The 54,780-nt window shown below is 66.2% G+C and carries 55 protein-coding genes and 5 tRNA genes (2 of these 60 only partly in view); 45 read left to right on the plus strand and 15 right to left on the minus strand.

Translation table 11 applies throughout. From position 1 onward, the window contains the following. Positions 1-712: the 3' portion of an ABC transporter permease gene (locus tag AC3ITW_RS07325; RefSeq protein WP_489390186.1), read on the plus strand. The gene continues 401 nt to the left of window position 1, outside the view; 712 of the gene's 1,113 nt are visible here — the last part of the coding sequence; its start codon lies beyond the left edge, outside the window; it ends in the stop codon at positions 710-712. A 99-nt stretch (positions 713-811) separates the two neighbouring features. On the opposite strand, the gene miaB is transcribed toward AC3ITW_RS07325, so the two are convergent. Both miaB and AC3ITW_RS07335 read right to left on the minus strand, forming a co-directional pair. Continuing rightward, entirely contained in the window at positions 812-2,230 is a 1,419-nt protein-coding gene (miaB, locus tag AC3ITW_RS07330) for a tRNA (N6-isopentenyl adenosine(37)-C2)-methylthiotransferase MiaB (protein ID WP_012510588.1), read from the minus strand. Positions 2,231-2,399: 169 nt separating this feature from the next. Next, positions 2,400-3,020, minus strand: coding sequence for a glutathione S-transferase family protein (locus tag AC3ITW_RS07335; RefSeq protein WP_012510589.1), 621 nt, complete (start codon positions 3,018-3,020; stop codon positions 2,400-2,402). A gap of 80 nt (positions 3,021-3,100) precedes the next feature. Here AC3ITW_RS07335 and AC3ITW_RS07340 point away from each other — a divergent pair, with 80 nt between their 5' ends. The 7 genes from AC3ITW_RS07340 (at position 3,101) to AC3ITW_RS07370 (ending at position 9,170) form a co-directional block, all read left to right on the plus strand. Next, positions 3,101-4,069 carry a helix-turn-helix transcriptional regulator gene (locus tag AC3ITW_RS07340; RefSeq protein ID WP_012510590.1) on the plus strand — a complete coding sequence of 323 codons (969 nt, stop codon included), beginning with the start codon at positions 3,101-3,103 and terminating at the stop codon, positions 4,067-4,069. Positions 4,070-4,115: 46 nt separating this feature from the next. Next, complete coding sequence (locus tag AC3ITW_RS07345; protein ID WP_012510591.1) at positions 4,116-5,030, plus strand: lytic transglycosylase domain-containing protein; 915 nt, start codon at positions 4,116-4,118, stop codon at positions 5,028-5,030. Between the two features lie 211 nt (positions 5,031-5,241). Next, the gene (petA, locus tag AC3ITW_RS07350) at positions 5,242-5,862 is read left to right on the plus strand and encodes a ubiquinol-cytochrome c reductase iron-sulfur subunit (RefSeq protein WP_004151998.1); all 621 of its coding nucleotides are present in this window, start codon (positions 5,242-5,244) and stop codon (positions 5,860-5,862) included. Next, positions 5,862-7,121, plus strand: a complete 1,260-nt coding sequence (locus AC3ITW_RS07355; protein WP_012510592.1) for a cytochrome b — start codon at positions 5,862-5,864, stop codon at positions 7,119-7,121. The genes petA and AC3ITW_RS07355 overlap by 1 nt, the downstream gene beginning before the upstream one ends. Next, entirely contained in the window at positions 7,114-7,863 is a 750-nt protein-coding gene (locus tag AC3ITW_RS07360; RefSeq protein WP_100468116.1) for a cytochrome c1, read from the plus strand. Before AC3ITW_RS07355 ends, AC3ITW_RS07360 begins: the two co-directional genes overlap by 8 nt. A 134-nt stretch (positions 7,864-7,997) precedes the next feature. Continuing rightward, positions 7,998-8,633: a glutathione S-transferase N-terminal domain-containing protein gene (locus tag AC3ITW_RS07365; protein ID WP_004152019.1), complete on the plus strand. Its 636-nt coding sequence runs from the start codon at positions 7,998-8,000 to the stop codon at positions 8,631-8,633. A gap of 84 nt (positions 8,634-8,717) precedes the next feature. Continuing rightward, a complete protein-coding gene (locus AC3ITW_RS07370; protein WP_004152036.1) occupies positions 8,718-9,170 on the plus strand; it encodes a ClpXP protease specificity-enhancing factor in 453 nt (150 codons plus the stop codon). A gap of 153 nt (positions 9,171-9,323) precedes the next feature. Here the strand turns inward: AC3ITW_RS07370 and AC3ITW_RS07375 are convergent, their stop codons facing one another. The 4 genes from AC3ITW_RS07375 to AC3ITW_RS07390 all read right to left on the minus strand — a co-directional run bounded on the left by AC3ITW_RS07375 (position 9,324) and on the right by AC3ITW_RS07390 (position 11,976). After that, entirely contained in the window at positions 9,324-9,674 is a 351-nt protein-coding gene (locus AC3ITW_RS07375; RefSeq protein ID WP_012510594.1) for a DUF3301 domain-containing protein, read from the minus strand. A 67-nt stretch (positions 9,675-9,741) separates the two neighbouring features. Beyond that, entirely contained in the window at positions 9,742-10,743 is a 1,002-nt protein-coding gene (locus AC3ITW_RS07380) for a DUF2272 domain-containing protein (RefSeq protein WP_489390187.1), read from the minus strand. Between the two features lie 115 nt (positions 10,744-10,858). Beyond that, a complete protein-coding gene (gene nadC, locus AC3ITW_RS07385; protein ID WP_489390188.1) occupies positions 10,859-11,710 on the minus strand; it encodes a carboxylating nicotinate-nucleotide diphosphorylase in 852 nt (283 codons plus the stop codon). Next, positions 11,707-11,976 (minus strand): Trm112 family protein, encoded by a 270-nt coding sequence (locus tag AC3ITW_RS07390; protein ID WP_032128883.1) that lies wholly within the window; start codon positions 11,974-11,976, stop codon positions 11,707-11,709. The genes nadC and AC3ITW_RS07390 overlap by 4 nt, the downstream gene beginning before the upstream one ends. Positions 11,977-12,034: 58 nt before the next feature. Here AC3ITW_RS07390 and purE point away from each other — a divergent pair, with 58 nt between their 5' ends. The 3 genes from purE (at position 12,035) to AC3ITW_RS07405 (ending at position 14,137) form a co-directional block, all read left to right on the plus strand. After that, complete coding sequence (purE, locus tag AC3ITW_RS07395; protein WP_004152080.1) at positions 12,035-12,538, plus strand: 5-(carboxyamino)imidazole ribonucleotide mutase; 504 nt, start codon at positions 12,035-12,037, stop codon at positions 12,536-12,538. After that, positions 12,535-13,683, plus strand: coding sequence for a 5-(carboxyamino)imidazole ribonucleotide synthase (locus AC3ITW_RS07400; protein ID WP_100468119.1), 1,149 nt, complete (start codon positions 12,535-12,537; stop codon positions 13,681-13,683). Before purE ends, AC3ITW_RS07400 begins: the two co-directional genes overlap by 4 nt. A 112-nt stretch (positions 13,684-13,795) precedes the next feature. Next, entirely contained in the window at positions 13,796-14,137 is a 342-nt protein-coding gene (locus AC3ITW_RS07405; RefSeq protein ID WP_489390189.1) for a carboxymuconolactone decarboxylase family protein, read from the plus strand. A 114-nt stretch (positions 14,138-14,251) separates the two neighbouring features. On the opposite strand, the gene AC3ITW_RS07410 is transcribed toward AC3ITW_RS07405, so the two are convergent. Further along, positions 14,252-14,830, minus strand: a complete 579-nt coding sequence (locus AC3ITW_RS07410) for a superoxide dismutase (RefSeq protein ID WP_012510600.1) — start codon at positions 14,828-14,830, stop codon at positions 14,252-14,254. 120 nt (positions 14,831-14,950) lie between these two features. Between AC3ITW_RS07410 and grxD the strand changes: the two genes are divergently transcribed. The 11 genes from grxD to AC3ITW_RS07465 all read left to right on the plus strand — a co-directional run bounded on the left by grxD (position 14,951) and on the right by AC3ITW_RS07465 (position 28,371). Then, a complete protein-coding gene (gene grxD / locus AC3ITW_RS07415) occupies positions 14,951-15,271 on the plus strand; it encodes a Grx4 family monothiol glutaredoxin (RefSeq protein WP_004152129.1) in 321 nt (106 codons plus the stop codon). Next, complete coding sequence (locus AC3ITW_RS07420) at positions 15,268-16,044, plus strand: SDR family NAD(P)-dependent oxidoreductase (protein WP_004152130.1); 777 nt, start codon at positions 15,268-15,270, stop codon at positions 16,042-16,044. Before grxD ends, AC3ITW_RS07420 begins: the two co-directional genes overlap by 4 nt. Positions 16,045-16,274: 230 nt before the next feature. Beyond that, positions 16,275-19,520, plus strand: a complete 3,246-nt coding sequence (locus tag AC3ITW_RS07425; protein ID WP_012510601.1) for a TonB-dependent receptor — start codon at positions 16,275-16,277, stop codon at positions 19,518-19,520. 253 nt (positions 19,521-19,773) lie between these two features. Beyond that, positions 19,774-21,162 (plus strand): nucleotide 5'-monophosphate nucleosidase PpnN, encoded by a 1,389-nt coding sequence (ppnN, locus tag AC3ITW_RS07430; protein WP_100468123.1) that lies wholly within the window; start codon positions 19,774-19,776, stop codon positions 21,160-21,162. A 173-nt stretch (positions 21,163-21,335) separates the two neighbouring features. After that, on the plus strand, positions 21,336-21,851 hold the full coding sequence (locus AC3ITW_RS07435) for a GspH/FimT family pseudopilin (protein WP_004152181.1): 516 nt from the start codon (positions 21,336-21,338) through the stop codon (positions 21,849-21,851). Beyond that, positions 21,848-22,345, plus strand: coding sequence for a type IV pilus modification protein PilV (pilV, locus tag AC3ITW_RS07440; protein WP_004152182.1), 498 nt, complete (start codon positions 21,848-21,850; stop codon positions 22,343-22,345). The genes AC3ITW_RS07435 and pilV overlap by 4 nt, the downstream gene beginning before the upstream one ends. A gap of 8 nt (positions 22,346-22,353) precedes the next feature. After that, positions 22,354-23,511 carry a PilW family protein gene (locus AC3ITW_RS07445; protein ID WP_004152183.1) on the plus strand — a complete coding sequence of 386 codons (1,158 nt, stop codon included), beginning with the start codon at positions 22,354-22,356 and terminating at the stop codon, positions 23,509-23,511. Between the two features lie 5 nt (positions 23,512-23,516). Then, positions 23,517-24,038 carry a pilus assembly PilX family protein gene (locus AC3ITW_RS07450; RefSeq protein WP_004152184.1) on the plus strand — a complete coding sequence of 174 codons (522 nt, stop codon included), beginning with the start codon at positions 23,517-23,519 and terminating at the stop codon, positions 24,036-24,038. 13 nt (positions 24,039-24,051) lie between these two features. Beyond that, the gene (locus AC3ITW_RS07455; RefSeq protein WP_004152185.1) at positions 24,052-27,816 is read left to right on the plus strand and encodes a pilus assembly protein; all 3,765 of its coding nucleotides are present in this window, start codon (positions 24,052-24,054) and stop codon (positions 27,814-27,816) included. Between the two features lie 23 nt (positions 27,817-27,839). Further along, positions 27,840-28,247 carry a type IV pilin protein gene (locus tag AC3ITW_RS07460; protein WP_004152186.1) on the plus strand — a complete coding sequence of 136 codons (408 nt, stop codon included), beginning with the start codon at positions 27,840-27,842 and terminating at the stop codon, positions 28,245-28,247. Between the two features lie 47 nt (positions 28,248-28,294). Continuing rightward, positions 28,295-28,371 (plus strand) — tRNA-Asn (locus tag AC3ITW_RS07465). 51 nt (positions 28,372-28,422) lie between these two features. Here the strand turns inward: AC3ITW_RS07465 and AC3ITW_RS07470 are convergent. Continuing rightward, positions 28,423-28,917: a GspH/FimT family protein gene (locus tag AC3ITW_RS07470; RefSeq protein ID WP_100434384.1), complete on the minus strand. Its 495-nt coding sequence runs from the start codon at positions 28,915-28,917 to the stop codon at positions 28,423-28,425. Between the two features lie 170 nt (positions 28,918-29,087). On the opposite strand from AC3ITW_RS07470, the gene uvrB reads away from it, so the two are divergent. The 3 genes from uvrB to AC3ITW_RS07485 all read left to right on the plus strand — a co-directional run bounded on the left by uvrB (position 29,088) and on the right by AC3ITW_RS07485 (position 31,466). Continuing rightward, positions 29,088-31,112, plus strand: a complete 2,025-nt coding sequence (gene uvrB / locus AC3ITW_RS07475; protein WP_489390190.1) for an excinuclease ABC subunit UvrB — start codon at positions 29,088-29,090, stop codon at positions 31,110-31,112. A gap of 106 nt (positions 31,113-31,218) precedes the next feature. Next, a tRNA-Val gene (locus AC3ITW_RS07480) sits at positions 31,219-31,293 on the plus strand. Between the two features lie 98 nt (positions 31,294-31,391). Next, positions 31,392-31,466, plus strand: a tRNA-Val gene (locus AC3ITW_RS07485). Positions 31,467-31,557: 91 nt separating this feature from the next. On the opposite strand, the gene AC3ITW_RS07490 is transcribed toward AC3ITW_RS07485, so the two are convergent. The 4 genes from AC3ITW_RS07490 to AC3ITW_RS07505 form a co-directional block, all read right to left on the minus strand. Next, a complete protein-coding gene (locus AC3ITW_RS07490; protein ID WP_489390191.1) occupies positions 31,558-31,899 on the minus strand; it encodes a hypothetical protein in 342 nt (113 codons plus the stop codon). 229 nt (positions 31,900-32,128) lie between these two features. Beyond that, positions 32,129-32,320 carry a hypothetical protein gene (locus AC3ITW_RS07495; protein ID WP_012510605.1) on the minus strand — a complete coding sequence of 64 codons (192 nt, stop codon included), beginning with the start codon at positions 32,318-32,320 and terminating at the stop codon, positions 32,129-32,131. A gap of 31 nt (positions 32,321-32,351) precedes the next feature. Then, positions 32,352-32,540 carry a hypothetical protein gene (locus AC3ITW_RS07500; RefSeq protein ID WP_012510606.1) on the minus strand — a complete coding sequence of 63 codons (189 nt, stop codon included), beginning with the start codon at positions 32,538-32,540 and terminating at the stop codon, positions 32,352-32,354. Between the two features lie 111 nt (positions 32,541-32,651). Beyond that, positions 32,652-33,221 carry a TlpA family protein disulfide reductase gene (locus AC3ITW_RS07505; protein WP_004152238.1) on the minus strand — a complete coding sequence of 190 codons (570 nt, stop codon included), beginning with the start codon at positions 33,219-33,221 and terminating at the stop codon, positions 32,652-32,654. Positions 33,222-33,383: 162 nt separating this feature from the next. On the opposite strand from AC3ITW_RS07505, the gene AC3ITW_RS07510 reads away from it, so the two are divergent. Continuing rightward, on the plus strand, positions 33,384-33,524 hold the full coding sequence (locus tag AC3ITW_RS07510; protein ID WP_004152240.1) for a hypothetical protein: 141 nt from the start codon (positions 33,384-33,386) through the stop codon (positions 33,522-33,524). A 54-nt stretch (positions 33,525-33,578) separates the two neighbouring features. On the opposite strand, the gene AC3ITW_RS07515 is transcribed toward AC3ITW_RS07510, so the two are convergent. Beyond that, entirely contained in the window at positions 33,579-33,863 is a 285-nt protein-coding gene (locus AC3ITW_RS07515) for a hypothetical protein (protein WP_004152241.1), read from the minus strand. Between the two features lie 32 nt (positions 33,864-33,895). Then, a complete protein-coding gene (locus AC3ITW_RS07520) occupies positions 33,896-34,663 on the minus strand; it encodes a MipA/OmpV family protein (RefSeq protein WP_489390192.1) in 768 nt (255 codons plus the stop codon). 144 nt (positions 34,664-34,807) lie between these two features. On the opposite strand from AC3ITW_RS07520, the gene AC3ITW_RS07525 reads away from it, so the two are divergent. From AC3ITW_RS07525 to AC3ITW_RS07595, 15 genes are all read left to right on the plus strand, one after another. Then, a complete protein-coding gene (locus AC3ITW_RS07525) occupies positions 34,808-35,479 on the plus strand; it encodes a response regulator transcription factor (RefSeq protein ID WP_485617811.1) in 672 nt (223 codons plus the stop codon). Position 35,480: 1 nt separating this feature from the next. Then, positions 35,481-36,824, plus strand: coding sequence for a sensor histidine kinase (locus AC3ITW_RS07530; RefSeq protein ID WP_004152244.1), 1,344 nt, complete (start codon positions 35,481-35,483; stop codon positions 36,822-36,824). Between the two features lie 58 nt (positions 36,825-36,882). Next, a complete protein-coding gene (locus AC3ITW_RS07535; RefSeq protein ID WP_489390193.1) occupies positions 36,883-39,282 on the plus strand; it encodes a DNA internalization-related competence protein ComEC/Rec2 in 2,400 nt (799 codons plus the stop codon). A gap of 3 nt (positions 39,283-39,285) precedes the next feature. Beyond that, positions 39,286-39,948 carry a MotA/TolQ/ExbB proton channel family protein gene (locus tag AC3ITW_RS07540; RefSeq protein ID WP_100468127.1) on the plus strand — a complete coding sequence of 221 codons (663 nt, stop codon included), beginning with the start codon at positions 39,286-39,288 and terminating at the stop codon, positions 39,946-39,948. Positions 39,949-39,951: 3 nt separating this feature from the next. Beyond that, positions 39,952-40,374 carry an ExbD/TolR family protein gene (locus AC3ITW_RS07545; RefSeq protein WP_004152323.1) on the plus strand — a complete coding sequence of 141 codons (423 nt, stop codon included), beginning with the start codon at positions 39,952-39,954 and terminating at the stop codon, positions 40,372-40,374. Then, on the plus strand, positions 40,371-42,119 hold the full coding sequence (gene msbA / locus AC3ITW_RS07550; RefSeq protein WP_004152324.1) for a lipid A export permease/ATP-binding protein MsbA: 1,749 nt from the start codon (positions 40,371-40,373) through the stop codon (positions 42,117-42,119). Before AC3ITW_RS07545 ends, msbA begins: the two co-directional genes overlap by 4 nt. Then, the gene (lpxK, locus tag AC3ITW_RS07555) at positions 42,119-43,138 is read left to right on the plus strand and encodes a tetraacyldisaccharide 4'-kinase (protein WP_100468128.1); all 1,020 of its coding nucleotides are present in this window, start codon (positions 42,119-42,121) and stop codon (positions 43,136-43,138) included. Before msbA ends, lpxK begins: the two co-directional genes overlap by 1 nt. Positions 43,139-43,213: 75 nt before the next feature. Beyond that, positions 43,214-43,987 (plus strand): 3-deoxy-manno-octulosonate cytidylyltransferase, encoded by a 774-nt coding sequence (kdsB, locus tag AC3ITW_RS07560; RefSeq protein WP_012510612.1) that lies wholly within the window; start codon positions 43,214-43,216, stop codon positions 43,985-43,987. Continuing rightward, positions 43,984-44,472 carry a low molecular weight protein-tyrosine-phosphatase gene (locus AC3ITW_RS07565; protein WP_004152327.1) on the plus strand — a complete coding sequence of 163 codons (489 nt, stop codon included), beginning with the start codon at positions 43,984-43,986 and terminating at the stop codon, positions 44,470-44,472. Before kdsB ends, AC3ITW_RS07565 begins: the two co-directional genes overlap by 4 nt. After that, entirely contained in the window at positions 44,469-45,881 is a 1,413-nt protein-coding gene (locus tag AC3ITW_RS07570; RefSeq protein WP_489390194.1) for a hypothetical protein, read from the plus strand. The genes AC3ITW_RS07565 and AC3ITW_RS07570 overlap by 4 nt, the downstream gene beginning before the upstream one ends. Next, complete coding sequence (gene uvrC / locus AC3ITW_RS07575; protein ID WP_004152329.1) at positions 45,878-47,722, plus strand: excinuclease ABC subunit UvrC; 1,845 nt, start codon at positions 45,878-45,880, stop codon at positions 47,720-47,722. The genes AC3ITW_RS07570 and uvrC overlap by 4 nt, the downstream gene beginning before the upstream one ends. An 18-nt stretch (positions 47,723-47,740) precedes the next feature. Continuing rightward, positions 47,741-48,367, plus strand: coding sequence for a CDP-diacylglycerol--glycerol-3-phosphate 3-phosphatidyltransferase (gene pgsA / locus AC3ITW_RS07580; protein WP_012510614.1), 627 nt, complete (start codon positions 47,741-47,743; stop codon positions 48,365-48,367). A gap of 170 nt (positions 48,368-48,537) precedes the next feature. Continuing rightward, positions 48,538-48,613, plus strand: a tRNA-Gly gene (locus AC3ITW_RS07585). A 138-nt stretch (positions 48,614-48,751) separates the two neighbouring features. Beyond that, on the plus strand, positions 48,752-49,858 hold the full coding sequence (locus AC3ITW_RS07590; RefSeq protein WP_489390195.1) for an NAD(P)/FAD-dependent oxidoreductase: 1,107 nt from the start codon (positions 48,752-48,754) through the stop codon (positions 49,856-49,858). A gap of 115 nt (positions 49,859-49,973) precedes the next feature. Further along, positions 49,974-50,049 (plus strand) — tRNA-Gly (locus AC3ITW_RS07595). A gap of 66 nt (positions 50,050-50,115) precedes the next feature. Here AC3ITW_RS07595 and AC3ITW_RS07600 read toward each other — a convergent pair. Then, positions 50,116-50,463, minus strand: a complete 348-nt coding sequence (locus AC3ITW_RS07600) for a hypothetical protein (protein ID WP_041864496.1) — start codon at positions 50,461-50,463, stop codon at positions 50,116-50,118. Between the two features lie 190 nt (positions 50,464-50,653). Here AC3ITW_RS07600 and AC3ITW_RS07605 point away from each other — a divergent pair, with 190 nt between their 5' ends. The 4 genes in view from AC3ITW_RS07605 to AC3ITW_RS07620 are tightly spaced (at most 10 nt apart) and all read left to right on the plus strand, a layout consistent with a single transcriptional unit that may run on beyond the window. Beyond that, positions 50,654-52,117 carry an efflux transporter outer membrane subunit gene (locus tag AC3ITW_RS07605; RefSeq protein WP_489390196.1) on the plus strand — a complete coding sequence of 488 codons (1,464 nt, stop codon included), beginning with the start codon at positions 50,654-50,656 and terminating at the stop codon, positions 52,115-52,117. Continuing rightward, positions 52,114-53,253, plus strand: a complete 1,140-nt coding sequence (locus AC3ITW_RS07610) for an ABC transporter permease (protein WP_489390197.1) — start codon at positions 52,114-52,116, stop codon at positions 53,251-53,253. Before AC3ITW_RS07605 ends, AC3ITW_RS07610 begins: the two co-directional genes overlap by 4 nt. A gap of 10 nt (positions 53,254-53,263) precedes the next feature. Further along, complete coding sequence (locus tag AC3ITW_RS07615) at positions 53,264-53,992, plus strand: ABC transporter ATP-binding protein (RefSeq protein WP_012510619.1); 729 nt, start codon at positions 53,264-53,266, stop codon at positions 53,990-53,992. Continuing rightward, on the plus strand, positions 53,989-54,780 hold the 5' portion of the coding sequence (locus tag AC3ITW_RS07620) for an HlyD family secretion protein (protein ID WP_489390198.1). Its footprint extends 123 nt past the window's final position; only the first 792 of its 915 coding nucleotides appear in the window; its start codon is at positions 53,989-53,991; its stop codon lies beyond the right edge, outside the window. Before AC3ITW_RS07615 ends, AC3ITW_RS07620 begins: the two co-directional genes overlap by 4 nt.

Here is a 54,780-nt window from a genome sequence, read left to right on the forward strand (position 1 = left end):
GCTGGCGCAGGTGCCGCTGGAGGCACGACCGACCAGCAACACGCGGCCACTACGCGAAGGCAGCATCGCCGGTGGTCCGATCAGTGTGACCAGTTTCTACAACCCGCAGCGGCGTTCGGCAGTGAACATCGTGCCGGGCCTGATCGGGGTGATCCTGACCATGACCCTGGTGATGTTCACTGCCGTGGCGGTGGTGCGCGAACGCGAGCGCGGCAACATGGAACTGCTGATCGCCACGCCGGTGTCACGCAGCGAACTGATGGTCGGCAAGGTGCTGCCCTATGCGGCCATCGGCCTGCTGCAGACCACGCTGGTATTGGTGCTGGGCACCTGGCTGTTCCAGGTGCCGATCCGCGGCAGCCTGCTGGACATCTATCTGGCCGCGGTGCTGCTGGTGCTGGCCAACCTGGCGCTGGGCCTGCTGATCTCCACGCGCGCGCGCTCGCAGTTCCAGGCGATGCAGATGACGCTGTTCCTGTTCCTGCCGTCGATCCTGTTGTCGGGCTTCATGTTCCCGTTCGCCGGCATGCCACGGCCGGTGCAGTGGCTGGCCGAAGTGCTGCCGCTGACCCACTTCCTGCGCCTGGTGCGCGGCATCATGCTGCGCGGCGCCTCGCCGTGGGAGCTGTGGCACGACGCGCTGGCGCTGCTGGCCTTCATCGTGGTGATGATGACGCTGGCGATCCTGCGCTTCCGCAAGCGGCTGGATTAAGGCCTGCCGACCAACGGTCGGCATCCACAACTACCGCGGTGGGTGCCAACCGTCGGCCGGCATCAATTCCGGTAGGTGCCAACCGTCGGTCGGCACACCTTATTCAGCCACCACGCGCGCGCGCAGCGAATTGGTCAGCGCTTCGGTTATTACCACGTCCACGAACTGGCCGATCAGCCGCGCCGGTGCCGGGAAGTTCACCGAACGCATGTTCTCGGTCTTGCCGGTCAGCTCGTTCGGGTTCTTGCGCGAAGGACCTTCCACCAGCACGGTCTGCACGGTGCCGACCATCTTCTCGGAGATGCCGGCGGCATGCGCATTGATGCGTTCCTGCAGACGCGACAGGCGTGCGTGCTTCTCGGCGTCGCTGATCGTGTCCTCCAGGTCCGCAGCCGGGGTGCCCGGGCGACGCGAATAGATGAAGGAGAAGCTGTGGTCGAAGCCGATGTCCTCGATCAGCTTCATGGTCTTCTCGAAGTCGGCATCGGTCTCGCCGGGGAAGCCGACGATGAAGTCCGAGCTGATCGAGATGTCCGGTCGCACCGCGCGCAGCTTGCGGATCTTCGACTTGAATTCCAGTGCGGTGTAGCCGCGCTTCATCGCCGACAGCACGCGGTCGCTGCCGGCCTGCACCGGCAGGTGCAGGAAATTGGCCAGCTGCGGGACGTCGCGGAACGCATCGATCAGCGAATCGCTGAACTCCAGCGGGTGCGAGGTGGTGAAGCGGATGCGGCCGACGCCATCGATCTCGGCGATGGTGCGGATCAGCAGGCCGAGGTCGGCGAATTCGCCGTCGCCATACGGGCCGCGGTAGGCGTTGACGTTCTGGCCGAGCAGGTTGATCTCGCGCACGCCCTGCGCGGCCAGCTGCGCCACTTCCACCACCACGTCCTCGAACGGGCGGCTGACCTCGGTGCCGCGGGTGTAAGGCACCACGCAGAACGAGCAGTACTTGGAACAGCCTTCCATGATCGAGACGAAGGCCGAGGCACCGTCGGCGCGCGGCTCGGGAAGGCGGTCGAACTTCTCGATCTCGGGGAAGCTGATGTCCACCTGCGGACGCTTCTGCTCGCGCCGTGCGCGGATCAGTTCCGGCAGGCGGTGCAGGGTCTGCGGGCCGAACACTAGGTCGACGAACGGCGCGCGCTTGATGATCGCTTCGCCTTCCTGCGAGGCGACGCAGCCGCCGACGCCGATGATGACTTCACGGCCCTTGTTCTTCAGGCTCTTCCACACGCCCAGCTGGCTGAACACCTTCTCCTGCGCCTTCTCGCGGATGGAGCAGGTATTGACCAGGATGACGTCGGCGTCGTCCGGGCTGTCGGTCAGTTCCAGGCCATCGCTGGCGGCAAGCACGTCGGCCATCTTGGCCGAGTCGTACTCGTTCATCTGGCAACCGTGGGTCTTGATGTACAGCTTGCCTTTCACCTGGTCGGGCTTGCGCGGACCGGCGGGCAGGGCAACGAGCGGGGTACCGCCCGGCGTGGCGGGCGGAAAGACGTCTGGCGTCCCGGTCATGGCGCTTAATCCATTCGGGTGGCGGGAAAGCGGGCAATTCTACCCGCATCCCGGAGCGTCCGCCCGGTGCAACGCCAACGGCACCGCGCTGCGCGCTCGCGGGGCATGGCCCCGCGCTACCTCCATCCCGCCCCGTTCGGTAGCGCCGGGCCGTGCCCGGCGGGTGCGCTTAAGCCGCTGCCAGCTCCGCATCAATCTGACGCGAACGGTCAAAGGCGGTCATCGCACTCATTCGCGCGATGTAGTCAGCCGTGGCCGGCGCCGGCTGCACCAGGCCGAAGGCGGTGGTCCAGGCCAGCGCATTGCCCCACAGCACGTCGGCGGCGCTCATCGTCTCGCCGAGCAGGTACGGCCCCTGTGCCAGCTGGGCTTCGATCACCTGCAGCACCGTCTCCGCGTCGTTGTAGGGCGACATCAGGCGCGGCGGCGGCTCGCGGTGCATTGCCTTGTCGATCATCGCCGGCTCGAAACAGGCGCCGTAGAAGGCCATCCAGCGCAGGTAGGGGCCGCGCAGGGCGTCGCCGATCGGCGGGGCCAGCCCGGCTTCCGGGTACAGGTCGGCCAGGTACAGGTAGATCGCCACCTGTTCGGTCACCAGTGCGCCGTTGTGGACGATGGCCGGCACCTTGCCCATCGGGTTGATGGCCAGGTAGGCCGGGGCCAGGTTGGCGCCGGCCTTCAGGTCCAGCACCTGCATGCGGTAGTCGGCACCCAGCGCTTCGAGCAGGGCCACGGCGCCGCTCGAGCGTGAACGGGCGGCGTGGTACAGGGTGATCTGGCGGGATGTCATGGCATTGCTCCTTGCGGTGGGTGGTGAACTGGAGCTCATCCTGGGGCACTATTGCGGACGACTTCTGTCCTCGATCCTTCATGCGCCATACCGCCCATCGACTGCTGCGCCTGATCGCCCTGCTGCAGGCCCGCCGCCAGTGGTCCGGGGCCGAACTGGCCGAGCGCATGGGTGTGGACCGGCGCAGCATCCGCCGTGACATCGAGCGCCTGCGCGAGCTGGGTTACCCGGTACAGGCCTCAGCCGGCGTTGGTGGCGGCTACCAGCTGGGGTCCGGCGCGCCGGTGTTGCCGATGCTGCTGGACGAGGAGGAGGCGACCACCCTGGCCATCGCGCTGCGTGCGGCCTCGGCCACCGTCGCCGGGATCGACGACACCGCGCGTGGGCTGCTGTCCAAGCTCGACCCGCTGGTGCCGGCCCGCCGTCGCCAGCAGGCGGGCGAGGTGCATGCAGCGACGGCTACCCTGTCCGATCTTCCGTCAACCGATGCACGCCTGCTGGGCCGGCTGGCCCTGCATTGCCGGCAGGCGGCGCGGCTGGCCTTCGAGTACCGCAGTGCGCAGGACGCGGTGACCCAGCGCGAGGTCGAGGCCCAGCATCTGGTCAATTACGGTCGGCGCTGGTACCTGCTGGCCTGGGATCTGGGGCGCCAGGACTGGCGCACCCTGCGCGTGGACCGGATGGGCGCGGTACGCGAATGCTCCGAGCCGGGCATGCACCGACGCACCCCGGCACCGCCGGATGTAATGGTGCGGCAGGCAGTCAGCCAGGCCCCGTTCGCGCTGCAGGCGATCCTGCGCCTGGCCGGCAGCCGCGCCGAGCTGGAAGGGCGCATTCCGCCGTGGTGCGGCGTGCTGGAGGCCGATGGCGCCGACCATTGCCTGCTGCGCATGGGCGCCGAGAGCCGCGGCATGATGCTGGCGCAGATCCTCAGCCTGGACCGCGTGCCGGTGGCGCTGTGGACCACGCCACCGGGTCTGCGCGACGAGCTGGCGCAGCGCCTGGCTGGGCTGGGGCAGGTGTTGGCTGTGGCGCCGGTCACAGCCTGAGCCGCATCGCTTGGCAAGCTCCGGCGAAGCTGGGACACTCGCCGCCATGAAGGGGATACTGGGGACAACGGCGATCATCATCGCTGCGCTGACCGCTGCGCCGGCCAGCGCCGGCAGCCTGTACAAGTGCCAGGGTGCCGACGGCGTCACCAGTTATGTCAGCAAGCGTGTAGCCGGGGCCCGCTGCAGCACCATCAGCTACAGCCGCGATACCCGCCCGGCACCGCGCCCGGTGGTTTCCGCGCCGAAACCGTCTCCGGCCACCGTGGCCAGCATCGAGCGCAATCCGGTCGCTGTGGCGGCCAGTGCGGCAGCACCGGCCGTGGCTGGGCCAGCACCTGCAGCTGCTCCCGCGCCCCAGGCCACCCCACGTGGCGGCCGCATGGTCAGCGGGCAGGTCTATTCCTTCATGAAGGATGGGGTGCGCCACTACACCAGCGCCCGGCCGACCCAGGTGGCCAATCTCGGCCCGGTGCGCACCATCCGCTACAGCTTCATGGAGCGCTGCTACGCCTGCGGGGTCAACCCGCGCGTGGACTTTGGCACGGTGCGCTTGAACACCACCGCGTTCCAGAGCGAGATCACCTCGGCCGCACGCGAGTTCGGCGTCGACGAGGCGGTGGTGCGCGCGATCATCCATGCCGAGTCGGCCTACAACCCGACCGCGCTCAGCCGCGCGGGTGCGCAGGGCCTGATGCAGCTGATGCCGCCCACCGCCGCCCGCTTCGGGGTCGGTGATTCCTACGATGCCGGGCAGAACATCCGCGGCGGCGTGCAGTATCTTGCGTGGCTGCTGAAACGCTTCAATGGCGACCTGACCCTGGCCGCCGCCGGCTACAACGCCGGCGAAGGTGCGGTCGACCGCCACGGTGGCGTGCCGCCTTACAGCGAAACCCAGTACTACGTGCGCCGGGTCGGCCAGCTGGCCGAGCGTTACCGCACCGCCCTGAGTCACCAGTAGGTGCCGTTAACGGGTGGGTGCCGACCGTTGGTCGGCACTCATTTGAAAGGTAGTGCCGGCCGCTGGCCGGCAACCCCGCAATCAATGTTGTTGCAATGCGTTGTGTGGCGCGCGACGGTTCCGCTACACTCGGCCATGATTCAATGCGGCTCTGGCCCCCACCGGAACCGTTGGCAGCCTTAAAGCTACCTAATCAATATCGGAGTGCCGGATGGCAAACGATGGGGTACACGATCCAGTCAACACCGGACGTCGGCGTTTTCTTTCTGCCACCACAGCCGTGGTGGGCGCCGTCGGCGTCGGATTCACCGCAGTCCCTTTCATCAAATCCTGGAATCCCAGTGCGCGGGCCAAGCTTGCCGGTGCACCTGTGGTGGCCGACATCAGCGCGCTGCAGGAAGGCCAACGCCTGATCGTGGAATGGCGTGGCCAGCCGATCTGGATCGTCAAGCGGTCCAAGGCCATCCTCGACGCGCTGCATGGGCTGGATGGCCGTCTCAAGGACCCCGAGTCCGGTGAGAAGGACCAGCAGCCGGACTACGTGCTGAAGCAGAACCCCGAGCTGCGTTCGATCAAGCCGGACATTTCCGTGCTGGTCGGCCTGTGCACGCACCTGGGCTGCTCACCGGAAATGGTCGCCGAGATCCGGCCTGAACCCTACGACCCGCAGTGGAAGGGCGGCTACTTCTGCCCCTGCCACAAGTCGCGCTTCGACATGTCCGGCCGTGTCTTCAAGGACGTGCCGGCGCCGATCAACCTGAAGGTGCCCGCGCACCACTACCAGGACGACAACACCATCATCATCGGTGTCGATCCGCAGGGGGCTGCCTGATGGCCAATATCCTCAGCCGTACCGCCAGCGGCGTGGCCGACTGGGTCAATGCCCGGGCACCGGGCCTGATGCCGGTGTACCGCAAGCACGTCAGCGAGTACTACGCGCCGAAGAACTTCAACATCTGGTACTACTTCGGTTCGCTGGCGCTGCTGGTGCTGGTCAACCAGATCGTCACCGGCATCTTCCTGACGATGCACTACAAGACCAACGCCGCCGAGGCGTTCGGCTCCATCGAATACATCATGCGGGACGTGGAGTGGGGCTGGCTGATCCGCTACATGCACTCCACCGGGGCCTCGCTGTTCTTCATCGTGGTCTACCTGCACATGTTCCGCGGCCTGCTGTACGGCAGTTACCAGAAGCCGCGCGAGCTGGTGTGGATCCTCGGCATGCTGATCTACCTGGTGCTGATGGCCGAAGCCTTCATGGGCTACGTGCTGCCGTGGGGCCAGATGTCGTTCTGGGGCGCCAAGGTGATCATCTCGCTGTTCGGCGCCATCCCGGTGATCGGCAACGGCCTGACCGAATGGATCATGGGCGACTACCTGCCCAGTGATGCCACGCTCAACCGCTTCTTCGCACTGCATGTCATCGCCTTGCCGCTGGTGCTGCTGTTGCTGGTGGTGCTGCACCTGGGCGCGCTGCATGAAGTGGGGTCGAACAACCCGGACGGGGTGGAGATCAAGAAGGGGCCGAAGGGCAACCGCTGGTCGCCGAACGCACCGGCCGACGGCATCCCGTTCCACCCGTACTACACGCTCAAGGACGGTGTCGGCGCCGGCTTCCTGCTGATCATCGCGGCTTTCATCATCTTCTTCGCACCTGCATTCGGTGGCCTGTTCCTGGAGCACGACAACTTCACCGAGGCCAACCGCCTGGTGACCCCGGAGCACATCAAGCCGGTCTGGTACTACACCCCGTACTACGCGATGTTGCGGGTGGTGCCGAACAAGCTGGGTGGCGTGCTGGTGATGTTTTCGGCCATCGCCATCCTGTTCCTGGTGCCCTGGCTGGACCGCGCGCGGGTGAAGTCCTACCGCTACCGCGGCGTGCTCTCGAAGGTGCTGCTGGGCGTATTCGCGGTGTGCTTCGTCTGGCTCGGCGTGATCGGCTCCGGCCCGGGCACCGACGCGCATGAGACCTACATCGGGCGGGTGCTGACCTTCCTGTATTTCGCGTTCTTCATCACCATGCCGCTATGGACACGCTTGGACAAGACCAAGCCGGTACCGGAGAGGGTGACCACCCATGACTGAGCGCTGGATGGTCCGGCTGGCCCTGGCGGCCACCCTGATGCTGGGAAGTTTCCTGGCCTCCGCCGCCGAAGGCGGCACCAAACTGCTGCAGGCCGGCAACGACCTTGGTGACCGCGCATCGCTGCAGCGCGGCGCGCAGCTGTACATGAACTACTGCTCCGGCTGCCATGCGCTGAAGTACCTGCGCTATTCGCGGATGGCGCAGGACCTGGGCCTGACCGAGGAAGAGGTGATGAACAACCTCAACTTCACCGGCTCGGCGATCGGTGACCCGATTCCGGTGGCGATGCCCAAGGAGAATGCCGAGAAGTGGTTCGGCAAGATGCCGCCGGACCTCAGCCTGATCGCGCGCGTGCGCGGTAGTGACTGGGTCTACACCTACCTCAAGTCGTTCTACCTGGACAGCAGCCGGCCGCTGGGCTGGAACAACGCGCTGTTCGCCAACGCGTCCATGCCCAACCCGCTGTGGGAAATGCAGGGCCTGCAGCATGCCGTGCATGGCAAGCCGGAGGCGCCGGGCATGGACCCGCCGGTGACCGGCCTGCGCCTGGAAACGCCAGGCAACGTCGATGCCGGACAGTACGACCAGGCCGTGCGCGACATCACCAACTTCCTTGAATACGCCGGCGAGCCGGCCGCGCTGAAGCGGCAGCAGCTCGGTGTCTGGGTGATCCTGTTCCTGGCCCTGCTGACCTTCCTGCTGTACCTGCTGAAGAAGGAATACTGGAAGGACGTTCACTGAATCTGCCGCCGACCATCGCACGGGCCTATTGGCTTTTGTGATGGTCGGTTGCACACTCGGGGAGGAGTCGATCGCTGGCACGGTGCCGGCGGCGCCGATGCGGCAGGCGGTCTCCTGTCGTGGGAGAGCCTTTGATGGCGGCGAGCGTACGCATGCGCAATACACTGACGCTGTTTTCCTCGAACGACGATGTACTGTGCCACCGTGTACGCCTGGTCCTGGCGGCCAAGGGTGTGAGCTTCGACTTCGTTCCGGTCGATCCGCAGAACCCGCCCGAAGACCTGATCGACCTCAATCCGTACCACTCGGTGCCGACCCTGGTCGAGCGCGAGCTGGTGCTGTACGCGGCGTCGGTGGTCAGCGAATACCTCGATGAGCGCTATCCGCATCCGCCGCTGATGCCGGTTGATCCGTTGTCGCGTGCCCGCATCCGGTTGGCCATGCTGCGCATCGAGCACGACTGGGTGCCGCAGGTGCAGGCCATCCAGCTGGGCAACAAGACCCAGGCCGAAGCGGGGCGCAAGCGCCTGAAAGAACTGCTGACGGCCTCGCTGCCACTGTTCAAGGCCAGCAAGTTCTTCCTCAACCCGGAAATGAGTCTTGCCGACTGCGCGATGGCCCCGATCATCTGGCGGCTGCAGTCGCTGGATGTGCCGCTGCCAAAGGACGGCAAGGCGATCGAGGACTACGGCAACCGCATCTTCCGTCACCCTGGTTTCATCCGCAGCCTGACCGATCAGGAAAAGAAACTGCGCGATCTGCCGGTCTGATCCCGTGCGGGATTACCCGTCTGCACGCCGACCGGCGTGCAGGCGATCTGCCCCGGCAGGGCGCCGGGCGCGTACACTTCACGCATGACCGAAGACTTCTTCCACATGACCAGCCACCGCCCGTACCTGCTGCGGGCGCTGGTGGAATGGATCAACGACAACCAGCTGACCCCGCACATCCTGGTCGACGCCGGCGTCCCCGGCGTGCAGGTCCCGCCTTCGGCGGTCAAGGATGGCCGGGTCGTGCTCAACATCGCCGAGCGCGCCGTCGTGCGGCTGATGATCGACAACGAGATGGTGAGCTTCTCGGCGCGCTTCTCTGGCACCAGCTATCCGGTGCAGGTGCCGATCAGTGCCGTGCTGGCCGTCTACGCCCGCGAGACCGGGCAGGGCATGGCGTTGCCGGATGACATTCCCGGCGCCGAGACCGCGCCGACCAGCGACGAACTGCTGCACGACGAGGACACGCCGCCGGACGATACGCCGCCGGCCAACCCGCCGCCGAAGGGGCGCCCGAACCTGCGCGTGGTCAAGTAACCTAGCCGACGCCGCCCCTCAAGGGCGGCGTTTTTCGTTTAATGGCGTAGCGCTGGGTGCCGTCAGGTTGTGGGGGCGAGATGGGGCGGATGCCGACCGTTGGTCGGCACGCCGATGCCGCTGCGCTCACCGGGCATGGCCCGGCGCTACCGCCTAGATGTCCTCGGCATCATCCACGTCCGCGCGGATCTGGCTGATCCGCGCCGCGCCCGGGCCAGTGAACGAAATCAGCTGATCACCGCGCAGCACCATGCGCCCCACATGGCGGTCGATGCCATCGTAGGAATACTCGAACTTGAAGGTGCGCTCGAAACCGAGCCGGCCATCCTCGCCGCGCGACAGGCGCAGGCCGGTAGCGTGCACCGCCTGGTCCAGCCATTGCACGTCGGCGGCGCGACAGGCATTGCGTCCCAGCTCGACCGCGCGCTCGGCAGCCGAACGCGCAGCGTTCCAGAAGAAGTAGATGATTCCGCCGGCAATCAGCAACAGCAGCAGGGTGGGCATGGGGTCAGCCGTCAGATGTCGATCCCGCAAAGATGGCGGCGAACGCGCGCTGGATCAAGCGCGGGATTCAACGCGTTGGCTGCGCGCCGCCCGAGACCGGTTGCGGCGGTATGACGACCGGCTGCGGCGCGGATGCGGGCTGCATCGGCGTTGCTGTTGGTGTGGGCATCACCAACGGCGCGGTTGCGGTCAGCTGCAACAGTGCCGCCCAGTCCTGGCGGTTGAAGCTGCACTCGTCCTCGCGGCCCGGGGTGCAGCTGGGATCGATGCCGGTGCTGTTGCGCTCACGCGCCGGCGGTAGCTGGATCAGGCCGGTGCGGTCCAGCGGCAGCAGGCGCATCGCCACGGTGTTCATCACATTGCCGCCGACCAGGTACAGCGTCTGGTCGCCGCCGAGATTGGCCGCGACCACCACTTCGCAATGCGACTTCCAGTGGCCGACCGAGCCATTGCCCAGTGCCTGTACCAGCCCGCTGTAGCTGAGCGTGCTGCTGCGGTCGCGCAGGAAGCACAGAAGGTCGCCCGGCGCTGGCTTGGCCGTGGCCGGGTCGACCAGCCGGTAGGGCACGCCTGACGGGCCGCCCTGGTAGGCGGCACGGATGTAGTCGATGTGGCGTGGCGACGTGTTGAAGCCGGGAACGCCGGACTGCACCATTACCCAGGAAATGAACGCGGCCGACCATGGGTTGTCGATCAGGAAGGCGCGGCAGTCGCTGTCGGTGTAGCGCGTGCCCAGAGGTGCCAGACAGCTGCTGGCGCCGGCGATGCTGCCCATCGCGTTGAGCGTGCCGCTGTCACGCCAGTAGCCGGCCACGCGCCGCCAGGCGATCAGACCGTTGTCGGCAAGGTGGTCGCTTTCTGCTTCGGTGACGCTGAGGCTGGCGGCGCGCCCATCGCGGTCGATGAAAGGCCGATACCAGAGCCGATGCTCATTGCAGGCGGTGTTGCGGATGGCCACCGCCAAGGGGCTCAGGCCAAAGCGTGGGGGTACATCGCAGGCTTCGGCGGCAGCCGCGGACAAGGGGGCGGCTGCCAGCAGCAGGCAGGCAGGCAAGAGCATCCGGCGCATGCGCGGCTCCTGTGGGGGATGGCCGCAGCGTCGCAGTGCCGTCGTGAACGCCGGGTGTGAGATCGGGGTCAGATCCCTTTTCCCGAGGAAAAGGGATCTGACCCCAGCCCCGGCCTCAGCCCGGTGGCGGGCCCAGCTTCAGTGACAGGTCGATGGCCTGCACGTGCTTGGTCAGTCCACCGATCGATATGCAGTCCACGCCGTCTTCGGCGATCGAACGCAGGCCACCCAGGCCGACGCTGCCGGAGACCTCAAGTGGAATGCGTCCGGCCGTAATGCGCACCGCCTCGCGGCGCAGATCGGGACTGAAGTCATCCAGCAGGATGCGTTCGCAGCCGGCTTCCAGTGCCTGTCGCAACTGCTCCAGATCCTCGACCTCGACCACCAGCGGCAGCTGCGGCCATTGCCGGCGTGCAGCCGCCACGGCGGCAGCCAGCGAACCGGCGGCACGGATGTGGTTTTCCTTCAGCATCACCGTGTCGTACAGGCCGAAGCGGTGATTCTCGCCACCGCCGCAGCGCACTGCGTACTTCTGCGCCAGGCGCAGGCCCGGCAGGGTCTTGCGGGTGTCGAGGATGCGCGTGCCGGTGCCTTCCACGGCCGCCACGTAGCGGGCGGTGGTGGTGGCGGTGGCGGACAGCGTCTGCAGGAAATTCAGCGAGGTGCGCTCGGCGCTGACCAGGCTGCGGCTGCGGCCATGCAGCAGGGCCAGTACGGCGCCGGCGGTGACTGCATCGCCGTCGGCAACGCGCCATTCGATGCGCACATCGGGGTCGAGTGCGCGATGGGTGGCGTCGAACCAGGGGCGGCCGGCGATCACCGCATCCTGCTTGCACAGCAGGTAGGCGCTGTCGGCCTGGTCGGGCAACAGCGCGGCTGTGACGTCGCCGCTGCCGAGGTCCTCGGCCAGCGCACGCGCGACATCGGCGGCGACCACGGCCGCATCCGGCGTCGGCAGCGTGCTCATGCGGCCGGGAAGTCGGCGATCTGCGCGGTGGGGATGGCTTCCTCGGCCAGCAGTACCGGGATGCCATCGTCGACGCGGAACACCTGCTTGCGGTCGCGGGTGACCAGCGCCTCGCGCAGCGGCTGCGCCAGCGGGTTGCCATCGGCCTTGTTCACCGCGCCGGTGGAAATGGCCTTGTTGAGGGCTTCCAGGCCCTTGCCATCCAGCAGGGACAGGGGCTGGCGGGTGTCCGGCGACACCAGCAGGTCGAGCAGCTTGCGATCCATGGTTCTTCGTCTTGCGTGGAAGATGGCTAGAATACGTCTTTAAGGCAGGTGACGGCCAATGACCCCCAACCCGATCGCGCCGCTTGTCGGCATCGTCATGGGTTCCCGCTCCGACTGGGAAACCATGCAGCACGCCGCCCAGAAGCTTGAAGCCCTGGGTGTTCCGTTCGAAGTGAAGGTGGTGTCCGCGCATCGGACGCCGGATGTGTTGTTCAGTTACGCCGAGCAGGCGGGCCCGCGTGGCCTGCGCGCGATCATCGCCGGTGCCGGCGGGGCCGCGCACCTGCCGGGCATGATCGCGGCCAAGACCGCAGTGCCGGTGCTGGGCGTGCCGGTGCAGTCCAAGGCCCTCAACGGCATGGATTCGCTGCTGTCGATCGTGCAGATGCCGGCCGGCATCCCGGTCGCCACCTTCGCCATCGGCAATGCCGGCGCCTCCAACGCCGCGCTGTTCGCCGCGGCGATGCTGGCCAGCGACCAGCCGGTGATCGGCCAGGCGCTCGACGCTTTCCGTGCGCGCCAGACCGAAGACGTGATGGCCCACGACGATCCGCGCCAATGAGCCTGACCGTCGGCATCCTGGGCGGCGGCCAGCTCGCCCGCATGATGGTTCTGGCCGGTGCGCCGCTGGGGCTGAGATTCGAACTGTATGACCCGGCGGCCGACGCCTGCAGTGGCCCGCTGGCGCCGCTCACCGTCGGCGCTTTCGATGATCGCCAGGCGCTGGCGGATTTCGCCGCCAAGGTCGACGTGGTCACCTTCGATTTCGAGAACGTGCCTGCCGACAGCGCGCAGTTCCTGGCTGATCGCGTGCCGGTCTACCCGCCGCCGGCCGCACTGGCCGTGGCCCAGGACCGGCTGAGTGAGAAGACTCTGTTCCAGCAGCTGGGCATCCCGCTGCCGGCTTTCGCCGACATCCGCAGTCGTGACGAGCTGGCCGCGAAGGCCGCCGAGTTCGGCCTGCCGTGCATCCTCAAGACGCGCCGCCTCGGCTATGACGGCAAGGGCCAGTTCCGGCTGCGCAGCGAAGCCGACATCGACGCGGCATGGGATGCGCTGGGTGCCCAGGTTGAACGCACCGGCCTGATCCTGGAGGGCTTCGTCGCCTTCCAGCGCGAGGTCAGCGTGGTTGCCGTGCGTGGCCGCGATGGCAGCTTCGAGGCCTGGCCGGTCACTGGTAACTGGCATGTCGACGGCGTGCTGTCGGCCAGCGTGGCCCCGGCCGTGCTGTCGGCCGCCGAGCATGAGGCCGCGATCGGCTATGCCCGCCGCATTGCGGAGCACCTGCAGTATGTCGGTGTGTTCGCGCTGGAGCTGTTCTGCCGCGATGGCGAACTGCTGGCCAACGAGATGGCACCGCGCGTGCACAACTCCGGCCACTGGACCATCGAGGGCAGCGAGACGTCGCAGTTCGAGAACCACCTGCGTGCGGTGCTCGGCCTGCCGCTGGGCAGCACCCGCATGCTCGGCCATGCCTGCATGCTGAACTGGCTGGGGGCGATGCCCGACCCGCTGCCGGTGCTGGCCCAGGCCAGCGGCCACTGGCATGACTACGGCAAGGAAGCGCGCGATGGCCGCAAGGTTGGCCACGCCACCCTGCGCGACGATGATGCCGATGCGCTGGCCGATGCGCTGGAGCAGGTCGGCCTGGAGCTGGATCGCCAAGCCCAGGTGGCGCCGGCGGTACACGCGCTGCGCAGCCGCTGAGCCAGGTAGTGCCGGCCGCTGGCCGGCAATGCAACGGTGTGGCGCGCCGGTGCAGGCATCGGCGCAACACTCCCGGTGGTAGCGTGGAACTCCTTTCACTGGAGTCACCGCCATGCTCGACTGGAATGCCTACCGCAAGGAGTTGAAGGGCCGTATCGGCGAGATCGGCAAGCTTTCACCGGATACGGTCAAGGGCTACGCGACGCTGGCCAATGCCGGCGCGCAGACCAATCATCTCGATGCCAAGACCCGCGAGCTGATCGCGCTGGCGGTTGCGGTCACCACCCGCTGCGATGGCTGCATCACCGTACATGTGGATGCTGCGCTGAAGCACGGCGCCAGCCGCGAGGAAATCGCCGAAGCGCTGGGCGTGGCGGTGTCGCTCAATGCCGGTGCGGCGCTGGTCTATTCGGCGCGGGTGATGGATGCCGTGGCCGGGCACGAGAGCGCGTGAAGCTCCGTACTGTTTCCCGGTAGTGCCGGCCGCTGGCCGGCAGATCGGGCATGTTCGTGCGCGTATGGGGATGCCGGCCAGCGGCCGGCACTACCCCGTGGCGGAGCCGCTGCCTCAGCGCAGCTGGCTTTCGGCGAATTCCCAGTTGACCAGCTGCCAGAACGCGTCCAGATAACGCGCGCGGTCGTTCTGGTAGTCGGTGTAGTAGGCGTGTTCCCACACATCGCAGCACAGCAGTGGCGTACTCTCGCCGGTCAGCGGCGTGCCGGCATTGCGGGTGGCCTGGATGCCCAGCTGGCCGCCGGGATGCTGCACCAGCCACACCCAGCCTGAGCCGAACAGCCCCAGCGCGGTACGGTTGAACTCCTCGCGCAGGCGCTGCACGTCGCCAAACTGGCGCTTGACCAGTTCGCCCAGCCGGCCCTGTGGCTCGCCGCCGCCGCGTGGGCGCAGGCATTGCCAGTAGAAACCGTGGTTCCATGCCTGGGCCGCAGCGTCGAACAGCCGGCCCTGGGTGTGGCGGACGATCTCTTCCAGTGACGCTTCCTCCCACTCGGTGCCGAGGATCCCGGCATTGACCGCATCGACATAGGCGCGATGGTGGCGGCCGTGGTGCAGTTCCACGGTCTGCGCGGACAGGTGCGGCAGCAGGGAGCCGGAGAGGTAGGGCAGGGCAGGCAATTCGACGGGCATGGACGGGTTCGTGGCAAGGGGGCGGCGGCGGCCGGTTCCATCGGCTTACAATGGCGGCTACCTTGGGCAGTCTAGCCGACCATCGCGGTCGGTTTGTCCGGCGAAGCAAGGAGTGTGGTTGTGGCGGTAATGCAGCAAATCCAGGCCGAGGTCGATCGTTACCCGCTCGTCTTGTTCATGAAGGGCACCCCGCAATACCCGATGTGTGGCTTCTCCAGCCGCGCCGTACAGGCGTTGATGGCTGCCGGCGCCGTCACCCTGCGCACCGTCAACGTGCTGGAAGAGCCGGAAATCCGCGCCAATCTGCCGCGCTTCTCCAACCTGCCGACCTTCCCGCAGCTGTTCATCAATGGTGAGTTGATCGGCGGCTGCGACATTGTCATGGAACTGTTCGAAGCCGGCGAGCTCAAGCGCATCGTCGAAGAGGCGACCCAGGGATGAGCGCCTGGCCATCGACGTCACCGACGGACGGGGCGCTCGATGGCCGCCCGTTGCAGGACCGTGTGGTGCTGGTTGCCGGCGCTGGTGGCGGGTTGGGCAGTGCCGCAGCGGTCGCAGCGGCTGCCGCCGGGGCCACGGTGGTCCTGATGGGGCGCAAGCCGCGCCGGCTGGATCGCGTCTATGCGCAGGTCCAGGCCGCCGGCCCGGAGCCGCTGCTGTACCCGCTGGACCTTGAGGGGGCCGGCCCCGACGACTATGCCGAACTGGCCCAGGCCCTGCAGCGCGAGCTGGGCCGCCTGGACGGCCTGCTGGTCTGCGCCGCTCACTTTCCGGGGCTGACCCCGTTCGAGCTGGCCGATCCGGCCAGCTTCGCCCGCGCCGTCCACGTCACCCTGACCGCGCCGGCCTGGCTGGCCCAGGCCTGCCTGCCGCTGCTGCGGCAGCGTGAGGATTCGGCACTGGTATTCGCCGTCGATGCGCCGGAACGGGTCGGGCAGGCCTACTGGGGCGGCTACGGCGTGGCCCAGCACGGCCTGCGCGGCCTGATTGCCAGCCTGCACGACGAACTTGGCCGCAGCCCGGTGCGGGTCAGCGGCCTGTATCCCGGCCCGCTACGCACGGCGCTGCGTGCCCGGGCCTATTCCGTTGACCAGGATCCTGCTGCCCAGGGCCCGGAAGCGGCGGCGGCGGCGGCCGTGACCCTGCTGTCCAGCGCAGGGGGCGCGTGGCGCGGGCAGGTCCTTGACGCCAGTGGAATGAACCCGGTCGAGTAAGTCCCGGGGAAAGACGGAGTGAAGAACCCGTCACGATTGCGTTGCGATCCGGTGCCGTTTGTCGCACAACCGTCACATCCGTGGCGTAGCGTGTTAATCTAGTGTTAACCGTTTCGGCAGCTGCCGTTCACGGTAGGGAACCCCAGATAAATGTCCGAACAGCCGCCCGCAAGGCTGCTTGGATGCGCTTTTTTTCCGCCATCGCCAACTCGCATCGAGGCTACCGAAAAATGACTCACCCACTCCGGATGTCCAAGCTTACCCTTGGTCTCGTGGCTGCACTTGCTGCCGCTCCTGCCTTCGCCCAGAGCACCTCTGCCGGTGTCGGCGGCCAGGTCATGTCCGCTGCAGGCCAGCCTGTCGCCGGCGCTGAAGTCACCATCACCCACACCGAGTCGGGCACTGTTTCGCGTGCTACCACCGATGCGTCGGGTCGTTACAACGCGCGCGGCCTGCGCGTGGGTGGCCCGTACACCATCACCATCACCAAGTCCGGTGAAGGCACCAAGACCGAAGAAGGTGTCTTCCTGAACCTGAACCAGGTCAACACGATCAATGCCAACCTGGGCGGCGACCTGGCCGCTACCAATCTGGATGCCGTGAACGTCGTCGCCACCGCGGGTGGCCTGGACCTGTTCAGCGCCACCAAGATGGGCACCGGCACCAACGTCACCCGCGAGACGATGGACGCGCTGCCGTCGGCCAACCGAAACATCCAGGACTACATTCGCCTGGACCCGCGCATCTCGCAGGTCAGCAAGGCTGACGGCGCGATCTCGGCCGGTGGCCAGAACACCCGTTACAACGCCATCCGCATCGACGGCATCAGCGCCTCCGATCCGTTCGGCCTGGGCTCCAACAACCTGCCGACCGAGCGTCAGCCGGTGTCGATGGATGCCATCCAGGAAATCAACATCGACCTGGCCAACTACGACACCACCATCGCCGGTGGTACCGGTGCGGTGATCAATGCCGTGACCAAGTCGGGTACCAACGAATTCCACGGCACCGTGTACGGTTCGTACCGCGACAAGGACATGGTCCGTTCGCGCCTGGAAGGTGACCGTACGGACTTCAATGGCTTCAAGGACGAGAAGACCTATGGCATGACCTTGGGCGGCCCGATCGTCAAGGACAAGCTGTTCTTCTTCACCAACTACGAAAAGTACGAGCGCAGTGGCGGCGGCGTCAGCCTCGGCGATAGCCCGTACAACAAGGCCGGCGGCATCAGCGATGCCGATATCGCACGTGTCCAGAAGCGCATGTCGGACTTGGGTTATCCGGTCGGTGGCATCGGCGCGCTGGACAACAAGACCGAGATCGAAGAATACGCGGTCAAGCTGGACTGGAACATCAACGAGAACCACCGTGCAGCCCTGCGCTACAACAAGATGAAGCAGGACGTCGTCCGCTTCCCGCAGGTCAACAACAGCGCGATTTCGCTGAGCGACTTCTGGTACACGCAGCCGACCGAATACGAAACCTGGATGGGTGAACTGTTCAGTGACTGGTCCGAGAACTTCTCGACCGAGTTCAAGGTCTCGCACAAGGACTACTCGTCCAACCGCGTCGCTGCCTCGCACCTGCCGCAGATCCGCGTGCGCTTCGGCAACAACTCGCTGTACCTGGGTACCGAGCAGAACACCCATACCAATCTGGTTGAGTCGAAGGAGCTGAGCGCCTTCGGTGCTGGTACCTGGTACATCGGTGACCACACCGTCAAGTTCGGTTTTGATTACACCGACAACGACCTGATGAACTTCTACGGCCGCAACCTGTACGGCGCGTATGAGTTCGCCGACCTGGCTGCGTTTGAAGCCGGTACCCCGTCCGCCTACCAGGTGCGCGTCCCGCGCGCTGGCGGCAGCGTGGATGACATCCCGGCCAAGTTCCATCTGAAGAACACCGGCCTGTTCATCCAGGACACCTGGGCGATCAACTACAACCTGAGCCTGATGTTCGGTGTCCGTGTCGACATGCCGGACTTCAGCACGCAGCGTCTGTACAACCCGCGCATCGAGCAGCTGTATGGGTTCAACAATACCCAGCTGGTTGACAAGAAGCTCATCCAGCCGCGTGTTGGCTTCAACTACACCTTCGACAGCGATCGTCCGACCCAGCTGCGCGGCGGCGTGGGCCTGTTCGGTGGCGCTGCCCCGAACGTGTGGCTGGCGGGCGCTTACCAGAACACCGGCCTGAACTACTCCGAGTACAACCTGACCCGTAACCCGGGTGGTTTCAGCTTCGATGCGGACAATCCGTTCATTCCGAACCCGTCGCTGGCGTCGGCGCGCCAGAACGTCGACCTGATCGCCCCGGGCACCCGCCTGCCGTCGGTCTGGAAGGCCAACCTGGCCTTCGATCATGAGCTGCCCTGGTACGGCATCGTGGCCTCCGCCGAGCTGCTGGTCACCAAGGTCAAGGATGGTCTGTACTTCGATCGTCTGGACGTCATGACCCCGAACGCCAAGCGCTCGGTTGGTCAGGATGGTCGTGCGCTGTACTGGAACGACTACGGCATGAATGGCGCAAATGCTGGTCCCAACGGCATGCAGGCTGGCCAGAAGAACGGCCGCGCCTGTGCGGCCACCGATCTGACCTGCCCGGGTGACCGTGTCAACCGTCCGGGTGATATCGGTGATGTGATCCTGCTGCGCAACACCGACAAGGGGCGTGGCTCGCAGGCCACCTTCTCGCTGGCCAAGCCGCTGACGGAGAACTGGGGCTGGTCGCTGGGTTACACCTACACCCAGTCGAAGGAAGTGAGTCCGCTGACCAGCTCGCAGAACACCTCGAACTGGAACAATACGCTGAGCCTGAACGCGAACGACAATGTCGCGTACAACTCGCGTTACGCGATCAAGGACCGTATCACCGGTACCCTGGAGTGGAAGCACAACTTCTTCGGTGACAACGCCACCCGAGTTGGCCTGTTCTATGAAGGTCGTTCGGGCCGTCCGTACAGCTACGTCTACTACAACGACGTGAACGGCGATGGCGCGGGTACCAATGACCTGTTCTACGTGCCGAAGGGCCCGGGTGACGTGCTGTTCACCGGCGGCGCCGACATGGAGAAGAAGTTCTTCGACTGGCTGGCGCAGAATCCGGAGCTGGAGGCCTATCGTGGCAGCACGGTGCCGGCCAATGCGCACCGCGCCAAGTGGGTCAACAGCTTCGACGTTCGCATCAGCCAGGAATTCCCGGGCTTCGCGAAGACCCACAAGGGTGAGATTGCGCTGGACATCATGAATGTCGGCAACCTGCTCAACAAGAAGTGGGGCCTGATCGACGATTACGGCTTCTACGCCACTCGTCGCGTTGCCAACTACTCGGGTATCGACCCGGCTACCGGCAAGTACCTGTACAACTTCACCGGCCGTACCGACAACTCCTCGATCCAGGAAAACAACAACGACAAGGGCAACACCGCCGTGTCGCGCTGGTCGATGCAGCTGACCGTGAAGTACAAGTTCTGATCCGTCAGAGCCTGAAGCAGTAAGTGAAAACGGCCGGGGAAACCCGGCCGTTTTCCTGTGTGGTCGAAAGTCCTTGCAGGTCACCTGGCATCGGCGTAGCATCCAGAAATGTGCGCGGTGCCAACGCCGCCGATGCGGTCCCGGAAAGGCGAACGCGGGAAGCACACATCCAACGGTCGGGCTTCCCGGCCGTTTTGCTTTTTAAGGGGGCGGCAGTACAGTCGGAAACCTTGAAGGAAGCGAAAAATTGGACATGACCACGAACGAAAAATCAGCCCGCGCACTGCCGGTGCAGGACGCGCGGATCTACCCGCGCGGTGGGCTGGATGTGCTGTCGCGGGCCGAAGTGGCTCGCCTGCGCGATGCATCTGCGGGCGGCATGCACGAGCTGCTGCGCCGATGCGCGCTGGCCGTGCTGACCAGCGGCAGTGCCTCTGACGATCCGCGCGCGGCGCGCGATCTGTATCCCGATTTCGACATCCAGGTGGCGCAGCAGGATCGCGGCGTGCGTATCGACCTGGTCAATGCGCCGGCAATGGCCTTTGTCGACGGCGAGATCATCCGCGGTGTCGCCGAACTGCTGTTCGCGGTGGTGCGAGACCTGGCCTACATGGCCATCGAGATGGGCCCGGCCTACGCGGCCGAGCTGGAGTCGTCCGAGGGCATCACCAACGCGGTGTTCGGCCTGCTGCGCAACGCACGCATCCTCAACCCGGGCGACCCGAATCTGGTCGTGTGCTGGGGCGGCCACTCGATCTCACGCGACGAATACCTGTACACCAAGCAGGTGGGTTACGAGCTGGGCCTGCGCGGCCTGGACATCTGCACCGGCTGCGGCCCGGGCGCGATGAAGGGCCCGATGAAGGGCGCCACCATTGCCCACGCCAAGCAGCGCCGTACCGTGACGCGTTACATCGGCCTGACCGAGCCGGGCATCATTGCCGCCGAGTCGCCAAACCCGATCGTCAACCACCTGGTGATCATGCCGGACATCGAGAAGCGCCTGGAGGCCTTCGTCCGCATCGGCCACGGCATCATCGTGTTCGCCGGTGGCGTCGGCACCGCCGAGGAGATCCTGTACCTGCTCGGCATCCTGCTGCGCGAGGAAAACAAGGACCTGCCGTTCCCGCTGATCCTGACCGGCCCGACCGTGGCGGCGCCGTACTTTGAGCAGATCGACCGCTTCATCCGGCTGACTCTGGGCGATGCGGCCGCCGAGCGCTACGAGATCGTCATCGGTGACCCGGTGGCGGTAGCCAAGAAGATGGCCAACGGCATCAAGCGTGTGCGCGAACACCGCCTGGCGCAGAAGGACTCGTTCTTCTTCAACTGGTCGATCGAGATTCCGTGGGAATACCAGCAGCCGTTCGTGCCGACCCACGAGGCGATGGCCGCGCTGGACCTGCACCACGGGCGTGCGCCGCACGCGCTGGCGGCCGACCTGCGCCGGGCGTTCTCGGGCATCGTGGCCGGCAACGTGAAGGAAGACGGCATGCGCCGCATCGAGCAGTTCGGGCCGTTCCAGATCCATGGCGATACGGACATGATGCAGGCCCTGGATAGGCTGCTGCGTGCCTTCGTCGAGCAGCGCCGGATGAAGATCTCCGGCGAATACCAGCCCTGCTACCAGGTGCTGGCCTGATCGGCCCGGGGTCGGATCCCATCGGGCTCCGACCCCCGCCACGGGCGGCCGACAGGGCAGGGCCTGTCAACCCTTTGACGCCGGTCACCCCGGATTGACCGTTCATCCTGCCGCCGCTTGCCGGTGGCAGGGCGATGGCCCATCGTGGCCATCAACACGCTGGGGAGCGTCCAATGTCTTTGCGCCGGCAAAACGGCTTCACATTGATTGAGTTGATGGTCACGCTGACCGTCTTCGTGATCCTGGCGTCGATCGCCTATCCCAGTTTCCGCGGCATGATCCGCTCGAACCGCCTGGCGACCGCCAACAATGAACTGATTGCGCTGACCGGCCTGGCGAGAAGCGAAGGCATCCGCAACAGCCGGGGTGGTGGCGTCTGTGGCAGTACCGATGGCACCGGTTGCGATGGCGAGTGGTCCAAGGGCGTCCTGGCATGGTCGGATCTCGATGGAGATGGCCAGTTGGGGAGCAGTGACACCGTGTTGCGGTTTTCGCAGGGCAACCCTCAGTTGAGCGTGGTGGGGCCTGCGGGCGCGACCATCGCGTTCGACGGTCGCGGCCGGCGCAGGGCGGCTGCGGACCAGACGCTGGTGCTGTCGCCGGACACCTGCAAGACCGGTGAGCCCAAGAGTACGTTGACGATCAACCAGTCCGGCCAGGTCCGGGCGACCAAGGGGACCTGCTCATGAGCCGACGCAACCTTGCCCGCCCGCGTTCCTCGCAGGGCGGTTTCAGCCTGATCGAGGTGATGGTGGCCGTGCTGATCCTTGCCTTCGGACTGCTGGGCTTCGCCTTGCTGCAGACCACCAATGTCCGCTTCGTGCAGAGTGCGAACTACCGTACCCAGGCCACCAATCTGGCCAATGACCTGATCGAACTGATGCGCGCCCAGCGCACCGATACCCTGGCTGGAGGTGCTTACTCCGCCGCTTCGTTCTCGGCCGGCTCGGTGACCGCAAAGGGCGCCTGCGCCTGGCCGACCGGCGCCGCAGTGACGCCGAAGACCAACGTGGCCCGCTGGCAGTGCGAGGTCGTCAAAACGCTTGGCGAAAAGGCCAGTGCGGAGGTGAAGTTCACCCAGAGCACCGGTCAGGTCAGTGTCGCGATCACCTGGGGAGACCAGCGCTGGGACCCCGAGAATCCCGACAGCCTCACCACCTTTGGCTTGACCACTTTCCTGTGAACGTGCCCATGAGTCCGTCTTCGCGAATCCGCGGCCTGTCGCTGATCGAACTGATGATCGCCATGGTCATCGGCCTGGTGTTGATGCTGGGCATCACCCAGATATTCATTGCGTCCCGCGCGGCGTCGCGCCTGTCCGAGGGCGCTGCCCGCACCCAGGAGAATGCCCGCTTCGCGTTGGATTTCCTGCAGCGCGACCTGCGCATGGCCGGCCATTTCGGTTGCGTGAACGACCAGGCACATGTGATCAAGAACACGGGCGATGTCCGCTACAACCTGGGAATCGCTTCCGGCAGCGGTGATCCTCTGGACTTCTCTGTACCGGTACAGGGCTATGAAGCTGCCGGCACCGCGCCGACCAACACCCTGACCCTGGGTCGGGCATGGAGTGCCGCAGGCTCGGTGCCCAAAAGCATCACCGATCTGAAGCCGAAGCCGCTGCCCGGCAGCGACATTCTCGTGCTGCGGCTGCTGAGCCCGGAGGGAGCCGTGCTTGCATCGGCAAGCGTGGACGGTACCGCCACCACGTTGACCGTATCCAGCGACGGCATGGCGCGTCTCAAGGCCAATGCCGCGGGTACTCCCACCGTATTCGCGCTTGCAGACTGCACCCGTGCCGACGTGTTCTCGGGCGCCATCACTGGTTCTACGGTAAAGGTCGACAAGGTCGACCTCACGGGTTACTCGGTCAACAACGCGATGACCATGCTGTACCGCGCCGATGGCCTGGTGTACTACATCGCGACCAACGGCAACAACGAGCCATCGCTGTTCCGGGCACGTGCCAATGGCGCGGGTGGTTACGGTGCCGGCGAGGAGCTGGTGGAGGGCATCGAGAACATGCAGGTCCTGTACGGCCTGGATGCGACGACCGACATCGCTCTGGCTACGCCGCCCACCGGGCGCATCGTCGATCAACGTGTAGCCAGCAGTGTCAGTACCGCTACCGATGCGACGGCAACTGCCGCGTGGCGGCGCGTCGGCATGGTGCAGGTCGGTCTGCTGGCCAGGAGCCCGCAGCGCGCTTCGGCCGAAGCACCGGGTACGGCCGACAACTATCTGGGCGTGCTCGGGGTGACCATCGCGCCGGGCGATCCCTATGATCAGCGTCATCGCGGGGCCTATGAAGTCTCCGTTGCGCTTCGCAACCGCCTGTTCGGGAACTGACGACCATGCGTCCAATCACTCGCTTTCCGCGTCGTTCCTTCTCTGGTCCTGCCCGCCAGCGTGGTGCGGTGCTGTATATCTCGCTGATCCTGTTGATTCTGCTGGCCCTGCTGGGAGTGATAGGCATGCAGGTGGCAGGCATGCAGGAGCGCATGGCATCGGGCTACCGCGCTGGCAGCCTGGCGTTCCAGAACGCCGAGGGTGCAGCGCGCAGTGTCGAGAATGCAGTGGAAAACATCGCCAACCGGAAGGATGCCGGGGACAACCCAGCGGTGTCGGCCTCTGACATTAGCCAGCAGTGCGACGATGGATTCGATCCGTCCGGGTGGGTAGCGAAGACCAAGCTGGGCAGCAAGCCTGCCGTCAATGTCCGTGAAATCCAGGGGTGCATCCAGGGGGAAGGTGCTCTGGACATGGGCAGGTCGGTGGAGAAGCCAACGCCGGTTTACCAGATCACCACCTATGCCGGTGACACAACCGGTGATGCGACGTCGCGTGCGGCGATCGATACCGTATTCAAGCTGTGAGGGTGGGGAACCCATGAAAACGCGCAATCGCAGAATCCTGGCAGGCATCGGCCTTGCTGTTCTGGCCGCTGGTGGCTATCTGGCGCATACCCTGTTTGCCGCCCAGGCTCAGGGTGTGCTGGCACAGGAGCCGATGAACGTGCAGACGCGTGCGACGCCGGCCTTCATCATGGCGGTGGATGATTCAGGTTCGATGAACTTCGAACGCATGTTCCCAGGTGGTGACGGGCGCATGCGCTGGAACAGCAATACGAGTAGCTTCTTCAACAACGATGGAAGCTTCTTCAGCGTTGGCTCGGCATGCGCCAACAACTCGGTAGACTGCTACCTCTACCTCTACCCACATGCGGATTTCAACAAGGAGTACAGCCCAGGGCGCGCCATTCCGCCGCTGGATATCTACGGCTTTGCTCGTTCGCATATCTATAACGCCAGCTATTTCAATCCGGGTGTGACCTATAGGCCGTGGACGAACGCCGATGGCACGCTATGGGCCGACGCGACGATCACCCAGACCCGCGCCGATCCGCGTTCCGGGCAGCGCGGCTACAACGCCGTCTACAACATGACGGTCAATCGCGCTGATACTTCCGAGAAGTTCCAGTTCGTCAACGGCATGCGGATTCCCGACCTTAGTGGTACTGGCAATGAGTACTATGTCGACAGCTGGTGGGACGGTGGATGGAAGACTGCTGGGATCAGCAACACCGGCAACACCACTTATGCGATCAACTATTTCCCGGCCACGTTCTACCTGCCTGCTGCCGCGGATGCACCCGCCGGATACAAGACCGATGACACCAATCGTCCGGTGATCAGCGGTGCCTGTGGCCCGGGCTGCAACATGCGCCGCTACCAGATCAAGTCGGGCAATTACACAAGCCCGGCGGCCTACAACGCGGCAATCCAGAATTTCGCCAACTGGTTCCAGTATCACCGCAACCGTGTGCTGGCCATTGTCGGCTCCTCGACCGCCGCGCTGGTGAGCGTGGATACGATGCGCGTGGGTTACTTCACCATCAACAAGCTCAGCAACGCGACCATGTACGACATGGTTACCAACCGAGCTGACCTGTACAAGCAGATCTACGCCCTGACCGCCAATGGCGGCACGCCCAACCGGCGCGCAGTGGAGTACCTGGTCGACCAGTTCCGGCGGACCGATACCGACGCGCCTGTGCAGCTGGCCTGCCAGCGAAATGGCGGCATGCTGTTCACCGACGGCTATACCAACTCCGGCAATGCGCCGAATGGGTCCTTCGGTGACGCTGACTCGGTGAACTCGACCCATTTGCCATCCATTCCTTTCGCCGATGGCTACAGCAACACCATTGCCGACATCGCGGCGGCCGCCTATGCCGGTGCCCGTACGCCACTTCGCACCGGGACCAGCTTCCCGGCCGGTCAGGTGCCGGTGAGTGACAAGTGCAACACATTGGACAAGGGCAGTCCGGACTGGAAGCGTCTGGACTGCCAGACCGATCTGCACATGAACTTCTATGGCGTGACCCTCGGTGCGCAGGGACGCATCTACGGTGTCAACCAGTCCGCAACCGAGGACCCGTACAAGAACGCGCCAAACTGGGCCGGCAACGGCAATCCGCTGGATGTCGATGACGGTACCGTCATCGATGAGCTGTGGCATGCCGCTGTCAACACCCGCGGTGAGTTCATCAACGCGCAGACGCCGGCTGATGTGACCGAGGCCATGCGACGCGTGCTGTCCTCGATCACCGGTGGTGCATCGCCGTCGGGCACGATCGGTATCAGTGGCGCGCGCATCGGCGCAGGCTCGCTGGCGGTCACGCCCCGCTATGACATCACCAACAGTGGCACTGACTGGTCGAGCAAGCTGAGCGCTGCCAGCGTCAAGATTAACGCGGATCAGGTGGCGGAGTTCACCGAGGTATGGGAGGCCTCCAGTCGTCTTTCCCCGTCTGGACGGCGGATTGTGGCAAACAAGGCCGGTGCGCCGGTGGACTTCAACAGTGCCCGGATCAGCCTGCAGGATCTGTGCAGCAAGCCCAGCGGCAAGTACGCATCGATGCTGGTCTGTTCGACGGACAAGCTGACGACGATCAAGGCCGATCTTGCCAGTGCCATCAACTATCTCAGTGCGGACAGTTCAACCGAGGTCCGCAACGGCGGCAAGTACCGTGACCGGACAACACCGCTGGGCGACATCGTCAATTCGGCGCCGGTGGTGAGTTCGCCGCTGGACGACTTTGGTTACCGCCAGCTGGGCGGGACCTTGGCCAAGAGCTACACCGACTACCTTGCTGCCAAAGCCAAATCGCGCCGGTACATGGTCTATGTCGGCGCCAACGACGGCATGCTGCACGCCTTCGACGGCGGCATGGGGGCCGATGCCAAGCAGGACGGTGCCGGTGGCAGCGAGAGTTTTGCCTACATTCCGGCCACGGCGCTTGGTCACATGGCCAACCTGCTGTTTCCCTACAAGTCCGATACGTCTGACCAGACCTTCCGTCATCGTTATTACGTCGATGGCCCGGTTGCCGTATCCGACACCTTCAATGGCACTTCCTGGCAGACCAGTCTGGTTGGCACCACCGGTGCGGGTGGTCGCTCGGTATTCGCGCTGGATGTGAGTGCGCCGGGCAGCTTCGGCACCGGCAACGTGCTTTGGGAAATCAGTGACATCAATTCTTCGCTGAAGGACGAGGTGCGCAACAGCATCGGATTCGTGCTTGGCAAGCCAGTGATCGTGCCTGTGAAGAGCGGAACGGGTGTGGCGTGGAAGGCGATCTTCGGCAACGGCTATGGCAGCGCCAACGGAAAGGCTGTGTTGTTCGTGGTCGACATGGCCAGTGGCGACATCCGGATGATCGAGGCTGTGGAAGGTGCCACCGGCTCCACCGTGTCCGGTGATAACGGCCTGGGCAACGTGGTCGTGGTCGATCGCTGGACGGGTGCGGGTCAGGATGTACGTGGTCGTGACGGATTGGCGGACACGGTCTATGCGGCGGACCAGCGCGGTGCCTTGTGGAAGTTCGACCTGACCAGCAGTGCCAACACCACGCTGACCGTGCCGGTGTTCACCAGCCAGCTCAGCCAGGATTCCTCTGGCAAGAGCTATCGGCAGCCGATCACAGGTGGTATGACTGCTGCAACCGGTCCGTCGGGCGGGGTGATGCTCTACTTCGGTACCGGCAGCTTCTCGTTCACCAGTGACAAGGATGACAAGGCGCAGCAGGCGCTGTATGCGGTCAACGACCTGTCCGGCAAGAGTGTGACCTCGACGCTGACCGCTGCCAATCTGGTTCCCTACACAGCAGCGGCGCCGGCCGCGAACAGCGATGAGCGCAAGATCAGTGCAGGAACGGCCCCGGCCAGTGCGAGAGGCTGGATGATCCAGTTGCCGGCCGGCAACGGTGAGCGTGTTGTCGGCAATCCACTGCTGGTCAGCGGCATCGTCTTCATGCCGACCTACGTGCCCAACATGCAGTCGGTCGGCTGTTCGACCAGTGGCTCGAACTGGCTGTTCGGACTGTCCTCGATCAGCGGTGCGCCAATGCTGGAGAACGTACGCTATGGATCACCGACCGGTAGCCGGCCTGCTTCCGGTACGGCAGCCATTGCATTGAAGACGGGAGGCACTGCGCCAGTGCGTGATGTCTCCTTGTCGGTGCTGCCGCGTCCGACGGACAAGTCCCCACCTGGCGGCAGTTCGTGCTGGATGGCCGCCGGTGCCGCCGGCAGCCAGTCGCTGTATCTGCCTTATCCCTGCGGTCGCCAATCCTGGCGCCAGCTCCAATGATTCCGATGCAAGGAACCCATCACATGCTTGCTGTCTCCTCGCCTCGTCGTGCGGCTGGCTTCACGCTGATCGAGCTGATGATCGTGGTGATCGTCATCGGCATCCTGGCGGCAATCGCAATTCCGTCCTATCAGAACTACGTGAGGCGATCGCATCGCGCGGTGGTGAAGGCGGACCTGGCCGAGTATGCGCAGCGTGCCGAGCGCTACCACTCAAGCAACAATTCCTATTCCGGATTCGCGCTGCCGAGCAAGGTCTCGCCACGCGAAGGCGGAACGGCCCGCTACAACCTGGCGTACAAGGGGGACGGTACAACCTTCACCATCACCGCCACGCCACAGGGCACGCAGACCAAGGACAGCTGCGGCAAGCTGAGCCTGGACCAGGCCAACCGCAAGACGGCTGAAGCGACCCTTTCGGACTGTTGGTGAATCGGGTGTTGATCTTCCGGTAAACGGTCAGTACAATGCGCCTCCCCGCCCGAATAGCTCAGCCGGTTAGAGCACTTGACTGTTAATCAGGGGGTCGTTGGTTCGAGTCCAACTTCGGGCGCCAGATACTGCAAAAGCCGCGAGAAATCGCGGCTTTTGCTTTTTTCGCGCATGTTCAGCAAGGCATGCCGCGGTCCACGCGTTCACTGCGTGTGCGCCCGCCGTTGTTGACCACCAGCTTGCCATGCAGCTGGCTGCCGGCGCAGATGCGCAGGGTGAGATTGGCGCCGGGGCTGCGCCCGTCGGCCTGGAAGAACAGCTGCGGGCGGCCACTGCTGGCCTGGGCCAGGATCAGGACATCGGAACGCCCGCGCTGGTGCGTCAGTACCACGTCGGATGATGACGGCGGTCCTCGCCGGGTGCCGCTGCGGTAGACGATCCAGCCGGTGCTCCAGTCGCTGGTGCAGTGCAGTCCATCATCGCTGGCGCACACGCCGATCAGCTCCCGCCGCTTCAGGGCTTCGCTGCGGGCACTGGAAAGACCCGCATGCAGGCTCAACTGCAGGGCATCTGCGCGCTGCCGCAGCAGCAGGGACTGCAGGGAGGGCCAGCCGGCCGCCAGCAGCACGGCCAGCACCGCCACGACCGCCAGCAGCTCGACCAGGTGCATGCCACGCGATCCGTGGGTGCAGGGGGGGGAGGGCGCGCTCATGTGCTCAGCGTCCCCGCCCGACACTGGGTGCGCCATCGGGCATTGCCGTCCCGGAGCGCCGGATAACCCCTCAGCCGGCCGTCACCCCTTGCCTCGTATACTTACCTTTCCCGTGAACTGGCCCCCTCATGAGCGACCGTTTTGAACTCGTCTCGCCGTACTCGCCGGCGGGCGACCAGCCTGATGCCATCGCGAAGCTGACCAGCAACTTCGAAGCGGGCATCGCCAAGCAGACCCTGCTTGGCGTGACCGGCTCGGGCAAGACCTACACCATCGCCAACGTCATCCAGAACGTGCAGAAGCCGACGCTGATCATGGCGCCGAACAAGACGCTGGCGGCGCAGTTGTATGGCGAGTTCAAGGCGTTCTTCCCGCACAACGCGGTGGAGTATTTCGTCAGCTATTACGATTACTACCAGCCGGAAGCCTACGTGCCATCGTCGGACACCTTCATCGAGAAGGACAGTTCGATCAATGAGCACATCGAGCAGATGCGACTGGCCGCGACCAAGACCCTGCTGTCGCGCCCGGACGCGATCGTGGTGGCGACGGTGTCGGCGATCTACGGCCTGGGCGCGCCGGAAGATTACCTGTCGCTGCGGCTGATCCTTTCCAAGGGCGAGCGCATCGACCAGCGCGACCTGATCAATCACCTCACCCAGCTGCAGTACACGCGCAACGAATACGAACTGCAGCGCGGTACGTTCCGCGTGCGCGGCGAGGTGATCGACGTGTTCCCGGCCGAGTCGGACAGCGAAGCGCTGCGCATCGAACTGTTCGATGGCGAGGTCGAGAAGATCACCCTGTTCGATCCGCTGACCGGTGAGACGATGCGCAACCTGATGCGCTTCACGGTCTACCCGAAGACCCACTATGCAACCACGCGCGAACGCGTGCTGGCAGCAGTGGAAACCATCAAGGTCGAGCTGAAGGAGCGGCTTGAGCAGCTGTATGCGCAGAACAAGCTGGTCGAAGCGCAGCGCCTGGCCCAGCGCACCCAGTTCGACATCGAGATGATGGCCGAGGTCGGGTTCTGCAACGGCATCGAGAACTACTCCCGCCACCTGACCGGCAAGAACGCCGGTGAACCGCCGCCGACCCTGTTCGATTACCTGCCGCCCGATGCGCTGCTGGTGATCGACGAGTCGCACGTGACCATTCCGCAGATCGGTGCCATGTTCAAGGGCGACCGTTCACGCAAAGAGACGCTGGTGGAGTTCGGATTCCGCCTGCCGTCGGCGCTGGACAACCGTCCGCTGCGCTTCGAGGAATGGGAAGAGCGCTGCCCACGCAGCATCTACGTGTCGGCGACGCCGGGGCCGTACGAGTATCGCGAGGCGGGCGAGGAGATCACCGAACTGGTGGTGCGACCGACCGGCCTGATCGATCCGGTGGTGGAGATCCGCCCGGTCGGTACCCAGGTCGATGACCTGATGAGCGAGGCCAACGAGCGCATCAAGGCGGGTGATCGCGTGCTGGTCACCACATTGACCAAGCGCATGGCCGAGAACCTCACCGAGTACCTCACCGAGCATGGCATCCGCGTGCGCTACCTGCACTCGGATGTGGACACCGTCGAGCGCGTGGAAATCATCCGCGACCTGCGTCTGGGCAAGTTCGATGTGCTGGTGGGCATCAATCTGCTGCGCGAAGGCCTGGACATGCCCGAGGTGTCACTGGTGGCGATCCTGGACGCGGACAAGGAGGGCTTCCTGCGCTCCACCGGCTCGTTGATCCAGACCATCGGTCGCGCCGCGCGCAATGTGCGTGGCAAGGCGATCCTGTACGCCGACAAGATCACCCGTTCGATGCAGGCGGCGATCGACGAGACCGACCGTCGCCGTGCAAAGCAGGTGGAGTACAACGAGGAGCACGGCATCGTGCCGCGCTCGGTGGCGCGCCCGATCGTCGATGTGCTGGAAGGTGCGAGGTCGGATGCGGCCGAGAAGGAAGCCAAGAAGGGCAAAGGCAAGGGCAGGGCCGGGGTGGCCGAGGAAGCGGCCGACTATCGTTCGCTCAGTCCGGCCCAGTTGGCGGCCCGGCTCAAGGCGCTGGAGCAGAAGATGTACCTGCATGCCAAGGACCTGGAATTCGAGGATGCCGCACGTGTCCGCGACCAGATCCGGCAGCTGAAGGAGGCCAGCCTCGGCTGAACGCGGCAGTGCAGCATCATCTTCACAAAAGTGTTGCGCTTCACGGCCGCCATCCGTAATATACGCGGCCTGCACCGACGCATTCGCGGAAATGCAGAAGCAATACGGGCGGTTAGCTCAGCGGTAGAGCACTACCTTGACATGGTAGGGGTCACAGGTTCGAACCCTGTACCGCCCACCACGAAGCCTTCGCAGGAGGGCTGTCGTGAACTGGAAAGCCCGGCCCTGGCGCCGGGTTTTTACGTAGCAGGGCCAGCCTTCGGGCGGCAAGAACAAGATGGGCGGTTAGCTCAGCGGTAGAGCACTACCTTGACATGGTAGGGGTCACAGGTTCGAACCCTGTACCGCCCACCACCTGGCTCCCGGCACTGCCGGTGCAGCGGTGGATCACGATGAAAGCCGGCCCTGTGGTCGGCTTTTTTCGTTCCTGGTGGCTTTCGGTGGATCAGTGCCGTGTGACCAGATCGTCGATGCTGACCATCCGCTGCAGCTTCCAGTGGCCGTCCACCCGTTCCCAGAGCTGCGCAACGTGCGCCGAGCCCGCTTGCGAGTGCGGGCCGCCAGCCGGATCGGGCAGGGGGCGCTGGTTGCCCAGGCGCAGTACGCGATCCTGGCGCAGGTGATACAGCTGCATGGTCGGCGCTTCGGTACCCCGGCGCGGCGCCGATGGCGTTGCCACGCGCTCGGCCTCGGCCTGCAGGATCTGGCCACGCAGGGCGGAATCCCCGGTGTCGGCATCGCTAACGAACAGGCCAGCGCACAACAGCAGCAGGGCAAGCATCGGCATGGCACGGTGCTCCGGAGAAGGGAGTCCAGCGTGTCACTGCCAACTGCCGTGTGAAACCGGTATGCGACGAAAGCCGGTAAAGCGCGTGCCAATGCGGCCCGGAGAGGATGAAACGTGGGGGCAAAAGTGCCGGGCCGCCCTTGAGGCGGCCCGGCGTTGTGGCCAATGCGGGTTGGCCGTCACATCCACGCTCGGTGGACGGGAGTCCGGTCTGTCGACTCTGCCGTTGTCAGGGCACCTGGCAGCAGACGCGACCACCACTCCAGCGGCCGTTGCCGCCGTACTGGCAACCTGGCGTGTACTCGCAGCCGGGAGCGAATCCCGTCTTGGCCGGAGCCGCGAAGGCTTGGGCACCACCGAAGGAGAGCGCGGCCACGATGGCGACGCCACCCATCCATGCATACAGCTTCTTTCCGATCATAGGTATCTCCGGGAGTCGGCGTGGAAGTGGATTACAGCGGATCGCAGCACAGTACCTGGCCATGCTTGCCCGAGCTGCCGAACGGGCACTGCGGATGCGGTTCGCAGCCCGGCGCGAAACCGGTCTTGGCCGGAGTGGCGAAGGCCTGGGCAGCGCCGAATGAGAGCGCGGCGACAACGACGATACCAGCGACGGACGAAAGCACTTTCTTTCCGATCATGTGTATCTCCTTGGGTTGGCAGTGTGGTGTTGCAGTTGCCGAAGGCACCGGGGTGCCGGTTGTGGCGCGAATGCATGGGCCGAGCGCAGCAGCGCGGAGGTGCGCCCTCGCTCAGGGCAGGGTGACGTCAGGTGTCAGCGCCTTGATGGCGGCCTTTACGGTGTTTTCGTCGAGTTGGCCGACATGCTTGTATGCAACGCTGCCGTCTGCAGCGAGCACCATCAGCATGGGCGTAACGGTGATGCCGTAGCGCTTGGCAGCGTCCCCCTCACTGTCGATGGCGATCGGGAAGCGCATCGAATGCTTGCCGGCGTAGTCGGCCAGTGCCTCGTAAGGCGGCAGGCCCACACCAACCAGTTCGCTGGGCCCGCGTGCCGCATCAATTGACTGCAGCTGCGGCATCGAAGCCAGGCAGTAACGGCAGGCGGTGGAAAAGAAGTAGAGGATCTGCGGCAACGCACGCGTGCCGCCGATGTCGACATGGGCCCGCTGGGTGGTCTTCAGCGCCAATGGCTCGGGGCGGGCGCCGATCGCTGCGCCGTGTGCTTCAACCCGCATGTTCTGCAACTGCGCCGCCATGTCATCGTTGATCTGGCGCAGCTGGCGGTTCTGCCAGCCCAGCACGAGAATCAGCGCGGACAGCAGCAGGGCAACAACAGGGAACAGGACGCGCTTGAGCATCGATCATCCTTGAACGCAGCGTTGGATCGAACATACCCGATCTGGCGCGCGGATTGTTAAGCAATCGTTCCTTGAATGCCCGGCGATGCCGTGGCTGTACTACAGTGGCGCGTGCGCAGCCATGCGCTGGCACTTTCCATCCAACACCAGGAGCCTTCAGCGATGAGCGAGCACGTCCCGGTTTCCAGACCCAATCCGTTTTTCGAACTGCTGTTCGGCGGCAACATGCTGGAGGGCACCTTCAAGGCGGTGATCTGGGTGGCCCTGCTGGCGGCGGTATTGGCCTGGACCACCTTCCGCTGAGTGGAGCCCGCACGGCGCGGCACGGGTGCACGTACCGGCGTTGAACGCCAACGATCAGGCGCTGAAGGCCTGCCGCAGGCTGCGCAGCGTCGCCTGGCGATGCTCCTTGGCGGTCGCTTCGCCCATTTCCAGTTCCTGCAGGCGCAGCCCGACCAGGGTCATCGACAGCGCGTAGCCGCGTGCCGCGTCGGCCACGCGGGACAGGCCCAGCGCCCGTCGTGCCAGCGCGTTCACGTGCTCAAGGTCGGGCATGAGGACGAGGTAGGCGCGCTCGGCGCTGTCCAGGTCGGGCGCACGCAGGATCGCGTGCGCTTCGGTGGTGGGGGAGACGGAGGCCATGTGGGGTGTCCTTGTCCGTAACGGGCGCTCGATCAGAACGAGCGCATCAGGGAAACGAAGGCCGACGTCTGTGTTCCGCGCCGCGCCATCGGGCTGTCCTTCACTGCATCGCCGAACCATTGGTTGGCGACCACGCCGGTCGCACGCCACTTCGTGCCCAGGGGCGTGCTGACCGCGATCTGCAGACTGGGCGACGTCGCACTACCCGCGTTGTAGGCGGCAAGCCCCGAGCGCACCGCTTCTTCGTCGCTGATGCCGTAGTAGTAATCGAGCAGGCGTGCACTGGAATGCACCACACCCACCCGGGGCACCCAGGTGAAGCGTCCGGCCTGGATCGGGTAGCTGTAATGCAGGCGCGATTCAATGCCGCCGCCATGGCCGGTGACCTCGCGCATCACGCTGGCTTCGACGATGCCCCAGTCCGCGCTGTACTCGCCGTTGAGTCCGGCCATGGCCGACATCTGCCGGCTGTGCAGGCGGCGCAGCTGCGGATCGTTCACGTCGTCGGTCTTGAAGCGCAGCGTGTACGGGGTGACCGCAGCCGACAGGCGCAGGCCCTGGCCCTTGTACAGGTACATGCCCAGCGAGCCGGGGCTGGCGAAGAAGCGCTGGCCCTGCCAGGCAATGGACGGTACGACCAGCGGCTTGACGTCATAGTGGGCGTACGCACCAGAGGTCGCCCCCGCGCTGATACCGGCCTGCACGCCCGGGTTCTGCTCGGCGGCGTACGCTGCCAGCGGCAGGCCGATGGCGGCGGAGAACAGCAACGGGCGCAGCAGGTTCGGGGACAGCGACGGCATCGATCAACCACTTTGCGGGGGATGGCTGCGCATGGTGAGGGCTCAACATTGTCAGAACATTGCGCCTGTGCAATCGGCAGCCCGGAGGGGAAAAAGCCGACGGCAGGCACTATGATCTGCACCGTTTCCGCAACCGAGCCGCTGATGCGCATCCTCCTGGTCGAAGACGATCCCGATCTGTCCCGTGCCCTCCAATCGGGCCTGGAGCGGCAGGGCGTGGTCGCCGACGTGGTCGGCAGCCTGGCCGAGGCGGCGATCGCGTTGCGTGAGCCGGTGCACCAGCTGATGCTGCTCGACCGGCAGCTGCCCGATGGCGATGGCGCAGGTTTCGTCGCCACCGCGCGTTCGCTACGGCCGAATCTGGCGGTGATCATGCTGACCGCCAAGGGCACGTTGTCGGACAAGGTTGAAGGGCTCGATGTCGGCGCCGATGACTACCTGGTCAAGCCGGTGGCAATCGAGGAGCTGATGGCGCGCATCCGCGCGGTGTCGCGGCGGCCGTCGGCGATGGTGACGCCGAGCCTGCGTCTGGGCCGGCTGGAATTCGACTTCGAATCGCTGCAGGCGCAGGTGGAGGGCCAGCCGCTGGCGTTGCCACGGCGCCAGGTGCTGGTGCTGCAGGCATTGGCGATGCGGCAGGGGCGGACCGTCACCCGCAGCGCGCTGGAGGCGGCGGTGTACGGGTTCGATGATGAGATCCAGTCCAATGCGCTCGACGCGCATATCTCCAAGCTGCGCAAGGCACTGCAGCAGGCCGGGGCGGGCGTGGAGATCCATGTGATCCGCGGTGTCGGCTACCTGCTGGCGGAGGCCTGAGATGGCACGTCCGATCCGTTCCATCACCCTGGGCCTGGCCTGGCGCCTGTTCCTCGCGCAGGCCTTCACCGTGCTGTTCGCGGTGGTCGCGCTGATCCTGACCTGGGGCGACAAGGACACATGGGGCATGGACATGTTCATGGCCGAGGCGGTTGCCAAGGCGGTGCACAGCGAGGGCAGCCATTTGGTCCTGGACGAAGCACGCTGGCGCAGGCTGGACGCGGAGGCAGGGGGCAACCTGTGGTTCGCGGCCGTCGATGACAAGGGCGTATGGCTGGAGCGCGGCACCATCCCTGCGATCCACGCACCGCTGCTGGCGCGTCTGCCGACGCTGGGTGCCACCGAACTCGGCTCGCTGGTGCCACCCTACCTGGACGTGGCGCGGGTGATGATCCGCAACGAAGATGGTCGCCGTATCACGGTGATGGTCGGTGGCGCGCCGAAGGGTGGTCTGCTGGACGGCGCACTGATGGTGCTGCGCCTGATCGGCCTGTGGTTCTTCCTGCCGTTGATCGTGGTCACGTTGCTGGTGATGCCGACGGTGATCCATCGCGCGATGCGCGGCGTGCGCCGCTCCGCGCAGCAGGCCAAGGAGCTGGATATCGGCCAACCGGGTGCACGACTGGATGCACAGCTGGTGTCGACCGAGGTCGCACCGCTGGTGGAAGCTTTCAACGATGCCATCGACAAGGTGCAGCAGGGCTATGCTGCGCGCGACAAGTTCCTCGCCGACGCCGCGCACGAACTGCGCGTGCCGATCGCAGTGGTGCAGGCGCGCTTGTCGCAGCTGCCACAGGGCGAGTTGAAGTCGCAGCTGCTGACCGACGTGGCCCGCCTTGGCAACGTCGCCGAGCATCTGCTCGACCTGCAGCGGCTTGACCGCAATGTCGGCGCACTGCAGCGGCTGGACCTGGCGCTGCTGGTGCGCGAAGCGGCCGCGGATCTTGCGCCGTTGGTCGTCGGCGCTGGATATGGCTTTGAAGTGGATGCACCGGAAGTGCCGGTGTGGATCCACGGCGACAGCCTGGCGCTGGGGCGGGTGATCGCCAACCTGGTGCACAACGCCATCGTCCACGGCGGTGGGCGCGGCACCATCTGCGTACGGCTGGACGCGCGCGGCCTGCTGGAAGTCAGTGACCAGGGTGCAGGCATTCCGGTCGGTGACCGCGAGGCGATCTTCGAGCCGTTCCATCGGCTGCGTGCGGCCGGCAGTGGTAGTGGCCTGGGCCTGCATCTGGCCAAGGAAATCGTGCAGCACCATGGTGGGTCGGTCAGCGTGGGTGAAGCGATCGGCGGCGGCGCCAGTTTCCGGGTCAATTTCCATCGCGGTAGCGTCCGCCGCTGACGCCAATACGGGTTGAAGCCCGATAGGCAACCTGCTGCTCCGGCAGCAGGCTGGGGTGATGGTCGCCGAACGATCCGCTCCGCCGCTGTTTGGCAGTGGTTGCGCCGCCTGTCTGGTGCTGGGCGCGCTGACCTGCGTACAGCTGCCGGTGCTGCCGCCAGTGTGGTTGTGCGTGCCGTTGGCCATCGCCAGCGTCGCAGGTTGGATCGTGCCTTGGCGCGGTCGCGCGTGGGCGGCTGCGCTGTTCGGCCTGTCGTGGGCAGCATTGCACGGGTATTGGGCCTTGCAGGCCCAGCTCCCACCCGGAGGGCCCGCGCAGGACGCGCAGGTTCGTGGCCGAGTGGTTGATCTTCCACACAGTGGCCCCGGCTACACCCGTTTCGTGCTGAAGGTCGACGAGGCCGATGCGCTGCCCTCGTTGCGTGGCAGGCGCCTGCAGATCACCTGGAACGATCCATGGCGTGGACCGCCTATGAGCGGCGCCGAAGGTGGGCGCCATGCGGTTCGAGCTGGCGCGCATTGGGAGCTGTCGCTGCGGGTGCGGGCACCGCGTTCGCGGATCAATCCTGGAGGCTTTGACGGCGAGCGCCATGCATTGCTGAGGGGGATATCCGGCACCGGTACGGTGCGCGATCCGGCGAGTGCGCGTGAGCGGCGAGCCGCGCACGGCCTGCCGGCCTGGCGCGAGCGCAGCAGTGCTGCCATCGCCACCCAGGTGGCCCATCCTGCCGCTCGCTTCGTGCAGGCGCTGGCACTGGGCGATACCCGCGGCTTGTCCGATGCAGACTGGGAACACCTGCGCGCACTGGGCCTGACCCATCTGGTCGCCATCTCCGGATTCCATGTCGGTGTGGTTGCCGGCTTTGGCGTGATGCTGTGCCGGGGGCTGTGGTGGCTGTGCCCAGGGTTGGCCCGCCGCTGGCCACGGCCGCAGGCGGCCGCGTGGGGCGCCGCATTGGCGGCGGTAATCTACGCGGTGGTCGCCGGCGGCGCGCTGCCCACGGTGCGCGCCGCGCTGATGATCGGCGTGGTTGCGTTGGCCCGCGCCGGGCGTCTTCCGGTAGGTGCGGGGCAGGGGTTGGCACTGGCTGCTGTGGTGATGCTGCTGCCGGCGCCGCTGTCGGTGCTGGCCGCCGGCTTCTGGCTCAGCTTCGGGGGCGTGCTGTGGCTGCTGTGGTGCCTGCCGCGGACCGGGCCGGAGGGCGTCGGCGGTGGCCTGCGCGGATTCCTGGCCGCACAGGGGGTGGCCAGCCTCGGCCTGCTGCCCTTGTGCGTGGCGCTGTTCGGTGGCACCGCGCGGTTGGGGCCGCTGGTCAACCTGCCGATCATCCCGTGGTGGACGCTGCTGGTGGTGCCGCTGTCGCTGCTTGGGACCGGGCTGCATGCGCTGCACGACGGGGCGGGGCGCTGGGCATGGCGCGCCGCTGCCGGGCTGTTCGAGTTCAGCTGGCAGGCCCTGCAGCCGCTGGCACAGCATCCGCAGGCGATGTGGTGGCTGGCCGAGGCGCCGCGCTGGGCGGTACCCGCAGCGTTGCTGGGGGTGTTCTGGTGGCTGCTGCCTCGCGGGAACGGCGGCGGCCTGGCCGGCCTGTTGTTGTGCCTGCCGCTGCTGTGGCCGGCACGTGAGGCACCGGCGGAAGGGGAGCTGGAACTGCTGGTGCACGATGTTGGTCAGGGCACGGCGGTGCTGCTGCGCACCGCGCGGCACGCGCTCTGGTACGACGTCGGGCCGCCGACCGGCGGCGATGGCAACGAGCGGATCCTGGTCCCGGCCCTGCGCGCGCTGGGGCAGGCGCCGCCGCAGCAGGTGATGCTCAGCCACGATCACCTCGACCACACCGGCAGCCTGCCCAGCCTGCGTCGGCAGTTGCCGGGGCTGCAGCTGCTGGCGCCGCCGGGCAGCGCCATCGCCGGTACCCGGTCGTGCCAGCAGGGGCTGCGCTGGCAGTGGGACGGGGTCGATTTCCAGGTGCTGCATCCGGCGCCAGGCAGCCGCCACGCCGAGAACGAGGACAGCTGCGTGCTGCGTGTCGCCAGCCGCCATGGCGTGGTGCTGCTGGCCGGCGATATCGGACACCCTGCCGAGCAGGCGCTGCTGCAGGCGTCCCCAACGGCACTGAAGGCGGACGTGGTGCTGGTGCCGCACCATGGCAGCGGCGGCAGCTCCAGCGCGCCGTGGGTGGCCGTCGTAGCACCACGGCTGGCGCTGGTTTCGGCTGGCCACCAGAACCGCTTCGGCCATCCCTGCCCGGATGTGGTCCGGCGCTGGCAGGCGCAGGGGGCCGAAGTGCTGGCCACGGCCGATTCCGGTGCGATCCGCGTATGGCTTGGCGCACAAGGGATGCAGCTGCGTGAACAGCGTATCCACGCATCCCGCTGGTGGGATGCCGTTGGGCGGGCGCGGTCGGCTGCTATCCTATCGACGATTGAACAAGCGGCCGTTGGGCCGGAGGGTTGAAACGTGTGGGAACTGGTCAAGGCCGGTGGCTGGCCGATGGTGCCGCTGCTGCTGTTGGGCGTACTGGCTTTGGCGATCATCCTGGAGCGTTTCTGGTCCCTGCGGCGCACTGAAGTGCTGCCGCCCGGCCTCGGCCAGGAAGTGCGCAACTGGGCGGCACGCGGCAAGCTCGACCCGGCCCACCTGCAGACCCTGCGTGGCAACTCGCCGCTGGGCGCGCTGCTGGCCGCTGCGCTGGAAGCGCGCAACCGGCCACGTGACCAGATCCGTGAACGCATCGAAGACACCGGCCGCCACCTGGTGCACCGCATGGAGCGCTTCCTCAACGCGCTGGGCACCATCGCGTCGGCCGGCCCTTTGCTGGGCCTGCTGGGCACGGTGATCGGCATGATCCAGATGTTCCTGGGCATCCTCGACCACGGCGTGGGTGATGTGAACCAGCTGGCCGGTGGTATCGGCAAGGCGCTGGTGTGCACCGCCACCGGCATGATCGTGGCCATTCCGGCACTGATGTTCCACCGCTACTTCAAGGGCCGCATCCACGGCTATGTGGTGGAGATGGAGCAGGAAGCCAGCGCGCTGCTGGATACGCTCGACGGCCGCCCCGGGGTATTGAACCCGGCGCCCGCCGCGCGTTCGGCCAATGCTGCCACGGCGAAGGCCTGATCGATGCGTATCGGCAACGACCGATCCCAGGATGAGCCGCATATCGACCTGGTGCCGCTGATCGACGTCATCCTGGTGCTGATCATCTTCTTCGTGGTCACCACCACGTTTGACGCGCGTTCCACGCTGCAGGTGCAGCTGCCCACTGCCAGCCAGCAGCAGACCAACGAGCCGCCGCGCTCGCTGAGCGTGCTGATCAATGCCGAAGGCCGCTATTTCATCAATGACCAGGAAGTGCTGCGCAGCGACGTCGAGTCGGTCAAGCAGACCATCGCCGCCGTGGCCGGCAGCGACCGTGAGCAGACCGTGCTGCTGCGTGCCGACGCACGCACTCCCTACCAGGCCGTGGTGACCGCGCAGGACGCGCTGGGTCAACTCGGTTTCCGCCGTATTGCCATTGCAACAGCACCCGAGGTGCGTCCATGAGTTCCAATCACGCGCCGGTGTGGCCGATCTACAAACGTCTGCTGGGGTACACCCGCGCCTACTGGGTGTTCATGGTGGCTGCGGTCATCGCCATGGTGGTCGAAGCCCTGGCCGGCTATCACTTCACCAAGCTGATGGAGCCGCTGGTCAACCGTGGCTTCGTCAATCCCGAGCCGCGCATGGCGGTGATCTTGCCGCTGACCATCCTCGGCCTGTTCCTGATGCGCAGCGTCGCCACCTGGGTAAGCGACTACGCGCTGGCCAAGACCGGCCGCAGCGTGGTGCGCGACCTGCGCGAACAGGTCCTGGCCAAGTACCTGCACCTGCCGTCCTCGCACTTCGATACCGAAGCGACGCCGGTCATGGTCAGCCGCCTGAATTTCGATACCGAACAGGTCACCCAGGCCAGCGCTGATGCGCTCAAGACCGTGGTCGCCGACACCCTGACCATCATCGCCATGCTGGCGGTGATGCTGCAGATGAGCGTCAAGGTCACCGTGGCCATGCTGGTGGTGGTGCCGTTGATCGGCGTGATCGTGTCCTACGTGGGCAAGCGCTATCGCCGCATCAGCCGTGGCATCCAGGACGGCATGGGCTCGATGGCGCAGACCGCCGAGCAGTCGCTGGCCGCGCAGCAGGAAGTGAAGGTGCATGGCACCCAGCAGCACGAGATCTCGCGTTACTCGCGCCTGGCCAACCGCATGCTGTCGCTGAACATGAAGGTGGAAGTCACCCGTGCTGCCGCCTCCAGCGTGGTCCAGTTCCTGGCGGCGCTGGCGCTGGCGGTGATCGTCTGGGTGTCCACCCGCGAAGCGCTGGCTGGCCGCCTCAACGCCGGCCAGTTCATGGGCCTGATGACCTCGATGATGGCCATCATTCCCTCGCTGCGCCGCCTGACCAGCGTGCAGACCTCCATCTCGCGGGGTGTAGCTGCCGCCGAACGCCTGTTCAGCATCCTCGACATGCCGGTCGAGCGCGACGAAGGCCGAAATGCAGTGCAGCGCGTGCGCGGTGAACTGGCGTTCGACCACGTCATGCTGCGCTACCGCGAGGACAGCGGCATTGCCCTGGACGACATCAGTTTCGTCGCCAAGCCGGGTACGGTCACCGCCATCGTCGGCCGTTCCGGCAGCGGCAAGACCAGCCTGATCCGGCTGGTGCCGCGCTTCTACGAACCCAGTGGCGGGCGCATCACCCTTGATGGCGTGGCGCTGGATGACTATCCGTTGGCCGACCTGCGCCGCCAGGTGGCAATGGTCGGGCAGAAGGTCATGCTGTTCGACGACACCATCGCCGCCAACATCGCCTATGGCATGGACGCGAGCGTTGAACAGATCCGTGCAGCGGCTGAAGCTGCCAACGCGTGGGAATTCATCGAGCGCATGCCGCAGCAGCTGCAGACCCCGGTCGGCGAGAACGGCGCACTGTTGTCCGGCGGCCAGCGCCAGCGCCTGGCGATCGCCCGTGCGATCCTGCGCGATGCGCCGATCCTGATCCTGGACGAAGCCACCGCCGCGCTCGACAACGAATCCGAGCGCCTGGTGCAGGACGCGCTGCAGCGCCTGATGCCCGAGCGCACCACGCTGGTCATCGCGCACCGCCTGTCGACCATCGAGCATGCCGACCAGGTGCTGGTGATGGATCACGGCCGCATCGTCGAGCGTGGCACTCACAAGGAACTTCTGACCATGGGCGGGCTGTACCAGCATCTGCACAGCATGCAGTTCCGCGAAAGGCAGGACTGATGGCCGGCAAGGGTACCCAGACCCCGCCGTACTGGTACGACGGTAGCCCGGTTCCGTGGGCGATGCGCCTGCTGGCGCCGCTGTACGCCGGTGTCACCGCGTTGCGCCGGCGTGCCTACCGGCGCGGCTGGCGCAAGCACTACACGCTGCCGGTGCCGGTCATCGTGGTCGGCAACATCACCGCCGGTGGCACTGGCAAGACGCCGCTGACCATCGCGCTGGTGGAGCGCCTGCGTGCCGCTGGCTGGAAGCCGGGCGTGGCCAGCCGTGGCTACGGCCGCGAAGACGCCGACAAACCGCTGTGGGTGCAGGCCGACACGCCGACCGCCAAGGGTGGTGACGAGCCGGTGCTGATTGCCTGGAAGACCGGGGTGCCGGTGCGGGTGGACCGCGACCGTGTGGCCGCAGGCAGGGCCCTGATCGAAGCCGGTTGCGACGTGATCGTCTGCGACGACGGCCTGCAGCACTACCGGCTGGCGCGCGACATCGAGATTGAAGTGGTCGATGCCCAGCGTCGCTACGGCAACGGCCGGATGATCCCCGCCGGGCCGCTGCGCGAACCGATCAGCCGTGCCAGTGAATGCGACTTCCGTGTAGTGAATCTGGGTCAGGCCGACGAAGAAAGCGCGGCGCAGGCCTGTGGCTTCGGCCAATGGCCGATGGCGCTGCACATCGACAGCGCGCAGCCACTGGCCGGTGGCCGTGCGCGCCCGCTGGCGTACTTCAAGGGCCAGCGCGTGCACGCCGTGGCCGGTATCGCGCATCCTCAGCGCTTCTTCGACATGCTGCGCGCGCGAGGCATCGGCGTGGTGCCGCATGCTTTTGCTGATCATCAGGCCTACCAGCCGCAGGACCTGTCCTTCGGCAGCCAGCTGCCGGTGCTGATGACCGAAAAGGACGCGGTGAAGTGCCGTGCGTTCGGCAACGACTGGCACTACGCCGTTCCGCTGCGCGCCGAGCTGCCTGCCGCGTTCTGGGTGGCGCTGACCGACCGCCTGGACAAGCTGCGACCGAACTGAGTGGCGCAGCGGCGCTTGCATTCACGCGCCGCCGGCCGCATTCCCGTTGTAACGAGCCTGCCGAGTACCGCCCGCATGACCGAATTCGTCGTCGCCATTCCGGCCCGCTATGCCGCCTCGCGGCTGCCAGGCAAGCCGCTGCGCCTGCTGGGCGGTGAGCCGCTGGTGCTGCACGTGGCACGCCGCGCGCTGCAGGCCGGGGCTGGCGAGGTATGGGTCGCCACCGACGATCAACGCATTGCCGACGCACTGTCCGGGCTGGCCGAAGTGAAGGTAGCGATGACCGCCGCCTCGCATGCGTCCGGTACCGACCGCCTGGCCGAATGCGCGCGCATTGCCGGCTGGGCCGACGACACCGTGGTGGTCAACCTGCAGGGCGATGAGCCGTTCGCGCCGGCGGCCGGCATCCGTGCGGTGGCCGAGGCACTGGTCGGTGGCAATGCGCCGATGTCGACCCTGGCCACGACCGTCGAAGATGCGCACACCCTGTTCGATCCGAACGTGGTGAAGCTGGTGCGCAACGTGCGCAACGAGGCCATGTACTTCAGCCGTGCGCCGATCGCCTGGCACCGCGATGGCTTCGCACGCAGCCGCGATACGCTGCCGGCCGGGCACAACTGGTTGCGCCATATCGGCATCTACGGCTATCGCGCCGGCTTCCTGCAGCAGTTCGCGGCGATGCCGCCGGGCCAGCTGGAGCAGGTCGAATCGCTGGAACAGCTGCGCGTGCTGGAAGCGGGCTTCCCGATCAGCGTGGCGATCTCGCCGGAACCGTTCCCGCCCGGCATCGACACCCCTGAGGACCTGGAGCGCGCCGAAGTGCTGCTGCAGGCAATGGCCGCACGATGAAGCTGCTGGTCGTCTGCCTCGGCAACATCTGCCGTTCGCCGATGGCCGAAGGTGCGCTGCGCGCCTGCCTGGACGCGTCGCCGCTGGCTGGTCGGGTGCAGGTCGATTCGGCCGGCACCGGCGACTGGCATGTGGGCGAGCCACCGGACCGGCGCGCGATCGCCTGCGCGGCCGGGCATGGCGTGGACATCGGCGGCCTGCGCGCGCGCCAGCTGCAGGTCGCGGATTTCGACCGCTTCGACTGGATCCTGTGTGCCGATGAGGCCAACCTGCGGGATGCCGGTCGCTTGGCCACCCCCGCCCAGCGAGAACGCCTGGCGCTGTACCTGCCGTGGTCCGGCGGGCAAGGCAGGGGTGCGATCCCGGACCCGTACACCGGCGGCAGTGAGCATTTCGAACAGGTCTGGACATTGGTCGACGATGCTGCAAAACGAGCAGTGGCACGACTGTTGCATGACGCCGACTCCGGCATAATCGGGCCATGAACGTCCAGCCCGTCCCGGACCTGCCCGAGTTCGCCACCTGGCTCAATGCCACCCCCTGCACCCTGACCGAACTGCGCGGTCGGCCGGTGGCGCTGTTGTTCGTCAACGCCGCCTCCGCCTGGAGCGCGCAACGCCTGGCCGAGTTCGGCCAATGGCTGTCGCGCCACCCCGGCAAGCTGCAGCCGCTGGTGCTGCAGGTGCCGCGCTTCGATTTCGAACGTGAGGCCGGCGCCGCACTGAAGCTGCTGCGTCGCCAGGGGCTGACGATGCCGGTGCTGCTTGATGCCGACTGGGATGGCTGGCGCCGCTTCGGCGTCACCGCCTGGCCGACCATCGTGCTGCTGGATGCGCAGGGGCGCGAGCAACAACGGTTGGTCGGGCAGGGCGCACCCGGCGAACTGGAGCGTGCCTTGAACGCGCTGTGCGAGGGCGCACCGTCGGCGCCGCCGCGCGGTGGCAGCGAGCTGCATCCGGAGCCGCGCCACGCGCTGCGCTTCCCGCTTGGCCTGGCGGTCAGCACCGAACGCCTGTACATCGCCGACAGCGGCCATCACCGCATCCTCGAATGCAGCCACGGTGGCCGCATCCTGCGCCAGTTCGGGCTGGGCACCGCCGATTTCATGGATGGCAACCTCGCCGAGGCGGCCTTCCACCGCCCGCAGGCGCTGGTGCTGGAGCGCGATTCGCTGTACGTCGCCGACACCGGCAACCATGCCGTGCGCCGCATCAACCTGCTGACCGGCATCGTCGACACCCTGTGCGGCAACGGCCGTCCCGGCGCGCCGGTGGAAGGCCCGGTCGCGCAGGCCAGGCAGGTGTCGCTGGACCATCCGGTCGGCCTGGCCATCGCCGACAACCAGCTGCATATCGCCATGGCCGGTGACAACCGCATCTGGAGCTACCACCTGGGCCAGCGCAGCCTGCAGTGGCGCGCCGGCAGCGGTTCCATCGACGAACGCGATGGCAGCGGCCACCTGGCTGCCTTTGCCCAGCCCATCGCACTGGCCGTGGTGCAGCAGGTGCTGTACGTGGCCGACGCGTTGGGTTCCTCGATCCGTGCGCTGCAGCTGCGTGGCGACCTGGTGCAGACGCTGGTCGGGCAGGGGCCCTGGCGCTTCGGCAATGAGGACGGCCCGCGCACCCAGGCCAGCCTGCAGTTTCCGCAGGCGATGGCACTGAGCCCGGATGCGCCGCTGCTGTGGATCGCGGATACGGGCAACGGCCGCCTGCGCACCCTGCGCCTGGGCGGTGGTGAACTGACCACCCAGCCGCTGCCGCGCCGCCTGCATGGTCCGGCCGGTCTGGCAGCCGGTGCGGGCGCGGTGTGGATCGCCGAGACCGATGCCCACGCCGTGCTGCGTTTCGACCCCGACAGCGGCGTGCTCAGCGAAGTCCCGATCAGCGAATGACCGACGTATCCGCTCCGGTCTTCGACGGCAAGGCCTTCGCGGCCCAGCTCAGCACCGCCCCCGGCGTGTACCGCATGTACGCCGCCGACGACACCCTGTTGTACGTCGGCAAGGCGCGCGCGCTGCGCAACCGTGTCGGCAGCTACTTCAACGGCAGCCCGAAGAACGCGCGGATCATGTCGATGATCTCGCAGATCACGCGCATGGACGTGACCGTGACGCGCTCGGAAGCCGAGGCGTTGCTGCTGGAAAACCAGCTGATCAAATCGCTGTCGCCGCGTTACAACGTCTCGTTGCGCGACGACAAGACCTATCCGCACGTGCTGCTGACCCGAGAGGACTGGCCGCGCATCGCGCTGCATCGCGGTCCGCGCGCCATTCCCGGACGCTACTTCGGTCCGTATCCCGGCGTTACCGCCGTGCGCGAAACGCTGAACCTGATGCACAAGCTGTTCAAGCTGCGCAGCTGCGAGGACAGCGTGTTCCGCAACCGCTCGCGGCCGTGCCTGCAGTACCAGATTGGCCGCTGCAGTGCGCCGTGCGTGGAGCTGGTGCCGGCGCCGGAGTACGCCGAATCGGTGCGCCGCGCCGCGCTGTTCCTGGAAGGCAAGAGCGACGAGCTGACCCGCGAACTGGGCGAACAGATGCAGGCCGCCAGCGAGGCGCTGGAGTTCGAGCAGGCCGCGCGCCTGCGCGACCTGATTTCCTCGCTGCGCAGCATGCAGACCCGCCAGTACGTGGATGGCCGCGCCGCCGACCTCGACGTGCTGGCCGTGGCCATGCAGGGCTCGCAGGCCTGCGTGCTGCTGCTGGCCTTTCGTGATGGCCGCAATCTCGGTACCCGCCCGTTCTTCCCGCGCACCAATGGCGAAGAGAGCCCGGAAGAGGTGTTGGCCGCGTTCGTCTCGCAGTACTACATCGAATTCGAGCCGCCGCGCGAGATCCTGCTGGACCGCGAGATTCCTGACGCCGACCTGCTGGTTGCCGCGCTGTCTGCCTCGGCCGAGCGCAAGGTGCAGCTGAAGTGGAACGTGCGCGGCGAACGCGCCGGCTACGTGGAACTGGCCAGCCGCAATGCGCAGCTGACCCTGGCCACCGAACTCAACAGCCGCAACGCGCAGCACGCGCGCAGCGATGCCTTGCGCGACATGCTGGGTCTGGCAGAGCCGGTCAAGCGGGTCGAATGCTTCGACATCAGTCATACGCTGGGCGAGGCCACCGTGGCCTCATGCGTGGTGTTCGACGCCGCCGGCCCGGTGCGTGCGCAATACCGCCGCTTCAACATCAGCGGCATCGAGCCGGGCGACGACTACGCCGCCATGCGCCAGGCCATCGACCGCCGCTTCCGCCGTGCGGTGGAAGAGCAGGGCGTGCTGCCGGACGTGCTGCTGATCGACGGCGGCGCCGGCCAGTTGGCCCAGGCCCAGGCCGCGCTGGCCGACCTGGGCGTGGAAGGCGTGCTGCTGGTGGGCGTGGCCAAGGGCGTGGAACGCCGCGCCGGCCACGAAGCGCTGGTGATGCCCGACGGTCGCGAGCTGCGCCCGGGCGCGGCCAATCCGGCGCTGCAGTTCATCCAGCAGGTGCGCGATGAGGCGCACCGCTTCGCCATCACCGGCCACCGCGGCCGCCGCCAGAAGGCGCGGATGACCAGCAAGCTGGAGGACATTCCCGGTATCGGGCCGCGCCGCCGCGCCAGCCTGCTCAAGCATTTCGGCGGCCTGGTCGGCCTGAAAGCCGCTGGTGAAGCGGAAATCGCCAAGGTGGAAGGCATCAATGACGCCCTCGCGGCACGTATCTACGCTAACCTGCACGGGTTGGCCACGCCTGATGCGGCCGAGTAGAGAGAGAAGCACGCAAGCATGAAGTTGACCCTGCCCACCTGGCTGACGTTGTTGCGGATCGTGATGATCCCGGTGCTGGTGCTGGTGTTCTACCTGCCCTACACCTGGACCAACTTCGCTTCGGCGGCGATCTTCGGCCTGGCCGCGATCACCGACTGGCTCGATGGCTGGATCGCACGCCGTTACCAGCTGGAGTCGGCCTTCGGTGCCTTCCTCGACCCGGTCGCGGACAAGCTGATGGTGGCAGTGGCGCTGTTCCTGATCGTGCAGGGCCACCCGACGCCGTGGATGGCGTTCTGGGCGGCGGTCATCGTCGGCCGCGAGATCGCGGTGTCGGCACTGCGCGAATGGATGGCCGAACTGGGCCAGCGCGCCAAGGTGCGCGTGGCGATGATCGGCAAGGTCAAGACCACCGCGCAGATGGTCGCACTGTTGTGCCTGCTGTATTCGGTGGCCCCGAACGTGCCGGTGGAAGACATCTGGATGGGCTGGCCGGTGTTCCACATCGGCGACTGGACCCTGGCCATTGCCGCGGTGCTGACCCTGTGGTCAGGCCTGCAGTACCTGCACGCCGCTTGGCCGAGCCTGCGCGATGACGAGCGCGCTGCGCGCGAGCGTGCACGGCAGAAGAAGCTGGGCAACTGAGCCTCGGGGTCGGATCCCTTTCCGCAGGAAAGGGCTCTGACCCCACCGATGCGTTGACCCCATCGATGCGCCCATCCACGCATGGCGTGGATACGCAATGCAAGGTGCCTCGCAGACCCTAAAAAAGCGCTTGACGCCATCCTTGGAATAGGTAAAATTTCGCCTCCCAAGCGGGAATAGCTCAGTTGGTAGAGCGCAACCTTGCCAAGGTTGAGGTCGCGAGTTCGAGTCTCGTTTCCCGCTCCAGATTCAAGAAAAACGCTCCCGAAAGGGGGCGTTTTTCGTTTGCGTCCAACGCGCTTCATCCCCACTTCACCGCCACCCCATCGCCTCAACACGCGCATTGGCGAAGCTGCATCTCCGTTCCAATCCGGTGGTGTCGCGATGCCTCATCAATCCTCGGCCTACGACCACGACGTGGTCATCGTCGGCGCCAGTTTCGCCGGCACCGCCTGCGCGTTGGCCGCTGCCCAGTATGGCTTGCGCGTCTGCGTGCTCGAACGCAAGGCCGACCCCGGCGAGCGCCTGCACACCACCGGCATCGTGGTGAAGGAAGCGATGGAGCAGACCTGCCTGGGGCGCATGCCCGAACACCTGGTGCAGCGCGTTGCCAATGTGCGGCTGTATGCGCCGAACCTGCGCAGCGTGTTGTTGGCCGCGCCGGGCTATTACTTCCTCACCACCGATACGCCGAACCTGATGCGCTGGCTGGCCAGCGAGCTGCGCGCGAATGGTGTCGACCTTCGCCTGCAGCAGTCCTTCACCGACGCCCATCGCAGTGGTGACGGCTGGCTGGTGGAAGGGGGAGGGCGGTGCGCCTACCTGGTCGGCGCCGATGGCGCGCGCTCACGCGTTGCCCAGCGCACCGGCCTCGGCCAGGTGCGTGACAACCTCTACGGCATCGAACGTGAGTTCGCCGGCCTCCAGTTGCCGCAGGGCGACGCACTCCATTGCTTCGTCAGCAAGCGCTTTGCACCGGGTTACATCGGCTGGGTCGCACAGAACCCGACCGGGCTGCAGGTCGGCTTGGCGCTGCGCCATGACCCGAACCAGGTGCGGCCGCCTGATATCGGTGGCTTTCTTGAGCACGTGCGCGATGTGGTCGGCATTCCGCCTTCGGCGCGTCCCTCGGCCACCCGCGCAGGGCTGGTGCCCTGCGGCCGGCCGGATGGGCCGTTCACCGGCCAACGCGTGATCCTGACCGGCGACGCGGCGGGCATCGTCTCACCACTGTCCGCCGGAGGCATCCATTCCTCGTGGCGGCACGGTTGGGCGGTCGGCGAGGCGATTGCCCGCCATCTACGTGGGCAAGGGCCGGAAGCGGAACGGGTGGCGCGGCAGGTGGCGCCGGCATTCCATGGCAAGCGCCTGCTGCGCTGGGCGATGGATCATCTGCAGGCCGACTGGCCGCTCAACGCACTGCTGCACACGGCGACCACGCGGCGCATTGCCGAGCAGGTCTACTTCCATCGCCGTGGCCTGCGAACCTGAGGTATCGGTCCTGGGGGCCTGAACGCCGCCCCACAATGCACGTGAAAATTCCTGTTGACGCCGTGCAGCAATATCGACACAATAGCGCTCCTTCGACGCAGGTCGAACGGAATCTGCGGGAATAGCTCAGTTGGTAGAGCGCAACCTTGCCAAGGTTGAGGTCGCGAGTTCGAGTCTCGTTTCCCGCTCCAGATTCAAGAAAACGCTCCCGAAAGGGGGCGTTTTTCGTTTGTCACACCGGTTGCACCACCGCCGCGCTAGCGTGCCTTGCCGGGCAGGGCGCTGCACCAGGTCAGGGCATCCTGCCGGTCGAAACCGGGGCAGCGGTTGTCCCGCCGGATGTAGACGTAGGGAACGTCGTCTTCGTAGGTGAAGTGGTAGTAGTAGGTCCGGTCCTTTCCGTACAGCCAGTAGTTCGACGAGCCCTGGTTGATGGCATTTGGCTCGAACGTGAAGATCGAAGATTCACGGGGGATGAAGTTGCTGCGCTCCATCAGTAGCAGCATGGCGTTCGAGACCAGTGGGGTGGTCAGGACGAGCACGATCACGCCGACAGTCACTGTCGTGATCGAGCCAATCAGTAGCCAGCGACGTTGGTGTTTCACGGGCAGGCAGCACCGAAGTAGGGCAGTGCCGCAATGTGCAATACGCCGTGAAAGTCGTCCAGTGTTCCGTTTCGAGAACGCGCTGAAAGCGTGGTGAAAGGCTGGGGCGGCATTGCCTGAACCGCACGCCTGTTGTGACCTTTTTCGGACCAATTCTCCATGTTCGCTCCACAATCGCACGGTAGCCTTCATGCTCCTTCTACACGTTGGCGGGCTGGTGGTCAGGCGTATCACTTCAGTGGCAGTGCCCAGGACCGGGCGCGGACTCACCCTGCATGCAGTGCTGCGCCCTGGTGCGTTGTTGGCAAGCCTGGCCCTGGCCGGTTGCATGTCGGTGACTGTTCCGGACCTGCCTGACCGCACGCCCAGCACCTGGACCCAGGTGCCGCAGGGCCAGGGCGTGGCAGTGGACGCCAAACAGTGGTGGAAAGTGCTGTCCGACCCGGCGCTGGACGGCTTGGTCGATCAGGCCATCGCCGGCAACCTCGACCTGCAGCAGGCCACGCTGCGCCTGCAGGCCGTTCGGATCGTCGCCGGCACTTCGGACTCGCGTTTCCTGCCGGAAATCTCGGCCAGCGCCAAGCAGGTGCAGGACGCCGCCGCAGTCGATACCTACTTCCATGCCGGCATCGAAGCGATCTGGGACCTGGGCCTGTTCGGTGCCGCCGAGAGCGCGCAGTTGAGCGCGCAGGCGTCGGCCGGTAATGCCGAGGCGCTGCGCAATGCCGCACAGGTGGCGGTGATTGCCGACGTGGTGCGCAGCTATCTGGACCTGACCGTGGCACAGGCCCAGCAGGACCTGCTGGCCCGGCAGCAGACCGTGGATGACCGCGGCGAACAACTGGCGCTGGTCCGCCAGCGCCTGCGCCTGGATGAGCCGGGCGAGCTGGACCGCCTGCGTGCACGCCAGGCGGCCACCCGCGCGGCCACGGCGCAGGCCCGCGAGAATGCGGACAACGCTGCCCGTGCGTTGGCCCTGCTGCTGGGCCGCGATGGCCCGGATCCAGCCTGGCGCGCCTATCGCACGCCGCCGAAGCTGGGTGCGTTCTCGCTGCAGCAGGTGCCGGCCGATCTGCTGCGTCATCGCCCGCAGATTCTGCTGGCCGAATCGGAAGTGATGCAGGCGGCGGCCAGCAAGGGCTCCGCACGTGCCGCGATGTATCCGCGGGTCAGCCTCGGCGGCTCGATCCTGTACGCGTACAACCTCACCCAGAACGCCCGCTCCAACTCCGACTCCAGTCCCTCGATCGGCCCGTACATCGATATCCCGCTGTGGGATTGGGGCCAGCGCCGCGCGCGCTTCAATGCCGATGAAAAGCAGCTGGATGCCGCGTTGCTCGGTTATCGCAAAGCGGTACTGGAGGGCGTGAGTGAAGTAGAGGGCGCGCTGGGCAGCCTGGCGCGGCAGGACAGCAGCATCCAGTCGCTGCGCGCGGCCAATGATGTTGCCGGCCAGCAGGTCAAGCGACAGGCACGTCAGGTGCAGCTGGGCCTGTCCAGCGAGTTCGATGGCCTGGACACGCAGCGTGCCGCACTGGCTTCGCAGGCGGACCTGATCGGTGCCCAAGGTGCCCGCGTGCTGGCGTTTGCTTCGCTGTACCGCGCCCTCGGCGGCGCACCGCTGCCGGTCGAAGCCGAGGACGCGTCGCAATGATTGCACTGGCCCGCAAGACTCTAGCCTATGAGTGGCGCCGGTTCCTGCCGGTGGTACTGGCGATGTGCTTCGCTGGCGTGCTGCTGATCGTACAGGCGGCGCTGGTACTGGGCATCTTCGGTACCGCCGCGATCTACGTGAAGGCGTCATCCGCCGATATCTGGGCCGGCTTTCCCGGCACCCAGAGCGTGAACTACGGCCATGCAATCAGCGCGGACGTGGAAAGCCACCTGCGTATGGACCCGGATGTCACCCGCGTCGAACCCTACGAATGGGTCGATGGCGAATGGCGTTCCAGCGCGCAGGGTACCGGCAACGTGTCGGTGTACCTGTCCGGCATCTCCACCCAAGGCGACGCGATGATGTTCGCGCGCATCCTGCCCGCCGACCTGCGCGCGCAGCTGCGCGAGCCGGGCGCGGTGATCGTCGACAGCGCCGATCTGGATACGCTGGGCGTGGACCTGCAGAACAACCGTGCCTGGATCAACGGCAAGGCAGTGCGTGTGGTTGCCGCACAACCGGGCCTGCGTGGCCTCGGTGGCGTCAACGTGCTGGCCTCGCTGGATACCGCGCGCGCCATCGCCGGTACCGACCCGCATGAGGGCAGTACCTATTTCGTGGCGGGCCTGCGCTCGCCGGACCTAGCCAGCGGCGTACGTGATCGTCTGGCCGCGTCGATGGGGCGGGCCACGCCGGTCGAGTTCTGGACCGCACCGGAGTTCGCCAGCCGCTCGCAGCAATACTGGCTGTTCGATACCGGTGCCGGCATCGCAGTGCTGTTCATGGCGGTCATCGTCTGCTTTGTCGGCGCGGTGATCACCAACCAGTCGTTTGCTTCGGTGGTGGCCGGTTCGGTGCGCGAGTACGCCACGCTCAACGCACTGGGTGCCGGGCGCTATGCGCTGGCGCGGGTGGTGTTCGAGCAGGCATTGCTGATCGGCGGCGTGGGCATGTTGCTGGCGGCGGCGTTCAGCACCGTCGTGCTGTTGATCGCACAGACCCAGCGCGTGCCGGTGCAGCTGACGCCGATGGTGATCATCGGTTGCGTAGCACTGGTCGCGGTGATGGCCATGCTCTCCAGCATCATGGCGGTACGCAGTGTCGTCCGCTCCGATCCATCGTTGCTGCTGCGTTGAGGACCGGCCGATGACTTCTACACGCGCCGTCGCCCCGACCCTGCAGGCCGATGCATTGGAAAAGGGTTTCATGTCCGGGGATGTGCAGGTGCCGGTGCTTCGCGGCCTCTCGCTGGACATCTACCCCGGTGAGCTGACCCTCGTGTCCGGTCCGTCTGGTTGCGGCAAGAGCACGCTGTTGTCGTTGCTGTCCGGCCTGTCCGCGCCCGACGGTGGCCGCGTGCACGCACTCGGCCAGGACGTGGGCCACATGACGCGCAGCGAAGTGGAGCGCTTCCGCCTGCACCATGTCGGCTTCGTGTTCCAGGGCTTCAACCTGTTCCCGGCGCTGACTGCACTGGAACAGGTGCAGCTGCCGCTGGGCTATCGCGGCATGAGCAATCGCGAAAGCGAACCGCTGGCGCGCAAGGCATTGGACGAGGTCGGCCTGACCCATCGCAGCCACATGCGTCCGGCGCAGTTGTCCGGTGGCGAGAAGCAGCGCGTGGCCGTTGCCCGCGCCTTCGCCAAGTCGCCGACGCTGATCTTCGCCGACGAACCGACCAGTGCGCTGGATGCCGAGAATGGCCAGCGCGTGATCGACATCCTGCATCGCTACGCACGTGCGCATGGCGCCACCGTGCTGTGCGTGAGCCACGATCCGCGCCTGATCCGGCATGCCGATCGGGTGATCGCCATGGAAGACGGCATGGTCCGTGATGACCGCCGCCAGAACGAAACTGTAGAGTCCGCCCCATGACCAAGACGTCGCACCTGCTTCCCCTCAGCCTGGCCCTGTCCGCGGCATTGCTGCTCGGCGCCTGTTCCAAAGAGGCGCCCGCCCAGGCATCCGCCGGTAAGGCCAGCACTGCTGCCGCCGACAAGGTCGCGGTCGCGCGCGGCATCATCGACGTCGAGGGCGGTTTGATCGCGCTGGCACCGCCGGTGGATGGCTCGATCACTGCCGCGCCGGTGAAGGAGGGCGCCACGGTGAAGAAGGGACAGCTGCTGCTGTCGCTGGATGGCGCCCTGCTGCAGCAGGAGGTGGCGATGGCCACTGCCGATCTCGCCTTGGCCAATGACCGTCTGAAGGGCAGCCAGGCGCAGCTGCGCGAACTGGAGCGCAATGCGACCCGCCTGTCCACCGGCGCCAGCGAAGGCGTGTCGTCCAACCAGCAGGCCGATGCAGCCAGGCAGCAGCTGGCCGGTGTGCGCGCCGATGTCGACGTGGCCGGTGCGCAGGTCGACATGGCCCAGCACAAGCTGGAGCACGCGAAACTGAAACTGCAGCAGATGTCGCTGAGCGCACCGGAGGCCGGCACCGTGGTCGGCCAGGTGCCGGGACTCGGTGCATTCGTGCAGGGTGGCAAGCCAGCGATCTCGCTGCTGCCGGCACGCCCGCTGCAGGTGCGTGCCGAACTCAGTGCTGCCTACGCCGATGCCGTGCAGGTGGGCATGAAGGCCACCGTGGTGCCGGACAGCGATGGCGCTGAAAACACCGGCTCACTGCCACCCGCACGCGTGGTGCGCATCAGTCCGGTGTTCGCG

This window comes from Stenotrophomonas sp. KH_052, from assembly GCF_057838755.1.

Coding starts and splice junctions, on each gene's coding strand:
- miaB (WP_012510588.1), bottom strand. CDS start 2,230: ATGACCGGGACGCCAGACGTCTTTCCGCCCGCCACGCCGGGCGGTACC.
- AC3ITW_RS07335 (WP_012510589.1), bottom strand. CDS start 3,020: ATGACATCCCGCCAGATCACCCTGTACCACGCCGCCCGTTCACGCTCG.
- AC3ITW_RS07340 (WP_012510590.1), top strand. CDS start 3,101: ATGCGCCATACCGCCCATCGACTGCTGCGCCTGATCGCCCTGCTGCAG.
- AC3ITW_RS07345 (WP_012510591.1), top strand. CDS start 4,116: ATGAAGGGGATACTGGGGACAACGGCGATCATCATCGCTGCGCTGACC.
- petA (WP_004151998.1), top strand. CDS start 5,242: ATGGCAAACGATGGGGTACACGATCCAGTCAACACCGGACGTCGGCGT.
- AC3ITW_RS07355 (WP_012510592.1), top strand. CDS start 5,862: ATGGCCAATATCCTCAGCCGTACCGCCAGCGGCGTGGCCGACTGGGTC.
- AC3ITW_RS07360 (WP_100468116.1), top strand. CDS start 7,114: ATGACTGAGCGCTGGATGGTCCGGCTGGCCCTGGCGGCCACCCTGATG.
- AC3ITW_RS07365 (WP_004152019.1), top strand. CDS start 7,998: ATGGCGGCGAGCGTACGCATGCGCAATACACTGACGCTGTTTTCCTCG.
- AC3ITW_RS07370 (WP_004152036.1), top strand. CDS start 8,718: ATGACCGAAGACTTCTTCCACATGACCAGCCACCGCCCGTACCTGCTG.
- AC3ITW_RS07375 (WP_012510594.1), bottom strand. CDS start 9,674: ATGCCCACCCTGCTGCTGTTGCTGATTGCCGGCGGAATCATCTACTTC.
- AC3ITW_RS07380 (WP_489390187.1), bottom strand. CDS start 10,743: ATGCGCCGGATGCTCTTGCCTGCCTGCCTGCTGCTGGCAGCCGCCCCC.
- nadC (WP_489390188.1), bottom strand. CDS start 11,710: ATGAGCACGCTGCCGACGCCGGATGCGGCCGTGGTCGCCGCCGATGTC.
- AC3ITW_RS07390 (WP_032128883.1), bottom strand. CDS start 11,976: ATGGATCGCAAGCTGCTCGACCTGCTGGTGTCGCCGGACACCCGCCAG.
- purE (WP_004152080.1), top strand. CDS start 12,035: ATGACCCCCAACCCGATCGCGCCGCTTGTCGGCATCGTCATGGGTTCC.
- AC3ITW_RS07400 (WP_100468119.1), top strand. CDS start 12,535: ATGAGCCTGACCGTCGGCATCCTGGGCGGCGGCCAGCTCGCCCGCATG.
- AC3ITW_RS07405 (WP_489390189.1), top strand. CDS start 13,796: ATGCTCGACTGGAATGCCTACCGCAAGGAGTTGAAGGGCCGTATCGGC.
- AC3ITW_RS07410 (WP_012510600.1), bottom strand. CDS start 14,830: ATGCCCGTCGAATTGCCTGCCCTGCCCTACCTCTCCGGCTCCCTGCTG.
- AC3ITW_RS07420 (WP_004152130.1), top strand. CDS start 15,268: ATGAGCGCCTGGCCATCGACGTCACCGACGGACGGGGCGCTCGATGGC.
- AC3ITW_RS07425 (WP_012510601.1), top strand. CDS start 16,275: ATGACTCACCCACTCCGGATGTCCAAGCTTACCCTTGGTCTCGTGGCT.
- ppnN (WP_100468123.1), top strand. CDS start 19,774: ATGACCACGAACGAAAAATCAGCCCGCGCACTGCCGGTGCAGGACGCG.
- AC3ITW_RS07435 (WP_004152181.1), top strand. CDS start 21,336: ATGTCTTTGCGCCGGCAAAACGGCTTCACATTGATTGAGTTGATGGTC.
- pilV (WP_004152182.1), top strand. CDS start 21,848: ATGAGCCGACGCAACCTTGCCCGCCCGCGTTCCTCGCAGGGCGGTTTC.
- AC3ITW_RS07445 (WP_004152183.1), top strand. CDS start 22,354: ATGAGTCCGTCTTCGCGAATCCGCGGCCTGTCGCTGATCGAACTGATG.
- AC3ITW_RS07450 (WP_004152184.1), top strand. CDS start 23,517: ATGCGTCCAATCACTCGCTTTCCGCGTCGTTCCTTCTCTGGTCCTGCC.
- AC3ITW_RS07455 (WP_004152185.1), top strand. CDS start 24,052: ATGAAAACGCGCAATCGCAGAATCCTGGCAGGCATCGGCCTTGCTGTT.
- AC3ITW_RS07460 (WP_004152186.1), top strand. CDS start 27,840: ATGCTTGCTGTCTCCTCGCCTCGTCGTGCGGCTGGCTTCACGCTGATC.
- AC3ITW_RS07470 (WP_100434384.1), bottom strand. CDS start 28,917: ATGCACCTGGTCGAGCTGCTGGCGGTCGTGGCGGTGCTGGCCGTGCTG.
- uvrB (WP_489390190.1), top strand. CDS start 29,088: ATGAGCGACCGTTTTGAACTCGTCTCGCCGTACTCGCCGGCGGGCGAC.
- AC3ITW_RS07490 (WP_489390191.1), bottom strand. CDS start 31,899: ATGCCGATGCTTGCCCTGCTGCTGTTGTGCGCTGGCCTGTTCGTTAGC.
- AC3ITW_RS07495 (WP_012510605.1), bottom strand. CDS start 32,320: ATGATCGGAAAGAAGCTGTATGCATGGATGGGTGGCGTCGCCATCGTG.
- AC3ITW_RS07500 (WP_012510606.1), bottom strand. CDS start 32,540: ATGATCGGAAAGAAAGTGCTTTCGTCCGTCGCTGGTATCGTCGTTGTC.
- AC3ITW_RS07505 (WP_004152238.1), bottom strand. CDS start 33,221: ATGCTCAAGCGCGTCCTGTTCCCTGTTGTTGCCCTGCTGCTGTCCGCG.
- AC3ITW_RS07510 (WP_004152240.1), top strand. CDS start 33,384: ATGAGCGAGCACGTCCCGGTTTCCAGACCCAATCCGTTTTTCGAACTG.
- AC3ITW_RS07515 (WP_004152241.1), bottom strand. CDS start 33,863: ATGGCCTCCGTCTCCCCCACCACCGAAGCGCACGCGATCCTGCGTGCG.
- AC3ITW_RS07520 (WP_489390192.1), bottom strand. CDS start 34,663: ATGCCGTCGCTGTCCCCGAACCTGCTGCGCCCGTTGCTGTTCTCCGCC.
- AC3ITW_RS07525 (WP_485617811.1), top strand. CDS start 34,808: ATGCGCATCCTCCTGGTCGAAGACGATCCCGATCTGTCCCGTGCCCTC.
- AC3ITW_RS07530 (WP_004152244.1), top strand. CDS start 35,481: ATGGCACGTCCGATCCGTTCCATCACCCTGGGCCTGGCCTGGCGCCTG.
- AC3ITW_RS07535 (WP_489390193.1), top strand. CDS start 36,883: ATGGTCGCCGAACGATCCGCTCCGCCGCTGTTTGGCAGTGGTTGCGCC.
- AC3ITW_RS07545 (WP_004152323.1), top strand. CDS start 39,952: ATGCGTATCGGCAACGACCGATCCCAGGATGAGCCGCATATCGACCTG.
- msbA (WP_004152324.1), top strand. CDS start 40,371: ATGAGTTCCAATCACGCGCCGGTGTGGCCGATCTACAAACGTCTGCTG.
- lpxK (WP_100468128.1), top strand. CDS start 42,119: ATGGCCGGCAAGGGTACCCAGACCCCGCCGTACTGGTACGACGGTAGC.
- kdsB (WP_012510612.1), top strand. CDS start 43,214: ATGACCGAATTCGTCGTCGCCATTCCGGCCCGCTATGCCGCCTCGCGG.
- AC3ITW_RS07565 (WP_004152327.1), top strand. CDS start 43,984: ATGAAGCTGCTGGTCGTCTGCCTCGGCAACATCTGCCGTTCGCCGATG.
- AC3ITW_RS07570 (WP_489390194.1), top strand. CDS start 44,469: ATGAACGTCCAGCCCGTCCCGGACCTGCCCGAGTTCGCCACCTGGCTC.
- uvrC (WP_004152329.1), top strand. CDS start 45,878: ATGACCGACGTATCCGCTCCGGTCTTCGACGGCAAGGCCTTCGCGGCC.
- pgsA (WP_012510614.1), top strand. CDS start 47,741: ATGAAGTTGACCCTGCCCACCTGGCTGACGTTGTTGCGGATCGTGATG.
- AC3ITW_RS07590 (WP_489390195.1), top strand. CDS start 48,752: ATGCCTCATCAATCCTCGGCCTACGACCACGACGTGGTCATCGTCGGC.
- AC3ITW_RS07605 (WP_489390196.1), top strand. CDS start 50,654: ATGCTCCTTCTACACGTTGGCGGGCTGGTGGTCAGGCGTATCACTTCA.
- AC3ITW_RS07610 (WP_489390197.1), top strand. CDS start 52,114: ATGATTGCACTGGCCCGCAAGACTCTAGCCTATGAGTGGCGCCGGTTC.
- AC3ITW_RS07615 (WP_012510619.1), top strand. CDS start 53,264: ATGACTTCTACACGCGCCGTCGCCCCGACCCTGCAGGCCGATGCATTG.